The organism is Psychrobacter sp. TB20-MNA-CIBAN-0197, assembly GCF_040309765.1.
In the GTDB taxonomy this organism is placed as follows: Bacteria; Pseudomonadota; Gammaproteobacteria; order Pseudomonadales; family Moraxellaceae; genus Psychrobacter; species Psychrobacter submarinus.
The window spans coordinates 1-55,622 of record NZ_JBEOPC010000018.1 but is presented as its reverse complement, the minus strand read 5'-3'; the positions used below and the strand labels follow the sequence as shown (position 1 = coordinate 55,622).

The window sequence follows — 55,622 nt, the reverse complement described above, 5'->3', positions numbered from 1 at the left end:
AAATCTGCAGGTGAGTCTGGAATGCCTTTGCGCTTTAGTAGTCGCGTGCCATATATCCAGCCAAAAACAGTATAAATACCATAAGCGGCGGGCACAGCCACAGCAAGTGGTGCTAAATCTATAGCGTACAAGGCGACAGTTGAGACAAAAAACCAAGCGGTATCTGCAAATGAGCTGAACCTAAATAGCGCTGACTTAGGTAGCTTACCGTCACTGCGCTTGAGCATTGAGCACTCAATCCAAATCAAAACAGCGACTACGGCGCTAAGAGTAATATATACGAACTGCGGCGTTAGCCAGTCTGGATTTGATATTTGCACAACACAACCTATAGTTAACATTAAATTTAATTTTGTCTTATTTTTTGCTTAGTCTGGAGAGAAGCACATAAATCGCGCTTTTAGATCGATAGTTGTAAACCATACATTCATAGTAATCATGATAATGACTCATGCAGTAACGACTTAAAAAGCATATCGAGCACTACAAATACTGATTCAGAGACTAAGCTGAGTGCTTATATGAGGCAATGTCTACTCGTTTTCAAGATCCTTGTTGGACTAGACGGCGCTTTTTCTACTATAAACTTTTTACTTATAAAAAACCCATGCCATCGAGCGGATAGCATGGGTTAGTATTTTGATTGAAACTAAAATCTTAGAACTTATATTTTAAGTACTTAGATTTTAAAGACTTAGACTTTAAAACTTAAGTCCCAAAACTACAAAGACACCTTATTCAGGTTGGCTTTAGTTTTTATCTTTATCGATGATTTTGTTACCACCGATCCAAGGCATCATGCCGCGTAGTTTGGCACCAGTGATCTCGATTTGATGCTCAGCGTTGTTACGACGACGCGCAGTCATTGATGGATAGTTGGTTGCGCCCTCAGAGATGAACATCTTGGCATACTCACCTGACTGGATGCGTTTTAGCGCATTGCGCATCGCCTCACGTGATTGCTCATTGATGACCTCGGTACCTGTGACGTATTCGCCGTATTCAGCGTTGTTACTGATAGAGTAGTTCATATCAGCGATACCGCCTTCATACATGAGATCGACGATAAGTTTGAGCTCATGCAAGCACTCAAAGTAAGCCATCTCTGGAGCATAGCCAGCTTCGGTCAGGGTTTCAAAGCCCATTTTGACCAGCTCTACTGCGCCGCCGCAAAGTACCGCTTGCTCGCCAAATAGATCCGTTTCCGTCTCATCTTTGAAAGTTGTCTCGATAATACCTGAACGACCACCGCCCACACCTGCTGCATAAGATAAAGCTAATTGCTTGGCTTGACCAGAGGCATCTTGATAGACAGCGATGAGATCAGGGATACCGCCGCCTTTAGTGAACTCGTTACGCACGGTATGACCAGGCGCTTTTGGCGCGACCATGATGACATCAAGATCTTTACGCGGCTCGACTTGATTATAATGAATCGCAAAACCATGAGCGAACGCTAGCGTTGCGCCTTCTTTGATATTTGGCTCGATCTCATTTTTATACAGCTCTTTTTGGAACTCATCAGGCGTCAGAATCATGACCACGTCAGCGGCTTTTACCGCTTCAGCGACGTCTGCGACTTTTAAGCCAGCGTTTTCAGCTTTTTTGCGAGAGCTTGAGTTAGCACGTAGACCAACTGTGACGTCTACGCCAGAGTCTTGCAGGTTTAGCGCATGGGCATGGCCTTGTGAGCCATAACCGATAATAGCGACTTTTTTGCCTTGGATGATAGATAAATCACAGTCTTTATCATAAAAAACGTTCATACAGAGTCCTTTTCCTTAATCATGGAGAGCCATGGCTAGTAACACTTATAGTATCGCCAATGTATTCATTGATTGTACGCTATAAGCTTGTTGTTAATTTTAAGTTATCAGTTTTAAAGTCCTGATAACTGACAGTGTTAATTTCGATATCAAACTTAAAATGAGTTTTATATACTTAGCGTTTTTTCACCGCGGGCAATACCTATCACCCCAGAGCGGACGACTTCAAGTACGCGTTCACGGCCTATAGTCTCAATGAAACCATCGAGCTTGGCTTTATCACCGACGATTTGGATGGTGTATAAGCTGGCATTGACATCGACGATCTGCGCGCGAAAGATATCTGCGCTACGTTTAATCTCTTCACGGACATTACCAGTCGCACGCACTTTAATCAGCATCAGCTCACGCTCAACATGAACTGTTTCGGATAAGTTAAGCACTTTAACGACTTCAATAAGCTTATGCAACTGCTTAGTGATTTGCTCTATTTTCTCTGGAGACGTGATCGTCGTTAGCGTCAAACGCGAGATTGTAGGATCATCAGTTGGGGCGACGTTCAAAGTCTCGATATTGTAGCCGCGCTGCGAGAATAAGCCGACCAATCGCGACAACGACCCTGCTTCGTTTTCCATTAATACCGAGATCAGATGTGGTTGTTGCATTAAGTACGCTCCCCTTTGGTTAGCCACATATCACGCATCGTCTGTCCAGCCACTTGCATCGGATAAACATGTTCATTGCGATCTACATAGACGTCGATAAATACTAGCTTGTCAGTCATCGCCATAGCTTCTGCTAACTGTGCTTCCATGGTTTCAGGATTGGTAATCTTGATCCCAACATGCCCGTAGCTCTCAGCGAGCTTGATAAAATCAGGTAAAGAGTTCATGTAGGACTGAGCATGACGACCTTCATATAGCATGTCTTGCCACTGCTTAACCATACCAAGCTGCGCGTTATTGATGTTCAAGATTTTGACAGGCAGATTGTACTGTAAGCATGTGGATAGCTCTTGGATATTCATCTGAATAGAGCCCTCACCGGTGATACATACCACGTCGCGATCTGGACAAGCTAATTTGGCTGCCATAGCATAAGGCAAGCCCACACCCATAGTGCCAAGGCCGCCTGAGTTTAACCATTGGCGCGGCTCTCTATAGGTATAATACAGCGCGGCAAACATCTGATGCTGGCCGACGTCGCTTGTGATAATAGCATTACTATTGGTCACTTTGTCTAAAGCTTGTACGACGCTTTGCGGCTTAATACCATTTTCGGTACTGGTGTCATAACGTAGGCCATGACGCTTACGCCACTCATTGATTTGTGACCACCAATCAGTTAATGCTGGCTGATCAAGCTCTTTATCATGTCCAATGCTATCAAGCATATCAGTCAAGACAGATTTGACATCGCCAACGATAGGAACATGAGCGAAGATAGTCTTTGAGATAGAAGCCGGATCGATATCAATATGAATAATCGTTGCATTCGGGCAGAATTTTTTGACATTATTGGTGACGCGATCATCAAAACGAGCTCCTACCGCTAGGATGACGTCAGCATGATGCATACTCATATTGGCTTCATAAGTACCATGCATACCAAGCATCCCGAGGAACTGCTCGTCGGTACCATCAAAAGCCCCTAAACCCATTAGCGTATTGGTCACAGGCAGATTCAAACGGTGCGCAAGATCGCGAAGCTCTTCATAAGCATTGCTCCAAATCACGCCGCCACCTGAGTAGACCACTGGGCGCTTCGCCGCTAATAAAGTCTCGACCGCGCGTTTAATCTGACCGCCATGGCCTTTTTGTGATGGCTGGTAAGAGCGCATGGATACCGATTCTGGGTACTCATAAACGTATTTTTCGCTTGGCGCTGTCATGTCTTTTGGCACATCGATAACGACTGGGCCTGGACGACCTGAGCTTGCGATATGAAAGGCTTTTTTGACGATGGTAGGGATTTCGCTGGCATGGCGCACTTGAAAGCTATGCTTGACGATTGGGCGCGAGACCCCAACCATATCAGTCTCTTGGAACGCATCTTCACCAATTAGACTACTAGGGACCTGTCCTGAGATGACTACCATTGGCACTGAATCCATAAAGGCCGTGGCAATAGCCGTTACCGTATTGGTCGCGCCTGGGCCAGAGGTGGCGAGCACAACACCCGTATTGCCTGTCACTCGCGAATAGGCATCGGCCATATGGCCTGCCGCCTGCTCATGACGCACTAGAATATGCTCAATGACTTCTTGCTTAAATAGCGCATCATAGATATGTAGAACCGCGCCGCCGGGATAACCGAAGATATACTTAACGCCTTCGTCAGTCAGCGCTTGTATTAGCATCTCAGCGCCAGAGAGCATGACAGGCTCATTCTCAGCTAGCTGCTGTTGCTTTTCTTCAAAATGTTTGGCGGCGTTAGCCGTTTGCGTGTGTCCGGTCATATTCGGACTTTGCGTAGTTTGCGTCACTATCATCACCTTTATTTACAGCGCAGATGCAGCTTTTATGAGTATAGATCAGAGCACAAAGACTTATTGTGCCGACATCTACTACCCAAAGTTGTGCTTATCTTTGTCCATAGAAGAGTATCTACTCACTATGCAAAAACAGCTTGGCTTTATAAAAAGCATAAAGCAGCTTGCTACTTGAACACAGCCATTTTAAGGTCAGCTTAAAGAGGTATATCGGTATATGATGACTAGATGCGAGTGCATCTATAAAAGAGGCTTATTATTTAGATACCAACCAAATACCAATAGTGCGTTACTACCAATAAAGGCTAATGAGTCACTGAACCGCTAAAGATAAAAGAGCTCAAACTCACTAATAACAATTATGATAATTGCCTCTTAGTGTCTTTGCGTAAGCGATTCACCTTTTAAGCTTATGGCATCAAAACTAGTTTGTAGCATTGATACGCCATTACTCATGGCAACAAACCGACTTGGCGGTAAAGGGTTAAAAATAATAAGTTTATCTTAGTCATTGTAGACCGATAAGTCCGGAGACAAATAGCACAATCAACAATAGGCCAATGAATGGCCGCTATCCTTGCTCTGCTACTGTCACAAAGAAAACAAAACTATCAAGCCACCGATAAGCAGCCTAAGAGACTTTGTTTTCAAGTGCTACGGCAAAATTATAAATGCCGCTCACTGACCAACTGTTATTATAGTCACTGTTTTGGCTATTATTGTCAAGAGAAACTTATGAAGCCTAAGCCCAACTATAAGTTTTACAACTCCCTTTGAAACAAAATAATTGGTATTTAGTTTTAAAGATTTTTACTAAAATGAAGTTAGGCTTTTTAATTGAGCTAAGCTTTTTTAATTATGTATAATGTGGCTAGGCTTTAATGCTTACCTATAGATATCGATAGATAAACACTCCCTGTTTTCTCATTGGCAAAAAGGATTCTGAAAATGGCTTACGCCCCCTTGACAACTATCGCCTCTAAGCTTGTTTTTGGCTTATCGACTTGTAGTATTTTGTTATTGTCTATGAATGCCAGTCATGCGATTCAGGTTTACAAGTCTATTGGAGCGCATGGGGAGATTAAATATAGCCAACACGCCCCGCATAATGGCGAAAACGTTGAGATGATTGAGTTTCGCAGTGATGGTCGTCAAACTGATGCCGGCCAAATGGCTAATAGAACTAGCGATAGTCCAGATACTGCCCCTAAAGACGCTGAAGCTCAGCGAGTCGCTCAGCTTGAGGCTCGTATCAAAGAACAAGAAGCCAACGCCAATGCCCAGCGCTGCCAATCACTACGTAATAACTTAACCAACCTCAATGTGGGTGGGCGCATTTATGAGATGGACGCAAGTGGTAATCGCGAATATCTAGACAGCCGTGAGATTGAGCTCAAGCGTGAACGAGTACAACAAGCGATTAGCCAGTATTGTAGCTAACAAAACTAAGCTCGCTCAATATACTAAGCGAGCTTATAAACGGTTTGAAAAAACCTATATTATCAATGAGGTACTATTAAAGCCTCCATCACAGAGCGAACAGCCGCTGGCATATCTTGCGCCTGCATGCCGCGCTGCCCTACTCTCAGCGATAAGCCACTAGCAACGCTAGCCTTATCACTTGTTAATTGATTCAGTAAGGCATCACCTGCTAAGCCGTGAACAAGCACAGCCTGTCTGAGACTGCGCGCCTCATCGGCCAAGTCTAGCTGCGCTAACAGCCCTGCGCATACTCCTGATAACACATCGCCCATGCCCGCCGTTGCCATTCCTGCATTGCCAGTAGCACAGACATACACCTTCGGTTTATTATTATTTTTATCATGTAGATTCTGCTCTAATATAAGCGTCCCTGCTCCTTTTAGCACCCAATTGCCACCATACTGATCCGCAGCTTGCTTGATGGCGGTTAAGCGATCTTCTTCTATTTCGCTAATTTCTTTATTTAATAGCATAGCCGCCTCGCCACTATGCGGCGTCAGATACACTTTATGCTGAGTACTATGTGCTTTTAGTGCTTTAACTAACTTATGCTCATCACTTTGTAAGGTCGCTAAATGGTACAAACCATCCGCATCAATGACTATAGCCTTACCTGCTTCGATGGCCGCGTTTAGGTAAGCGATAAATAAATTTTTAGCCTTATCATCTCGGCCAAGTCCCATGCCTATAGCGATAACGCTAGCATCTTTAATCAAGCTTTTGAGACCTTCGACATCGTGCAGATCGATAGTCATTGCATCTGGTAATGAGGTCAGTAGTGCTCCATGAAAAGCGTCGTGACAAGCTACCGTAATTTTGCCGGCTCCAGTTGCCATAGCACTTGATGCTGATAAAATCGCTGCGCCGCCCATGCCTTGCGAGCCATCCACACGATTGCCAGCTATTATTAACACGTGACCATAACTACCTTTATAACTGTTTTGCTGACGCGGCGCTAAAGCATAAGCGGTCTGTAATAAAGTAGCCGCAGGCGATTTAGAGGTGATAGGTTTAGAAGTGATAGGTATGAGCGGAATGTCCAAAACTTCACCAGCATAGTCTTTACCATCTTTGGTATGTAAACCAAGCTTACGCGCGACAAGGCATAAAGTAATATCAGCACGTACTACCAAATGCGCAAACACCTGCCCTGTTGAAGCCACAAGACCACTAGGCACATCTACCGCTACTGCCAAAGCACAGTCACGCTCAGTCAGCCGGTTAAAAGTGGTAATCGCTTGCTGATAAATACCTGTTGGTGCGCGATCTAGGCCGATACCAAAGAGCGCATCAATATAGACATCTGCTCTAGGGAAATCACTCTCATCAAACTCCTTATCTTTAAAACCCTGATCTTCAAAACGTAGATAAGAGCAACCAGCGGTCAGTGCTAAGCGCTGGGCTTTAAGGGCATCACTGACCTGCTCTGTCTCCTCACTATTGTTTGAGTCATTATTCCCTTCTTTGTCGATAGCGGCCATGCCAACGGTCATAACTTTGACCTGCCAGCCTGCTCGCTGTAAATATAAAGCAATCAGCCAGCCATCACCGCCATTGTTACCTCGTCCCGCCCAGATAACGGCGCGCTTGTCTCTGTTGTATTGCTGAGCTGTGAGGTGGGTATTCTCATGACTCAGCCTGCGACTTTTTTGACTTTGCACGATATCATCAACGTCTATAATGCGCTGCGCCATCTGCCAAGCGGCCTGCTGCATCAAGGCAAAACTGCTATAGCCATCAGCAAACCAATCTTGCTCTATAGCATAGACTTGCGAGCTAGTATACAAAGCGATGGGCAGCGTTGCAGGACTTGAAAGTGACTTTTTAATAGTAGGCATAGATAATCCTTATAAAGCTTAGAGTACAAATAGATGAGAATAAGGGTAGCAAATGTCGAGGGCGACTTCTGTATGGATATCATCGGTATTATGCTATCTTTTTTGGGTCAGAGCGGCTTGTCATGGCATAATAGCTGTCGTTCACTTAATCATCCGTTCGCTCAATTATCCGTTTACTCAATCATATAGGCCGCTTATCTTATCCTATGAAATCATCTTCTAGCCTTATCCCTAGTACTGACAAACCTAGCTTTTCTTCGCCTGAAGAGATCAAGCAGTGGATTAAGGCGCAAGCGCGAGATTTAGGATTTGCCGATTGCGGATTTATATCCGTGCAGCATCCTTTATTTGCGCAGCAGCTTGAGCAGTTGCAGCTTTGGTTAGCGAAAGGTTATGAAGGACAGTTACAGTTTATGCATGGCAATCACCACCTGCGTGCTCATCCTGAGCAGTTGGTAGAAGGCGCTAAGACTATCGTTAGCGTGCGTATGGACTATTTGACTGAAACGCCTAAACCGCGCACCGTTGAAGATGACGATCGCCCAAACCACGGTATCATTGCGCGCTATGCTCGCGGGCGCGACTATCACAAGACCATGCGCAGTCGCCTCAAACAACTGGCTTTGAGGATAGAAGCGATGCTGCCAGAATGGCAGCAACTAGCTATTGGAGACGATATTGGTGCAAATAGTGATTTTGTCTTTCGGCCTTTTAGCGACTCTGCGCCTATTTTTGAGCGGCCTATCGCTGATGCTGCTGGCCTTGGCTGGACCGGCAAGCACACCTTGTTGCTCAATAAACAAGCCGGTTCTTTTTTTGTATTGGGCGAGCTATTTATCAGTCTAGAGCTACCTGATGATCAGCCGGTTGCCGCGCATTGCGGTAGCTGCCGCGCTTGTATCGATATCTGTCCTACTCAGGCAATCGTGGGTCCGCATGAGCTCAACGCAGCCGCTTGCATCTCATATTTGACCATCGAGCATGACGGCGTTATTGATGTTAAATATCGCCGCGCTATTGGCAACCGTGTGTTTGGCTGCGACGACTGTCAGCTGATATGCCCTTGGAATCGTTATGCCAAGCTCACAACGGTTGAGGACTTTGCCCCAAGACATAAACTCGATAGCAGTAGTCTGCTTGAGCTTTGGCAATGGAGCGAGGCGGATTTTTTACAATACACCCAAGGCAGCCCGCTACGCCGTACCGGCTATGTGAACTTTCTGCGTAATATCGCTATCGGTCTAGGCAATGCCACTGCTGATGATATTAATATTGAGCAATTAAAATCTAGACTTGGTCAACACAATGATATTTTGAATGAGCATATTCACTGGGCTATAGAAGAGCAAACTAGCAAATTAATCGCTAACAAGACTTCCCCTTCAAGTTAAACCAATAAAAAACGCCTCTTATTAAATAAGAAGCGTTCATCAAAATCAAAATATTACTTTTTACCCAGTTAATGGGTTAAAAATAAGTTGGCAGCATTATGGCTTAGGAATACGCAGTACTTGACCGGGATAAATCTTATCTGGATCTGACAGCATAGGTTTGTTAGCTTCAAATATTTTCATATAATCGCTTGATGAGCCATAAACGTCTTGAGCGATTTTTGAGAGACTGTCACCTGATTTTACTGTGTACATGGTAGATTCTGGCGCATCTTCTTCGATATCGATATTGTCGATAACCTTTGCTACGTTTTGAACGTTACCAATAGCAATAATCGCTTTTTCGCGGTCCGCTTGAGTCTTTGCATTACCGCTGATTTCAGCAGTATCAGTAGAACCATTATATTTGACTTTTAAATTACTGATCTGCAGATTCTGCTGCTGAATACGACGTAGCAAAATATTCGCCACCGACTGCGCCGATGGTTCGTTATCTTTTACTGGGGTATTAGCGTCTGCTTGAGTTTCTTTTTTTGCATCGTGCTTGTCATCATCACGATTAAAAATCTTATCACCAATGTCTTTTGCAAAACTGAACATTCCCATCTAATTACTCCTTTTGATGTTGTTATCTATTATTTACTTTATGAGTATAACAAAGGCTAGAGTTTTGCATAGTAGCGGTATGTTGAGTAATGTTAAACTTATGAAAACTTATGTCACCTTATGGAATAGGTTTAGCTTAATATCAATGCTAGTCATAAATGCGAGCCAAAAAAAAACCGCTTATCTATTAAGATAAACGGCGCAGCAGCTCGCTGATAATAGGGTAAACTGACACCATATTACAGCTGGGCTTGTACGTAATCGATAGCTTTTTGTACTGTAGTCAATTCTGCTGAGTCTTCATCAGGGATAGTGATACCGAAATCACTTTCAAATGACATAACTAGCTCAACTAAGTCCAAAGAATCAGCGCCTAAGTCTTCCATAAAAGAAGCTTCGTTTTTGATATCTTCAACGTTCATGCCTAACTGCTCTGCTACGGCAGATTTTATTCTTAGCTCAATATCGTTATTGCTCATACAAAGTACTCCTTAGTGTCTATCAATTTGGGAATTATAGCAATTATCTGAAGCGTTAAGGGCTTAGTTAAACTGTGATAGTGCTGACTGGTTACAGATAGCTCGATATCATTATCAGTTTTTGACCCGAATAACCAATTGCTATAATACAGGGGTTTGGCCTAAAAGTGTCCGTTATTATAACAGCATTTATTAGAGTTTACACTCGTTCACACAGTTTTTTATTGTGCTAATGTAACTTTTTAATATTTAACTTTTTGTGCTTAGTGTAGCGCACTACATATAAGCACAGTATATCATTGCAGCGCACTACATATACATGCCGCCGTTGACTGGAATGACAGCTCCTGTGATATAACTGGCTTCGTCACCTGCTAAAAATAACACCGCAGCAGCGATATCTTCTGGCTGACCCAAACGCCCGATAGGCACGGCATCTAACATAGAGTTGAGCAGACGCTCGTCAAGCTCGTCCGTCATATCCGTTTCGATCAGACCGGGTGCCACGCAATTGATAGTCACCTGCCGTGAGCCGATCTCGCGCGCAAGCGTTCGGCTAAAACCTTCAAGACCTGCTTTAGTCGCGGCGTAGTTCGACTGTCCAGCATTACCCATCTTAGCGACTACTGAGCTGATATTGATAATACGGCCACGGCGCGCTTTCATCATACCGCGAACCGCACGTTTGCTCATCCGGTACACTGAGGTCAGGTTAGTGTCGATGACACTTTCCCAATCTTCATCTTTCATACGCATAAGCAGGCCGTCTTTAGTGATGCCAGCATTGTTAACGAGTACTTGCACCGCGCCGTAGACACTCTCAATCTCTTCAAACAGCTTATCGATTTGTTCAGGGTCTCGAACGTCTAATACTCGGCCTATACCACCTGAATCATGCAGATAATCATCGATGAGGGCTGCGCCCTTCTCAGTCGTTGCGGTACCAATGACAAAATGACCTTCTTTAGCAAAGCGCTTGGCAACCGCCTTGCCTATGCCTCGGCTAGCACCAGAAACTAAGGTAATTGTACGACTCATGATAGTGCCTCCATTAATTTATCAAGACGAGCAGGCTTGTCCGTTGGATAGCTGGTAATCGGTTGAGCTTGACGCTTAGCCAAATTGCTCAGTACATTACCACTGCCGCATTCGATTAGAATATTGATTTGTTTGTCTGCGAGCTCTTGCATAGTTTTTGACCATAGCACCGCTTCACTGAGCTGCTCGGTCAATGCTTGCTTAATACTGGGCGAACTGGTCTCGACCCGTGCATGGCGATTTTGGATCACCGGAATCGTCGCTTGATCGAAATTAATAGCTGCCAAAGCTTCGGCTAATGCTTGGCTAGCAGGTTCCATCAAAGCGCAATGAGAAGGCACACTGACCTTGAGAGGTATCGCTTTTTTGCCCGTGTTCTGTACTTTGTCGATGACGGCAGCAACGCCTAGCGCATTGCCAGAGATCACCACTTGCCCAGGGCTATTGAAGTTTGCAGCGTTAACAATAGCATCATCTACATGCTCAGTCGCTTGCTCACATAAGGTTTCGACGCGGCTATCTTCAAGACCTAATACAGCAGCCATAGCAGTATCGATACCAGCAACCGCCTCTTGCATTAGTTGACCACGTTTATGTACTAGCTGTATCGCATCAGCAAAACTAAGCACTCCAGAAGCACACAGCGCACTGTACTCTCCAAGAGAATGCCCCGCTAAATAGCAAGGAGTAATATTCGCCTCAGTCAGCTTTTCTTGTAAGATACGCCAAATAGCGATACTCGCTGCTAATAGCGCAGGCTGAGTATACTGAGTCTGGTTGAGCTTATCCTCGTCTTGACAAATCGCCCACAAATCCTCTCCCAGCGCAGTGCTAGCCTCAGCGAATGTATCGCGAATCTGCGGGTAGATTTCGCTCAGCTCTGCGGTCATGCCGACTGCTTGCGCACCTTGCCCAGGAAAGACAATTGCAATACGGGGCTTCGTTGTTATCGTATCAGGCGTTAATGCCATAGCCAATATTCCTTAGTGATTAAAAGCGCTTTTGACAATAAGCAAATATAATAAACGGGTCAGTTATCATAAATTGTATTTAGTAGCTCATCGTCTGTGGTAATAGCTCATTCATTTATAATTCATCATAATCATGAGCAAACTATACACTGCTCTGCTCAATTATCATAGTTAACAACTGTACTCAGATTATTATAGCGCTAATAAATGATATCAATTAAACAACCACCATATATGAGACGGTGACGACATTGTTCATCAAATTCTAAATGGCAAAAAGCCAAGCCACCACGCTATACAATATATGATAGCAAGATAACTTGGCTTTTTTATAATCTGTATGTTCAACAGCAAACATCATAACGAATAATAGCTACTATTATGGTTAGCTACTATTTATTGATACGTTTACTTATCAAGCAATAGATTAAGCGTCTTGAGCAACTTTGAACAACTGACGACCGCGATAGAATCCGTCTTTAGTCATATGATGACGACGATGTTTCTCACCAGTAGTAGCATCTACGCTCAGCTCAGCCACTTCCATACGGTGGTGTGAACGGCGCATGTCACGACGAGAACGGCTTTTACGACTTTTTTGAACAGCCATGATATAGCTCCTATACTTAAAAAGGGGTAAGCTTAAAATTCAGCTTTAATCGATACTGACTTAAGCTTATGATCTATCAAACATCAACCACGAAAACTTAACACAGTACTAAATTAATGAGTTTGCTATCTGTTTAACCTGCCAATTGAATCTCACTAAGCCTTTATTAATACAAGCTCAGCGACCAGCAGCGCCTTACTAGAATGCAATAAACGGGACATTATACGCGGATTTATCAGATTAATAAAGCCCTGCGTCAAACTCTTCTGTGCCTAGTCACAAAATAGGCTAGTAAAAAATTACAGCTTGCCCTTTAACGCTGATAAAGCAGCAAAAGGGTTTTCGCCCTCTTCCTCTTCTGGTATCTCTCCAAACTGCTTAACGCTCATTTCACAGTCGTCATGTTTGGGCGCTAAAGGCATCTTGAGTAGTAGCTCATCTTCAATGAGTTTCTTAAGCGGTAGTAAGCGCTCAGGGGTTTGATTATCCACTATTTCCTCAAGAAGCAAATAGTCTTGCTCCTCATCCACCAAACTTGCCTGGCTCTCATCTTCTAGCAATGCAATATCATAGTCATCGGTTAAGGACGTCGCTACAGACTGCAAACAGCGTTGGCAAGTCAACCACACCTCGCCTTCTACCTCAAAGGATAAATGCAGAACATTATTACGGCGGTATAGATGCGTGTGTACTGGCAAATTAGTTTGTTGATGCTCATCAGTCAACGAAGCGGCTAAGCGCTCAAAGGAAGTAGGATTGACTTCACCTTGCCACTCAAAGCCCGTATCTTCCCATTTATTCAAAGAGATGTATTCAGGCATACGTACGTGAGATGACGCTTTATTATCTTGAGTGACAGTCTCTGATTTAGAGTTAGTTTGAGAAGGTGACATAAGCGGCCTCGCTGATCAAAATGGGGTATAATATTGCTTGCCATACTAACTGAAAGCGCGGTAGGACACTAGCGCAAGTATGTTACTGTTTTTGCAGCGTTAAAACTGCGAATTATTAGTACCAATAGCTCTGTTTTTAGTCATCAATTTTTAGTCATTTGTCGCTAATTGTTACGAGCGACTTTTCTATATAATTAAAATCTCTATGATAACCACAATCCTGACAACTGATACTCATACCGACTTCTCTACTCTGTTGACCAACGGTGCCGCTAATAGGCTCCTAGAAGCGCTTAATGCCTTAGCTGATAAGGAAGCTGATAAGTCTAGCTCAAAGAATAGCAGTTTGACAATCGATTGCAGTAACTTTGATGCTGATGATCTAAAGCTATTGGCTGACGACGATAAAGCGACTACAGCTTTGATACAGCTATTTAATCAGCTCTTTGTTGATCAGCAGGTAGAGCTGGTGCGCGGTGCACATGAGCCAGAATATTTTCCAGCGAATAACGGTAACCTAGCCCGTATTGAGTTCGCGCATGGGTTCTTTAATAGCGCTTTGCATGAGATCAGCCACTGGTGTATCGCCGGACAGGCACGGCGACAGTTAAGCGACTTTGGCTATTGGTATGCAGCAGATGGTCGCAGTGAAGCCCAGCAGCATGCTTTTGAGCGTGTTGAGGTCAAACCGCAAGCTTTAGAGTGCTTGTTTACTTTAGCTTGTCAGCGTCCCTTTCAAGTATCCCAAGACAATCTATTTGCAGAATTCGATACTAGCCGTAGCACTTTTGCCAGTGACGTCTATCGGCAAGCGCAAAACTATATCGCTCAGCCGCAAAGCTTACCTAGGGATGCTCAGACTTTACTAAAAACACTCTTGAGCTTATTTGGTGATAAAGACACTCAATCAATTTATTAATAAAAATTACCAGTTAACGATTCGCCACCATTTGTAACCTGTCACTACTACTATCTAAAACTTTTTTGATTTTATACTGGGTATTGAATCGTTATTCATTTAATATAAATGAGAAAAACAATAAAAAAGAACTATAAACGAGGAGCCATTATGCAAACGCTGTATATTCATCCTGACAATCCGCAGCCTCGGCTTATCAAGCAAGCCGCTGACATGCTGCGAGATGACAAACTTATTATTTATCCGACTGATACCAGCTATGCGTTTGGCTGCCGTCTAGGCGCTAAGGACGCTTTAGAGAAGCTAAAGATGATACGCGAGCTTGATGATAAGCATCAATTCACCTTGCTGTGCCGCGATCTAAGCGAGATTGCCACTTATGCTACGGTCGATAATGTCCAATTCAAACAACTAAAAGCGCATACTCCTGCGCCGATTACTTTTATTTTGAATGCCACCAAAGATGTCCCAAAAAAGCTCGCTCATGCTAAGAAAAAGACCATCGGTATTCGCGTACCGAGCAATCCTATCGCACAAGCACTATTAGAAGCGATGGACGAGCCTATCTTGACCAGCTCACTTATTTTACCTGATCGTGACGATATTTTAGATGATCCTTTCGATATCGAAGAGCTATTAGATAATCAAGTTGATGGTCTCATAAATGCCGGCATTAAGACTACTAAGCTGACTACTATCGTCGATATGACCAATAGTCAACCTGAGGTTATCCGGCAGGGCGCGGCGGATGTCAGCGACTTGTTACTATAAAGGCTTTACATTATTTGTATTTTCAACTGCTCACTAAACGTAGGGTGCGTTCCATATGCCGATTGCCTTTAAGAACCACTTAAATATTAAAGCATAGAATGCACCTTACAAATAATGTAATAGCTTTAGATCTAAATTTCAGACATAAAAAAAGCGCCAATAAATTGGCGCTTTTTTGTACAAAACCTAAACGGCTTATAGACTAGTCGCGGTCAACTAATTCTACATAAGCCATAGGTGCGTTATCACCATCACGGTGACCACACTTAACGATACGCAGATAACCACCTGGACGCGTTTGGTAACGAGGTCCTAACGTGCTAAATAGTTTACCTACCATAGCTTTGCTACGCATACGGCTAAATGCCAAGCGACGGTTAGCAACGCTATCTTCTTTTGCTAGAGTAATTAATGGCTCGGCAACGCGGCGTAATTCTTTAGCTTTTGGTAAAGTTGTTTTGATCAGTTCATGCTCAAACAATGAGTTAGTCATGTTCTGGAACATTGCTTTACGATGACTGCCGGTACGACCCAGCTTGACTCCACTCTTACGATGGCGCATAGTCAAATATCCTTAATGTTTAACGGCTGCGATAAGAGAAGCGATCATCAACCCGCAGGTCAGCTGGTGGCCAGTTATCTAGGCGCATACCAAGCTCTAAATCTTTAGACGCCAAAACGTCTTTGATTTCGGTTAATGACTTCTTACCAAGATTTGGGGTTTTTAGAAGTTCAGTCTCTGAACGCTGTACCAAATCACCGATATAGTAAATGTTTTCAGCTTTTAAGCAGTTGGCTGAGCGAACCGTTAGTTCAAGATCGTCCACAGGGCGTAATAGCACAGGATCGACCTCTTCTTTCTCTTTCACAGGCTCAGGCGCTTCTTCAGCTTCTAAATCAACAAAGATTGAAATCTGTTGTTGTAAAATAGTGGCCGCTTTACGAATTGCTTCTTCTGGATCTATAGTGCCATTAGTTTCAAGCTCAATGATAAGACGATCAAGGTCAGTACGCTGTTCAACACGAGCGTTCTCTACTTGATAAGCAACCCGCAGTACTGGGCTAAAGCTTGCATCAAGCTTTAAGCGGCCAATCGCTTTGGTATCACCATCTTCACGGCGCTGATTTGCTGGCTCATATCCACGACCCATCACTACGCGCAGACGCATCTTAAGATGACCGCGCTCACTCAACGTACCCAATACTAACTCTGGGTTAATAATGTCTACGTTGTGCGGCAATTCAATATCTGCAGCAGTAATGGTGCCTGGACCTTGTTTATCCAAGGTCAAGAATACTTCATTTTGGTCATGAAGCGTCAATGCCAAGCCTTTTAAATTCAAAAGCAAGTCAAGGACATCTTCTTGCAGACCCTCTAAAGTTGAGTATTCATGGTCAACACCATCAATCTCAGCTTCGATGACTGCAGCACCAGGTAATGAAGATAACAAGATGCGACGCAGGGCATTCCCTAAGGTATGACCAAAGCCGCGTTCTAACGGTTCGAGCGTGACTTTCGCAATCGTCTCGTTAACCGTATCCACGTTAATGGCATTCGGCGTTAGAAACTCAGTTGCATTTAGCATCATGATGTCACCTCGATTTGTTTATCTGGATTAATTAACGTTAATGGCTCAATGCTATAAGCATAACATTGAGCAGTACGTTACTTACTTAGAGTATAGCTCAACGATCAAGCTTTCGTTGATTTCAGCAGGTAGATCAATACGATCTGGAGCATGTTTAAACGTGCCCTGTAGTTTGCTGTTGTCAACATCAAGCCATTCTGGAATACCACGTTGTGATGCTAGTTCCATAGCGTTTTTAATACGTAGCTGTTCGCGAGACTTCTCTTGAATAGCAATGACATCACCATCTTGCAACTGGATTGATGGAATGTTCACACGAACAAACTCATCACGGCCAGCTTTTTTTACCATAACAGTGCGATGGCTGACTAGCTGACGTGCTTCAGCGCGAGTTGAGCCAAAGCCCATGCGGTATACCACGTTATCCAAACGACTCTCAAGCATAGCTAGTAGGTTCTCACCCGTAGCACCGCGCTTACGCGCCGCTTCTTTGTAGTAGTTTGCAAATTGACGCTCAAGTACGCCATAGATACGCTTAACTTTTTGTTTTTCGCGTAGCTGTAGAGAATACTCTGAGCTCTTGTTACGGCTTACACCGTGCTGACCAGGTGGACGACCAGCTTTCTTTGTTTTAACATCATACGGCTTAACACCAGACTTAAGGCCTAAGTCAGTGCCTTCGCGACGTGATAATTTGAGTTTTGGTCCAATATAACGGGCCATTGTTCTGTCTCCTTTAAGCTCTTATTATTAAAAGCTTCGTCTCTAATATTAGACGCGGCGCTTTTTCGGCGCACGGCAACCATTGTGTGGGATTGGGGTTACATCAGAGATGCTGTTAATTTTATAACCCAATGCACCTAGTGCTCTTACCGCAGACTCACGACCCGGTCCTGGTCCTTTGACCAAAACATCGACATTCTTAACACCATATTCTTGAGCCGCTTTACCAGCGACTTCAGCTGCAACCTGAGCGGCAAATGGTGTAGATTTACGTGAACCACGGAAGCCTTGTCCACCTGAAGTGGCCCAAGCCAATGCATTACCTTGACGATCGGTAATCGTTACAATGGTGTTATTAAAAGACGCATGGATATGGGCAACGCCCTCCGATACTGAACGACGAGTCACCTTTTTGCGACTACGAGTGTCTTTAGCCATCTTTTAGCTTCCTAAGTTAATTATCTTTTGAGAGGGCGTGTCGGACCCTTACGAGTACGAGCGTTGTTTTTGGTATTTTGACCACGAACAGGTAGGTTACGGCGATGGCGAATGCCACGGTAACAACCTAAGTCAACCAAACGCTTGATATTCATTGACACTTCACGACGAAGATCACCTTCAGTCATGTATTCTGCAACTTGTGCACGGATAGCATCTAACTGTGTATCATCTAACTGACTAACTTTAGTTGTAGGGGCAATGCCAACTGCTTCTAGAATTTTCTGAGCAGTGGTACGACCTATACCAAAGATGTAAGTTAGTGAAATAACAGCATGCTTATTATCCGGAATGTTTACGCCGGCAATACGAGCCATTGATTTCTCTCCATTAAAGAAAAATATGCATTATTTATTATAAATAGCGCATTTTTCAGATTTGTTGCTGTTGATACCTCACTTCTATCTCCCTACTTTGAAGCTTTTATTATCATTAACAGATAATAAGAGTGCTACTAAAGCAGAAGTTATAAAATTTTTTGGTATGAACTACGGCAAGTGGCGGATGATATCGCATCCGCCACTTTTTTTCAAGTATTAATTTAATAAACTGTTTAGGCTTAACGCCATGATCAGTTTTTAATTAACCTTGGCGTTGCTTGTGGCGCGGTTCAGCTGTGCAGATAACATGTACACGACCTTTACGGCGTACAATCTTGCAGCTACCACAAATCTTTTTTACTGAGGCTTGAACTTTCATGGAATGCTCCTTGAATAACCACCACACTCGCTTATGGCTGAGTGGGTGATTGAATTAACGTCTGATCATGGTATTGATGGGTCATCAAATGCGCTTGAATTTGCGAGATGAAGTCCATTACCACAACCACCATAATCAGTAGCGACGTACCACCAAGTTGGAACGGCACACCAAATGAGGATTGAACGACCATCGGCATCAAACAAATAACCGTCATGTACATCGCGCCAATAAAGGTTAGTCGATTTAACACATGGTCAAGATAACGCTGAGTTTGTTGTCCGGGGCGAATACCTGGAATATACGCTCCACTACGTTTAAGGTTTTCTGCAACCTCGCGTGGACTAAAAACCAATGCCGTATAAAAATAGCAAAAGAAGATAATCATCGCACCAAACAGTACTAGATATAGCGGCTGTCCAGGAGACAACACCAACGCTATATTTTGTAATATCTTTTGGGTAAAAGTAGGATCAGCCGATTGACCAACCCACTGCCCTAAACTCGCTGGAAACAGTAATAAGGAGCTAGCAAAAATAGCGGGAATAACCCCTGCCATGTTTAATTTCAGCGGCAAATGTGACTGCTGCTGAGCATAAATTTTGCGACCTTGTTGCTGCTTTTGCGCATAGTTTACTGGGACACGGCGCTGCGCACGTTCGATATAAACGATACCGGCGGTTACCGCAATGCCTAATATTACAAAGATAAAGAGTACAATCAAGTTCATCTGACCTTGATTGACCTGTTCGATCGATTGCGAAATCATACCTGGCGTACCGGCGACAATGCTTGCAAAAATAAGCATTGAGATACCGTTACCTACGCCGCGCTCTGTAATCTGCTCACCAAGCCACATCAAGAACATAGCGCCTGCAACCAACGAGGTTACAGCAGGAATATAAAAGGTCAGACCGGAAGATAAAGTCAGATTCTGACTGATCAAACCGGCACACATCCCTAATGACTGCACCAAAGCCAAAGCAAGCGTCCCTTGACGGGTATACTTATTCAGCGTACGTCGACCTGCTTCACCCTCTTTTTTGAGAGCTTCAAGCGAAGGTACGACTGCCGACATCATCTGTACAATAATTGACGCTGAGATGTACGGCATGATACCTAGTGCCATAATTGACATACGCTCAAGCGCGCCACCTGAGAACATATTAAACATGCTCAAAATAGTGTTTTCGTTGCGCGAGAACAAATCTGCCAAGTTGACCGGGTTAATACCCGGTACTGGAATATGAGACCCTAAACGATAAACAATCAATGCGCCAATCAAAAATAACAAACGCGTCCAAAGCTCGTCATACTTACGTATAAAAGCGAAAGGATTGAGCGGAATACCACTTGAGGTCATTGATTGTTTTGACACGTTACTACTCCTCGATGCTACCACCAGCAGCTTCGATTGCTTGCTTGGCGCCTTTAGTTACTTTGATACCTTTAAAGGTATAAGCTTTAGTAACTTCGCCTGATAGCATAACACGGGCACGTTTCATGTCGTGACGGATAAGGTTAGCTGCTTTTAGAGTCTCTAAGCTAATCACATCGCCTTCAACTTTATTCAGCTCAGACAAACGTACCTCAGCGGTAGTCATTGCCATTTTACTGGTAAAGCCAAATTTTGGTAGACGACGATATAAAGGCATTTGACCACCTTCAAATCCTGAACGAACGCTAGAACCTGAACGTGATTTTTGACCTTTTACACCGCGGCCACCTGTCTTACCAAGACCTGAACCGATACCACGACCACGACGTTGGGCAGTTTTCTTCGCGCCAACACCTGGTGATAATTCGTTTAATCTAAGTCCCATTACGCTTCCTCCACTTTTACCATGTAGTTGACGCGATTGACCATACCACGGGTTGAAGGAGTATCTTCAACGATGACTGTATGATTAATACGGCGTAAACCCAATCCTTTCAAGCTAGCTTTGTGGCTCTTGAGGCGATGGGCACCTGATTTAAATTGAGTGACTTTCATTTTTTTCATCGTAACTCACCTAGTCTAAGTTAACCCAAAATTTCGTCTACAGATTTACCACGTTTTGCTGCCATCTTCTCTGGAGTTGACATATCACGTAAACCGTTGAATGTCGCGCGAACGACGTTAGCGGTATTGGTAGAACCATGACACTTTGTTAAAACATCTTTAACACCAGCAACTTCTAATACCGCACGCATTGCGCCACCAGCGATTACGCCAGTACCTTCAGATGCAGGCTGCATATAGACCTTGCTCGCACCGTGACGTGCTGCAATAGGATGATGCAAAGTGGCTTCATTAAGATCCACAGTGATCATATTGCGTTTAGCTGCTTCTAAAGCTTTTTGGATAGCAGCTGGTACTTCGCGCGCTTTACCACGGCCGAAACCAACGCGGCCATTACCATCACCCACTACCGTTAAAGCAGTGAAAGAGAAGATACGACCACCTTTAACCACTTTTGCAACGCGATCAACGGTAACTAGGCGTTCTACTAAACCATCGCTTTGTTCATTTTTATCATTTCTATCGTTTCTAGCCATGATTAAAACTCCAATCCATTTTCGCGAGCAGCTTCAGCTAAAGCTTTTACTCGACCATGATATTTAAAACCACTACGGTCAAAGGCAACTTTCGTAATACCAGCTGCTTTTGCGCGTTCTGCGATCATTTGTCCTACAGACGTCGCTGCATCAGCGTTACCAGTCGCGCCTGAACGCAAGCTGCTGTCTAAGGTAGATGCCTGAGCGATCACTTCACCACCGTTCGGAGAGATAATCTGGGCATAGATGTGCTTTGGTGTGCGGTTTACCGTAAGACGATTAACGCCTAAATGACGGATATGTGCACGGGTTTTTTTAGCTCGACGCAGACGAGCTGCTTTTTTATCAAACATGTCCTCTCACCTTATTTTTTCTTGGCTTCTTTGCGAATAATGCGCTCGTCACTATAACGAATACCTTTACCTTTGTAAGGCTCTGGCGGACGGAAACCACGGATATTAGCCGCTGCTTGACCAAGTTGCTGCTTATTGTTTGATTTCAAAACAATTTCAGTTTGCGTTGGCGTTTCAGCTGACACACTTTCAGGCAACGTATATTCTACTGGATGTGAATAACCAACGTTTAAGGTTACTTTATCGCCAGCAGCTTGTGCACGATAACCAACACCGATTAGCTGAAGGCGCTTCTCGAACCCTTCGCTAACGCCTTTAACGTGGTTGTTAAGTAAGGCGCGAACGGTGCCAGTGTGCATCATGGCTTCTTTTGAATCGACTGTAGGTGAGAGAATGATAGTATCATCTTCCTGTTTCAGCTCGACCAATTCATGCAGGTGTAAAGACATAGTACCGTTCTTGCCTTTCACTTCGACCTGCCGATCGTTCAAAGTAACACTTACGCCGCTAGGCAGTGTCACTGGGGCTTTAGCCACACGAGACATAGGAATATTCCTTAAAAAAATTAAAACATCTGTTAGCTGACCACTATCAAAACATAAATTAAATTCAGTTAGGATAATAGCGAAAAAACTAACAGGCTAAAAAGCGTGTTAGTTTATCATAATTGATCTTAATTAACACCTATCAATTTATAATTAGTAAGTGCTGATGTGATATCAGGCTTACAGCTATTCAAAAAAATAGTCTGTAAGCTTAATAAGATACAAATAGACTTTATCGTTTTATTGCGTAGCAGAAATGCTAATTAAGCAACAAATGCAACGATTTCACCACCGATACCAGCAGCGCGAGCAGCACGATCACTCATGATACCTTGACTGGTTGATACGATAGCCACACCCATACCTTGCTTAACAGTAGGGATATTGTCTTTACCGCGATGCTGGCGTAGGCCAGGACGGCTATAACGTTGAATAGTTTCGATGACAGCTTTGCCTTCGAAATATTTAAGCTCGATAGTTAATGTCGCTTTGTTGTTCGCTTCTTCGCTAACTTCAGCGCTGGCTACATAACCTTCACTAACCAAAAGGTCAGCGATAGATTTACGTAGTTTTGAGCTTGGCATAGCTACGGACACTTTATTAGCCATTTGTGCGTTGCGAATACGGGTTAGCATATCCCCAACAGTATCTTGCATACTCATGTGATTACTCCTTACCAGCTTGCTTTACGAACACCAGGCACATCGCCTTGCATGACACGCTCACGCAGCATATTGCGTGATAAGCCAAACTTGCGGAAGTAACCGTGAGGACGACCGGTGATAGCACAACGATTACGCAGACGTACTGGTGATGAGTTGCGTGGTAGAGCTTGTAGCTCTAACATTGCATCCATACGCTCTTCGTCACTTGCGTTGATGTCACTGATAGTTTCTTTTAGCTTCACACGCTTCTCAGCGTATTTAGCAACCATTTTTTCGCGCTTTAATTCGCGGTTGATCATGCTCTTCTTTGCCATAACGTCTTTACCTTATTTGAATGGGAAGCCGAATGCTTTGAGTAACGCACGACCTTCTTCATCAGAACTTGCTGACGTAGTGATTGTCACATCCATACCACGGATACGATCAATTTTATCATAGTCTACTTCTGGGAATACGATTTGCTCTTTGATACCCAATGAGTAGTTACCACGTCCGTCAAAAGCTTTAGGTGAAAAACCACGGAAGTCACGAATACGAGGAATCGCAATAGCAATGAGACGATCTAAAAATTCGTACATTTGCTCACCGCGAAGCGTTACTTTACAGCCAATTGGCCACTCTTCACGAATTTTGAAACCAGCAACTGATTTGCGTGCTTTGGTGACAACAGGCTTTTGACCAGCGATAGCGGTCATGTCTGCTACAGCACCTTCAAGTAACTTCTTATCTTGTGATGCGCCGCCGACACCCATGTTCAATGTGATTTTAGTGATTTTAGGCACTTGCATCACATTTTCTACACCGATCTCTTTTTGAATCTGCTGCTTGAGTTCATTGTTATATAAAGCTTTTAATCTTGCCATTACTATTACACCCTTAGTGTCTTACGCAGTCGCCACTACTTCACCATTTGAGCGATAAACGCGTTGTTTCACGCCTTCATCGTTCGTCTGATAAGTAATACGGTCTGCTTTTTGGGTTTGCGCATTTAAGATTGCGACATTTGAAATATGCAAAAAGGCTTCTTGCTTAACGATACCACCCTCGCTACCAGTCGCCTGATTTGGCTTTTGGTGTTTGGTGACGATGTTAATGCCTTCGACTTTGATGCGATCGTTTTTAACAGCTTGTACAGTACCTTGCTTGCCTTTGTCTTTACCAGCAATCACGATAACTGTATCGCCTTTACGTAATTTAGCCATGGGTTACCTCACAATACTTCTGGTGCTAGGGATACAATTTTCATAAACTGATCACCACGTAGTTCACGAGTTACCGGTCCAAAAATACGAGTTGCAATTGGTGCTTTGTTTTGGTTGAGCAATACCGCAGCATTGTCATCAAAACGAATCACTGAACCATCAGAGCGACGAACGCCTTTTTTGGTACGTACAACTACCGCATTCATCACGTCGCCTTTTTTGACACGACCACGAGGAATAGCTTCTTTAACCGTTATCTTAATGATATCGCCGACAGATGCATAACGACGATGAGAACCACCCAGTACTTTAATGCACTGAACTCTTCTTGCACCGCTATTGTCTGCAACTTCCAGCATAGATTCGACCTGAATCATAGCGTTACTCCACACGTATGAGCAATAAAAGCCAGTTGCTGCCGCTTGCACAGTATGAGTAAGCGGCAGGTTTATACTAGTAGCCGCATTTTACTCATAGGTGTGTGATAAACGCTCGGCGCAATCAGCATCCCTAAAAAGGCGGATATTTTAACAGCTTCTGACTTTCAATGCAATTTACTTAAATTTTTTCTACAGTTTCAACCACGTCAACTAAAGTCCAAGACTTTGTTTTTGAGATTGGACGCGTTTCTTTGATGCGGACAAGATCGCCTTGTTGGCAGACATTGTTCTCATCGTGGGCTTTGATTTTAGTAGAACGACGAAGCTGTTTGCCATACAAAGGATGACGAACCAGACGCTCAATCAAAACCGTGATGGACTTATCCATCTTGTTGCTCACAACACGTCCTGTTAGGACGCTAGCATTGGTAGTTGCTTGATTGTTATCGCTCATGAGTCGCCTCGTTGTTTCTCGTTGATCAAAGTCTGAAGCTGAGCAATCGTACGACGATTGGCACGTACTTCATGGGTGTTCCCCAACTGACCGGTTGCTTTAGCCATACGAATACGGAAAGCATCAAGTTGCTTTTCATCAAGTAACTGGGTCAGTTCTTCTAATGATTTATCACGTAATTCACTGATCTTCATTACATTATCGTCCGCTTAACAATGGTAGTTTTAAAGGGCAGTTTTGCTGCTGCAAGCGTTAAGGCATCGCGAGCAAGCTCTTCTGAAACCCCTTCGATTTCGTATAGCACTTTACCAGGTTTGATTTCGCAGACCCAATACTCGACAGGACCTTTACCTTTACCCATACGTACTTCTAGAGGCTTATTAGTAATTGGCTTGTCTGGGAAAACACGAATCCAAATCTTACCACCACGCTTAATCTTACGAGTGATAGTACGACGTGCTGCTTCAATTTGACGAGCAGTCATACGACCACGAGTCAAAGATTTTAGACCAATTTGTCCGAATGCAACGGTGCTTCCACGATGAGCGAGCCCTGTGTTACGACCTTTGTGCATTTTACGAAACTTGGTACGTTTTGGCTGTAACATAGTTTAACCTCTGTCTGAGTTTCGACGGTTTGAGTTTCCGCGACCACGGCGTTTTGGCGCACGAGTCTGCTCTTCTTTGACCGGATTATAAACACTGTTCATACCGTCAAGGATTTCACCGCGGAAGATCCAAACTTTTACACCGATAGTGCCGTAAGTCGTTTCCGCACGTATTGACGCATAATCAATGTCAGCACGTAGTGTGTGCAATGGCACACGACCTTCACGGTACCATTCAGTACGAGCAATCTCAGCGCCGCCTAGACGACCAGAGAGCTCAACTTTGATACCTTTCGCACCAGAGCGCATGCTGTTTTGTACCGCGCGCTTCATAGCACGGCGGAACATGACACGGCGCTCAAGCTGGCTACCGATACCGTCTGCTACCAGACGAGCATCAAGATCAGGCGAGGTAATCTCTTCGATATTGACCTGAGCAGGTACGCCCATAATTTTGGTCAATTCTTTTTGCAATCTTTCGATATCTTCGCCTTTCTTACCGATAACGATACCAGGACGCGCAGTGGCGATGGTAATCTTAGCGGCGCCAGTAGGACGCTCGATCGTGATGTTGCTGATCATCGCGTTGTCTAGCTTTTTGCGCAAGTATTCACGAACTTGGATGTCGTTGATGAGGTATTCTGAGTATTGCTTTGGATCAGCATACCAGTTTGCATTATGCTTTTTGACAACACCAAGACGAATTCCGATTGGATGTACTTTCTGACCCATAGCTTATTCTCCTACCTTTATAGTGATGTGACAGGTACGCTTACTGATACGATCAGCGCGACCCTTAGCACGTGGTAGGATACGCTTTAGCGTAATGCCTTCATCAACGTAGATAGTCGCAACTTTTAGGTCGTCGATATCTAGGCCGTGATTATGTTCGGCATTGGCGATGGCTGAGTTAAGGCATTTCTTAACAAAGACTGCGCCTTTTTTATTGCTATACGTTAGGATATCCAAAGCACGCTCAATCGGCTTGCCACGAACTTCATCAGCAACGAGTCTAACTTTTTGTGCCGAGATGGCGGCACCGCGTAATTTTGCAGTTACTTCCATGGTAAGCACCTTATCTTTTTGCTTTTCTGTCAATGCCATGACCACGATACGTACGAGTCGGGGCAAATTCACCTAGTTTATGACCAACCATCTGCTCGCTGATAATGACAGGTACGTGAGTACGGCCATTATGAACAGATAAGGTTAAGCCAACCATTTGGGGCAGAATCATCGAGCGACGCGACCATGTTTTAATGGGCTTGCGTGAGTTGGTGTCAATAGCATTCTCAACTTTGGCAAACAAATGCGCATCAATGAATGGACCTTTTTTCAATGAACGAGGCATGAAATTCTTCCTTATTTCTTCTTGGCGCGGCGGCGACGGATGATCATATTGTCAGTACGCTTATTATGACGCGTTTTAAGTCCTTTAGACTTCTGACCCCAAGGGCTAGTTGGATGGCGACCTTTAACACGACCTTCACCACCACCATGTGGGTGATCAACCGGGTTCATAGCGACACCACGGACTGAAGGACGAACACCACGCCAACGTGAGGCACCGGCTTTACCAAGTGACTTCAAGTTGTTTTCAGTGTTAGATACTTCACCAATAACCGCACGGCACTCAACGTGTACACGGCGAGTCTCGCCTGAACGTAGACGTAGAATCGCGTAGATACCATCACGGCCTAGTAGCTGTACGCTTGCACCCGCTGAACGAGCCATCTGTGCGCCTTTACCGATTTTTAATTCGATATTATGGATCACAGTACCCAAAGGGATGTTTTTAAGCGGCATACAGTTGCCTGGACGAATTGGAGCCGTATCACCTGATAATACTGAATCACCAACTTTTTGCTTCTTAGCAGCAATAATATAACGGCGCTCACCATCAGCGTACTTAAGTAGAGCAATATGAGCAGTACGGTTAGGATCATATTCGATACGCTCAACCACAGCTGGGATATTGTCTTTAGTACGTTTGAAGTCAATGATACGATAATGATGCTTGTGACCACCGCCGATGTGGCGAGAAGTTATGCGACCATTGTTATTACGACCACCTGACTTACCTTTTGATTCGACAAGTGCTGCATAAGGACGACCTTTATAAAGGTGTGGATGCACCACTTTTTCAACAAAACGACGGCCTGGTGATGTTGGCTTTGCTTTTACGATAGGCATGAGTGTAATCCTTATTCGTTGTTCGCTGTTTCACTAGTAGAATCAGTCGTATTTGCGACCTCTTCACCAGCATCAGCCATTTGTACATCTTGACCAGCTTTTAAGGTAACATAGGCTTTTTTGAAGTCATTACGACGGCCGATGCTTCTACCAAAACGCTTTGTCTTACCTTTAACATTCAAAGTGTTCACCTTAGTGACTTCAACACCTTCAAACATCAACTCAACTGCTTTTTTGATTTCAAGCTTAGTGGCATTAGAATCAACTTTGAATACTTGCACACCAAATGAATCACCAAGCATTTGAGATTTTTCTGAGAATACAGGTCCTCTTAAGACCTGATAAAGTCTTGCGTTATTCATGCTAGTGCTTCCTCAAATTGTTTCGCAGCTTCAACTGACATGATGACTTTGTCAAAGGCGATCAAGCTCACTGGATCCACTTCAGATGTACCTAGTACATTGACGTGTGGAATATTGCGAGCAGCTAAATATAAATTCTCGTCAACTTCTTTGGTGACGATCAATGCGCGCGGCGCATCTAATTCATTTAGCTTTGCGATCAGCTCTTTGGTCTTAGGTGCAGAAACACTTATCTCTTCAACTAAAATCAAACGCTCTTGGCGAATGAGTTCAGCTAGGATGCACTGCATAGCACCGCGGTACATTTTGCGGTTAACTTTTTGTGACCAGTCTTGTGGCTTCGCAGCAAATGCGCGACCACCAGAACGCCAGATTGGGCTACGAATAGAGCCTGCACGAGCGCGACCAGTACCTTTTTGGCGCCATGGCTTGATGCCACCGCCAGAAACTTCGGCACGGGTTTTCTGCGCACGTGTACCTTGGCGAGCACCAGCTAAATAAGCGGTGACGACTTGATGCACTAATGCTTCGTTGAATTCACGACCAAAAGCCGTATCAGAAAGCTCAACCGCCGCACCTGTAACTGTTTTTAAATCCACGTTAATCCCCTTGCTTAGGCTTTGACTGACGGACGTACGATAACGTCGCCACCGGTGGCACCAGGGATGGCACCCTTGATGACAAGTAACCCTTTTTCAGCATCAACTGAGACCACTTCTAGGCCTTGTACGGTGACGCGCTTGTTACCCATCTGACCTGGCATCTTTTTGCCTTTGAATACTTTACCTGGTGACTGGTTTTGACCAGTTGAACCAAGGGCACGATGAGAGACTGAGTTACCATGAGTGGCGTCTTGCATGCTAAAGTTATGACGCTTTACGCCGCCTTGAAAGCCTTTACCTTTACTCTGTCCTGTGACATCAACAATCTGACCTTGTTCAAATAGGTCAGCTAGGATCTCACCACCAATCTCACGGCCTTCAAGGTCGCTATCATTGGTACGAAATTCCCAAACACCGCGGCCCGCTTTAACGCCAGCTTTTGCGAAGTGACCTTTTTGAGCTGCAGTTACGCGGCTGTCACGACGAGTGCCTGTGGTGATTTGAATGGCTTGATAGCCATCTACGTCATTACTTTTTACTTGAGTAATGCGGTTTGCATCGACCTCAATCACAGTAACAGGGATAGAAACACCTGCTTCTGTGAAGATTCGGGTCATGCCGCATTTTTTACCGACTAAACCGATCGCCATTTTAAACCTCTTTATATCTTCTATTAATGGATTGGGCGTTGTTGCGTATTAACCCAAAGCAATTTGGACGTCAACACCTGCCGCTAAATCTAACTTCATTAACGCGTCCACAGTTTTGTCAGTAGGCTGAACGATATCAACCATACGCTTGTGAGTACGGATTTCGTACTGGTCACGAGCGTCTTTGTTGACGTGTGGCGAGGTTAAAACGTCGAAGCGCTCAATGCGAGTCGGCAACGGTACAGGACCACAAACTTGCGCACCGGTGCGCTTTGCTGTATCAACAATCTCTTGTGCCGATTGATCAATCAGACGATGATCAAAAGACTTAAGACGGATACGGATTCTCTGGTTAGCCATGCCAGCAAGCTCCTAATATGTGCTTTGTTCATTCTTGCGCTGCAAGTGGATAAACATAAGCCGTTTGGTTAAAGATCTACTTTAAGCGGCTTCTTATTCTTTGTCAGACTTCTCTGAAAAATCAGGCTCTTGAAGAGAACCAGCAGCGTGCCAAAAGCAAAATAATTTAAAGCCCCGCCGACTCTTCCAGTTATCGGAAAAATCAGCAAAGCCATAATGAAATAGTGCTAGAAACGATGCTCTAGCTGTCATAGCAGCCGCTTTTTCTTAGGCGGATGCTTATAATTCAGTGGTGTGTATTATACACACCTTGTCGCTCATTGCAAGGGTAATATTAATCCAAAACGATATCGTATTGCTCTTGCGTGTATAAGTTCTCTACCTCAAAGGTAATAACTCGCCCTAGTAGATACTCCAGATCAGCGACAGTATCGGCCTCTGTGGTTAGCAGTAAGTCAATCACTGCTGCATGAGCGACTACCGTAAACTTCTTTGGCGAATTATAAGTACGCGCGCAGCGCATAATTTCGCGAAATATCTCAAAGCAGACAGTCTCAGCGGTTTTGACAAACCCGCGCCCCTCGCAAGTGGCACAAGGCTCACATAGCTGCTGACCTAAGGACTCACGCGTGCGCTTACGGGTCATCTCAACCAGACCCAGCTCGCTGACTTGGGTGATATTGGTTTTGGCATAATCTTCGGTCAATTGCTGCTGCAAGCTGCTTAGGACATCATCCTTATGCTCTTGCTCCAACATATCGATAAAGTCGAGAATAATAATACCGCCTAAATTACGCAGACGCAGCTGCCTTGCTATTGCATGCGTGGCTTCAAGGTTGGTTTTATAAACGGTATCCTCTAAGGATCTACCACCGACAAAGGAGCCAGTATTGACATCAATAGTGGTCATCGCTTCAGTTTGATCGATAATCAGATAGCCGCCTGATTTTAGGTTCACTCGGCGTTTTAGGGCATCGCTTAGATCGTCTTCAACACGGTGGACATCAAATAAAGCAGGCTCAGCGGTATAATGAATAATACGGTCATAAACAAAAGGCACAAACTCTTTGGCAAAGTAGCGTAGCTGCGCGTAGATTTGAGCATCATCGATGATGACCTTTTCGGTATCGATATGGACTAAATCACGGATGGAGCGTAGCGGCAACGATAGCTCTTGATAGATAAGCTCTGAGCTTTGATGATGTCTCATTTCTTGCCGGCGCGCACCGATAGTACGCCACAGCTGCAGCAGATAATAGATATCCTCTTCAAGCTTATTGACTGGGACACGCTCAGCGGCAGTACGCGCGATCAGGCCGCCTTGCAGATTAACCGTTTGCATCAGGCAAGTCAGCTCAGTCTTTAGGCGGCTGCGCTCCTCCTCGCCATCAATACGCTGAGAGATGCCGATATGATCACTAGATGGCAAATACACCAAATAACGTGACGGCAAAGAGATGTTAGTAGTAAGGCGCGCACCTTTACTGCCCAGCTGATCTTTAGTGACTTGTACTAAAATGCGCTGACCTTCATGCAGGCGATGTTGAATGAGGTTTTGGCTAGCCGCAGAGACGATTTCAGTGGTTTTGACCGCTGTACTTTCAGCGCTGACTACCGGCGGCGTAGCAGCGAGTGTCGACACTAAGCTTTCAGCTTTATCTTGTTGCATCTTAAGCGTGCTGGTCGTTTGGCTGTTACTGGCTGGATCTGGCTTTTGGCTAGGCTCGCTTTTACTGACAGCTCTAGGCGGACGCTGCATATCGTTGACATGCAAAAAAGCAGTACGCGATTGGCCGATGTCGACGAATGCAGCTTGCATACCAGGCAGCACTCGTACCACTGTTCCTAAATAGATGTTGCCAACTAAGCCAAGTTTATGATGGCGCTCAATGTAGATCTCACTGAGTACCCCATTATCCATAACTGCTACGCGCGACTCCATCGGACTAACATTGATCAGCAGCTCTTCAGACATAATGCCTCTTCTTATATGGTCTTATATGACACAGCTTTAATGACAGTGACTCTCGTTAAGGATTTATAGTGTAGCAAATAGCACGCGCATCTGCCCACTCCCCTGCCGTATCATTATGTGAGTTTGCTCCTCTTAGCTAACTTGCAGCTCATCAATCAAAGCGACAGTCTGCGCCAAAGGTAAACCGACGACATTGGTATAACTGCCGCTGATACGAGTAACCCAAGCAGCTGCTAAGCCCTGAATACCATAGCCGCCCGCCTTGTCTGCTGGCTCACCGCTGTCCCAATAGCTATCCATCATTGCCTGAGTTAACGGGATAAAGCTGACATCGGTACTCTCCATCATTTGCCGCTCGGCTGTGATCTGCCACAGCTCTACCCCCTTATCATCGCAAGTAAGCTGCACTTTTACCGCACGTACTGCCGTCCAGACTTGATGAGTACTATCAGACATCTGCTGCCACATGCTATGCGCATGAGCGCGATCGACTGGCTTGACCAAAACCGTCTTGCCATCAGCTAGCACGCCAATGGTATCTGCGGTCAACACAATAGCCGTTGGCGTGCTTGAGATACTCGTACGCTCAGTACGATCCGCTAGCTGTAAATTCAACTGCTCAATAGCTGCATCAGACTTATCTTTGACCATCCGCTTTATATAAGTGGTCGGCAGCTCATCGGTAAGAGGCGTCTCATCGATATCGACACTCATAGTGTCAAAGCGCAATTGCGCCAAATCTAGCAGCTCACGACGACGCGGTGAGCCAGACGCTAAAATGATAGTAGACATAATACTTTTAGGGTTCTTAGGATTGATTGCTTACAGGTTTATTGATAAAAGCGCGGATTTATAGCATCGCAAAAGCTTATGGTTAGGCTTAGTTTATAAGCCTATGATTGAGCTTAACGAGTAAACTTGCGTAAAACTAAAAGCACCAAAGGCCAACTAATGATACTTAACGCTAATGCAAAAGCGGACTGAGCGATAAAAGTGCTTTGGGTGATTAGTTGTAATAACCAAAGCGTCGATTGAAATACCAACAAGCTTATAGTGGCGACTATCCAAGCGCTAAGCGTATTTAACTGCTTGAGATAAATACTAGAGAGCCTAATCGTAAAGGCCACGACCACAGCAGCAAAAGCCTGCTGACCAAGAAGGCTATCGGTCAATAAATCAGCGATAAGACCTATAGTAAAGGCAAGAAAGACACCGGCATAACGTGGCTGGAATAATAGCCAAAAAATAAGCACCATCACCATAAATAAAGGTCGTAGCGCAGCCAAATACTGACCCAAAGGATAGACGCTAAGCGATGAAGCGACAATAAAGCTCAGCACCATAGCGCTTATCAATAGCCCAGTAGGATGTTCAGAGTCCGGATACGCCATAACTGCTACCTGTACGAAAGCTTAGCGAGTATTGCTGATAGGTTTGCTAAACATAGATAAAAAACCTTACAGCCTGCTGTTTAAGTTACGATTAGAAGTGATACTGATAAGGCTCTTAGCGGCTTAGTTAATGACTAGCTGTTTCTCTAATTCGCTAACTCACGAATCGTGCGCTCTTTATCCTGTAGCACTAAGACGTAGGCGTTATCCACAAAATTGGCCGCGGGCGTCACCTTAATGCTCTTAAAGTTATCCGCTTGCGTATCTTCGATATGTGCAATCGTACCGACGCGGTAGCCTGCTGGAATACGGCCGCCAAGGCCTGAGGATATCAGCACATCACCAACGCGCACATCTGAGGTCTTAAACACATAATTTAGACTCAAAGAGGTCGGCAGACCGACGCCTGTCACAATCGCGCGCTGACCGGTGCGCTTGACTGTTACCGCCACAGATTGCTGCTCATCACTTATGAGTAATACACGGCTGGTATTGGGATAGACGTTAATGACTTGCCCTAATATGCCATGCTCATCGATGACGGTTTGTGCCACTTGGACGCCATCGCGCTCGCCTTTGTTAATCACCACGATTTGCTTGAGCAGGTTGGTATCGGTGCCAATAACTTGCGCCAGATTGAGATCAAACTGCTCAGGTCTTGTGGTTGATAAAATACCTTGCAAGCGTGCGTTTTGTGCCAAGATATAATCTTGCTGCTGAAGCTTGGCCTGCGCGTGTAGCAACTGCGACTTGAGTTGCACATTCTCACGGCGCAGCGACTCTTTGGACTGTAGCCTTCCACTCGCCCAATGTTTGGCGTAGCTTGGGAGCAGCGCTGATTGATAAATCGGCTGCATAGAGGCGTGGCTAGTATCGCGTATCGGCTTGAACCATTCTGGATTCTTACTATCAAACCACATCAAAACCAACGCCACTATCAGAGCGATAGCAGTGACGCGTAATGATAAAGGCTGACGAGCAAAAATACTGGGAGTCATATAAGATCTAGCTTCTTTAAAGAGTATAAGGGCTAAGCGGTGATTAAATATCTATAACTGATAGCAATAAAGGCCGCCTTATGACCGCCTTTATCGATAAATTTAATGAGGGTTGCTCATTTACTAAGCTGCCCATTGACTTAGACGCTTAAGCGGTTAAACGAAGATCATATTCAAGCTTTTGTTATTAATAAAATCAAGCGCCATACCGCCGCCGCGACTAACACAAGTTAATGGATCTTCAGCGACTGTCACCGGTAGGCCGGTCTCTCTTGAGACAAGCTTATCCAAATCGCGTAGCAAAGCACCGCCGCCGGTCAAGACGATACCGCGCTCAGCGATGTCCGAAGACAGCTCAGGCGGGGTCTGCTCAAGCGCGGCTTTGACCGCACTGACGATACCACTTAGCGGATCACTTAACGCTTTTTGAATCTCTTGCGAATTGATCGTAAAGGTTTTAGGCACCCCTTCAGCCATACTACGGCCACGAACCTCTACTTCTAGCTGCTCTTCTTCATTGAGCGCTGAACCGACTTCAGTCTTGATGCGCTCGGCAGTGGTTTCACCTATCACGCAGCCGTGAGTACGGCGCACATGCGTGATGATCGCTTCATCAAAGATATCACCGCCAATACGGATAGACTCAGCATAAACACAGCCCGATAGCGCGATAACTGCAATCTCAGTAGTACCGCCGCCAATATCGACCACCATAGAGCCACTTGCTTCATGGACAGGCATGCCAGCACCAATAGCCGCTGCCATTGGCTCCTCTAGCAACAAGACTTTGCTTGCACCTGCTGAAGATACCGCTTCACGAATGGCTTTGCGCTCTACTAGCGTTGACTTACAAGGTACACAAACCACCACGTTAGGCTGAGCCAAAAAGCGTTTCGCCTTTACCTTAGTAATGAAGTGTTTGAGCATCTTTTGCGTCACTTCAAAATCAGCGATGACGCCATCTTTTAAAGGCCTAATAGCGGTAATGTTCGCCGGCGTTCGACCTAGCATTTGCTTGGCATCGATACCTACCGCCGCAACCGTCGGATTTTGAGTGCGATTGCTGCGCAAAGCAACGACTGTTGGCTCATCGAGCACTACCCCTTTATTAGGGATAAAAATTAAGGTGTTGGCAGTGCCAAGATCAATGGCGATATTACTTGATAAAAATCCAAACAGGTTCATGACTATTATATCCAGCGTCTTACAAATGAAGGCAAATGAGGCGAATGAAACGGCTAAGGCGTACTTATTGGCAGTGTAAGGTCGGTATTTACCGCCTATGGTAACGAAAGCTTACCTATACAACAAGAGGGCCCTAAACTACAAAGATGAAAGTGGGCTAAATTATACCGATTTAGGATGAAAAAAACATGGCTATTTACAGGAGTGAAGTAATAAATAACATCTTAAATGCTAGAATTTGTTACAAAAACTAAAGCGATGCCGTTCATAATTGATGCCGTTTTTAATTAGTGTAACTAAGATACAAGGTATTATCTGTCTATGCTAGTTTTTATTACGACGCTGTACTCATCAAAACAGATTTATAGCTGAGACAACCTCTCTTTAAGAAGTAGTGAAATGCCGGTAGAAGTAACGGCAAGAATAATAGAAATAAAGAGCAAATTTAGGACAACATCGTCAATACATTGTGGTCAATTGGTGGCTAATGTGCACCTCTACTCTGTAAACTTAGCTTAGATGCTTTATAATAACACTCATATGACTATCGCGTATCAGCTCGCCCTTTGAGATTTTGAATTTTAAGCTTTTGAATACAGATAAGCGTCTCTTATTAATGAGACTTATCAAGGGGCCACAGCACTTTTATTATTTACCTTTCGTTGGAGAAATTATGTCACAGCAAGCACCCGACAAAACCTCTATTGAGCACGACCATGTGAGCCGTGAAGAGATTTTAGAAATCGCTACCTTAGCACGTTTAGGAGTGGATACAGACACCGCTGGTAGCTACGCTGAAGATATCAGTAAAGTATTAGGCCTGATGAAAACTCTAGGCGGCGTTGATACTACAGGTATTAAGGCTTTATCTAATATCCATGAAGTCTGCCAAGAACTACGCAGCGACGTCGCCAAACATGATATCGACCGCGAGCGTAACCAGTCTATGGCGCCTGCAGTCGAAGACGGTCTCTATCTCGTACCGCAAGTAATTGAATAGCCTATAGATACGAGCTTATTAGGACCTTTTACTTTTATTTCTCAACTGGCTTTTTTCACTAGCTTTATAACTACTAGCTTTATAACTCTTAGCCTTATAACTATAACGGACGACACCTTATGTCTGAGATGCATCTCTTATCTACCGAGCAGCTGATTACAGGCTTGCAGGACAAGCAATTCAGCAGTCTTGAGCTGACCGAACACTATATCAAGCGTATAGAAAACTTAGATAACCAGGTTAATAGCTTTATTACTACAACCTTTGATAGCGCTCGTGCGCAAGCTAGCGCCGCTGATGCTATGCGTACTCAAGGCGACAAACGCCCACTGCTAGGCGTACCAATGGCGCACAAAGATATCTTTTGTACTCAAGGGGTATTGACCACTTGTGGCTCGAAGATGCTGCATAACTTTATCTCGCCTTATGACGCCACTATCGTCAGTAACATCCGCGAGGCTGGGATGATTAATCTAGGTAAGCTCAATATGGATGAGTTTGCGATGGGCTCAGACAATAGCAGCTCATACTATGGCAAGGTGCAAAACCCTTGGAACCTAGAGCGCGTTCCTGGTGGCTCATCAGGGGGTAGCGCGGCAGCAGTAGCGGCAGGCTTTGTACCTATGGCAACCGCTAGCGATACCGGCGGCTCTATTCGTCAGCCGGCATCGTTTTGTGGTTTAACCGGTATTAAGCCCACTTATGGCCGCGTCTCGCGTTTTGGCATGATTGCTTATGCGTCAAGTCTCGATCAAGCAGGCACTATGGGTCGTAGCGCGCAAGACTGCGCTTATCTTTTGCAGCCTATGGTCAGCCATGATGAGCGCGATGCTACCTCCGTCAAACATGACATTCCAGACTATGTACAAGATATCAAAGACGCTGAAGCTGCAGCGGGTGACAAGCCTCTTGATGGTCTGCGTATCGGTGTCGCAAAAGAATACTTCACCAAAGGTTTGAACAAAGAGGTCGAACAAACCGTGCGCGCGGCACTAAAACAATACGAGGCGCTTGGCGCGACGATTGTAGAGGTTAACATTACTAACCCTGACATCACGCTCGCGACTTATTATATGTTGGCCCCTGCTGAGGCTTCCTCTAACTTGTCACGCTTCGATGGCGTGCGCTTTGGCTATCGCTGCGAAGAGCCAAAAGATTTGACTGATCTTTACACGCGCTCACGTTCTGAAGGTTTTGGTCCTGAGGTGCAGCGCCGTATCTTGACCGGCACCTATGCGCTATCTGCAGGCTACTTTGATGCTTATTATACCAAAGCACAAAAAGTACGCCGTATGATTGTTGAGGACTTCGACAAGGCCTTTACTCATTGCGATGTCATCGCCAGTCCTACTGCGCCAACTGCTGCTTATAAACTCAGTGACAACTTAGATCCAGCCGCTATGTATCTAGGCGACGTTTATACTATCGGGGTCAATTTGGCAGGCTTGCCAGCACTTAGCCAACCAGTAGGTCTAACCTCTGAGGGCTTACCTGTCGGTCTACAGCTCATTGGTCAGTATTGGCAAGAGAGTAAACTGCTGAGCACCGCGCATCTGTTTCAGCAACATACCGATCATCACTTGCAAAACTCGCTTATCGCGAAGCAAAACGTATAAGTTATCTGTTGATGGTCAAATCACTTACGGTATAAGACTACTTGGTTTCGCTGATTGGTTTTGCTGAGTAAAACTGGACTCTAATAAGGATATAAGATGACTGTTATCGATATGTTGAAACAAGATTACGGCTTAGATAATGACCAAGCAGCTGGCTTGCAGGCTAAGCTAAAAGAGTTAGAGGCGTTTTTTGATAAAAACTTTGAAGATAGTCCAAGCTTTTTCAAGACTTTCTATAGCAAGTTTGAAGAGACGATTGCTCCTTACGGTTTTGAAGAAAGGAATGCAAAGCAGGCTGAGCCTTTGGTAAGTGATCTGTATTTGCAAGGCGATTTTAAGATCTTGGTCAGCTACATTATCCCCGCTTATTATCAAAGCGGCGGCGATAGTGAGGTTTTCTCAGATACTTATACCCAACTGATGAACAGCTATTAAAGTCTGAAAGCGAGCCAATAGCACAACACATTCGGCGGTAGCGGGCTAATGAACTACGATAAGACGATAAATGGGCACGAATACTATTATCATCGCTCGCGACTATGAGCCTAGAAGACTTTTAGCATACCCCTGTTTTATTTAATTTTTCGATAGGATTTTATGATGGAAATGACAGAATTTGCAACTCGTAAAGAGCTGCTCGTCGACGGCTATGAAGTCGTCATCGGTATTGAGATTCACTGTCAGCTCAATACCGACAGTAAAATATTCTCAAGCGCCCCTACCGACTTTGGTAATGAGCCAAACACTCAGGCGAGTATCGTTGATCTAGGTCTCCCTGGTGTATTACCTGTTTTAAATACAGGTGTTGTCGACCGCGCCTTAAAGTTCGGTATCGGCGTCGATGCCGAATTAGGACTATTTAATACATTTGATCGTAAAAACTACTTTTATCCTGACTTGCCTAAAGGCTATCAAATCACGCAAATGGCAAACCCTATCGTCGGCAAAGGCTATATCGATGTCGTGGTTAATGAAGGCGAAAAGAATGAATATCATAAACGTATGGGTATCACTCGCGCGCATTTAGAAGAGGATGCTGGCAAGTCTGTCCACGATGCAATCGATGGGATGACGGGTGTCGATCTGAACCGTGCTGGCACGCCGCTCATCGAGATCGTCTCTGAGCCAGATATGCGCTCAGCGGCCGAAGCTTTGGCTTATATCAAAGCCATCCATCAACTCGTGACTTGGCTTGGTATCTCGGATGCGGTCATGGCAGAAGGCTCGTTCCGCTGCGATTGTAACGTCTCTGTGCGTCAGCCAGGCGGTGAGCTTGGCACTCGTACTGAGCTAAAAAATCTAAACTCATTTCGTTCAATCGAACGCGCTATCGCTCGCGAGATCGAACGTCAAATCGATATTATCGAGGACGGTGGTAAAGTCGTGCAAGCGACGATGCTCTATGATCTTGAAAAAGATGAAACCCGCGTCATGCGTACCAAAGAAGACGCCAACGACTATCGCTACTTCCCTGATCCTGACTTGCTACCTGTACGTATCGAGCAAGCCACCATTGATGCAATAAAAGCGGCGATGCCTGAGCTGCCTGCTCGTCGCCGTGAGCGTTTCGAGAATGAGCTTGAGCTATCAGAATACGATGCGCGTATCCTAACTGGTAGCCGTGCGATTGCCGACTACTTCGAAGACGTCGTTGCTGAGGTTGGGCAAGACAATGCTAAGACTGCCGCAAACTGGGTCATGGGCGATCTGCTCGGCGCGCTCAATAAGGATGACACGGACATCACCGACTCTCCTATCAGCGCTAAACAGCTAGCAGGACTGCTTGCCAGACTGTTTGATGATACTCTATCTGGTAAACTGGCTAAGAAAGTCTTTAGCGCTTTATACGCACGTGAAGGTGGCGACGGCGATGATGCCGCAGATATTATCATCAAAGATAAAGGCCTCAAGCAAGAAACTGACACCGGCGCGATTAAAGCGATGGTCGAAGAGGTGATCGCCAACAATCAAACCATGGTCGATGAGTATAAAGGCGGTAAAGAGAAAGCCTTTAACGGTCTGGTCGGGCAAGTAATGAAAGCCAGCCGCGGTAGTGCTAACCCTCAGCAAGTCAATCAGATCTTAAAAGAGCTGCTTGGCTAGAGCGTCAGTAAGAGGGCAATGGCTGTTATAAGTGCAATTAAAAGGTGATAAAGGGCCGTAACAATTAGCTCTTGCAATCTAAAGAAATTTGGGTAGAATAGCAGTCATTCGGGGCGTAGCGCAGTCTGGTAGCGCACTACACTGGGGGTGTAGTGGTCGCAGGTTCAAATCCTGCCGTTCCGACCAAACATAGTAGTAAAAAGAAAAGCCAATCATTGCTTGCAATGGTTGGCTTTTTTTTATGCAGCTATTAAACGGACGCCTTAGTAATAGCGCTTAATTCCTCATTAATTATAAAAGTCTTCGCGCGAATACCGCTGAAGCCAAATGACTCTAAGCGTTCAGTGTGCTTGGTTTGATATCTATTAGCATCATCTAAATGGTCAAAGACATAAATACCGCCCGCCTCCTGCGTGTCTTTATTCTCTGTCCATAACTTATAGACTAAGCCTTTTTCCGTAGCAATGTCCTCTGCAAGCTCTTTCATTTGCTCATAGAACTCATCACCAAAAGGACCCGTATAAGGGAAATCCATCTGTAGCAGGTATTTCATATTTTATTCCTATGATTTATTAGACCGTGATTTATTAGGCCGTCACTTATTGGACTGTTTTAACAGGATACTGTTTATGGAATTATAGATAATGTAGATCTTGTATCATTACAACCAATTATAGGCCAACTGCCTATAGACTTTTAATCGTCAAGCGGTTAGCTTAAATAGGTCATCAACTATTCAAGTTTATGCTATGTCCGAGCCTATTGCTCAACTCTCACCGAATAACACTATGTCTAGCGGTCGTCCACCATGGGAAGCTTATCGTCGCCCTTATGTGCGTGATTTGGCGTATGTACTTGCTTGCCCTAACATCTTAACTCACTGGATCGACTTCTCGCCAGATCAAATTACTCATCCCATCGCGGTTCATAATAGTGAGTTTTGGCTAGCGCAGTTTCAAGCGTACCAGCAGCGCTTAGAGCAGCTTGATAACACTAACGCTTATCAAGATTTGACGCGTTATCTATTATCGCGGCCTAGTCCGAATCGCTTAGGCTTTCACTTTGAAGGCTTATTGTCGTTTTGGTTACAGGATGGGTTTGCGCATGAGCTGCACGCGTTTGAGACCTTAGCCAGTAATATTCAATTGTATAATGATAAGCAAACGGTAGGTGAGCTTGATTTAATTCTTTATAATCATGTTCAGCAGCAGACGGAGCATTGGGAGTTAGCGATTAAGTTCTTTATGGGCTCGCAGCCATTCGCACCGCAAGACTGGGTTGGCATTAATTCAAACGATAACCTTCAGCGCAAAATGACTTATATGCAAAATAAGCAGTTTCGCAGCGTTTGGGTAGATACTGAGGATCATGGGCGCGTCAAGATTGATAAACGTTATGGAGTGATCAAAGGTCGCTTCTTTTTGCCTGTTCATTATACTGATTTTACTTATCCTGACTGGCTAGAGCCGACATTTCCTATGCATGAATGGTGCGATATAAACGATGAAACTACTCTTGCTGATCTCGATAAAAGCTCGCTACGCCAAGCCCATTATATTGAGTGGTTCACCAAGCGCGACTTTTATGACGAGCATCAGTCGTTATCTGGTCTGCCACTAGGATCAATGGGACAGCCACCTAAAGCGGGGTTATACTTTATAGAAGAGCGCCCACTGGTGATTTACCCTTATGTGAGCGCTAGTAGTGAGAATAAACTCTAAGGTGGAGCCTTGTTTCAATAGTTCTCAATGACCTGCATAATCTCGTATCTAAGCATATCGGCGCTCGGCATACGCTCAGCATGAAAGCGGACGATAGCGATACCGGCACTGGCTAGTGCTTTGTCTTTTTTATCGTCGGCCTTTTGCCGCGATTTACTGCTATGAGTCCAGTCATCCAGTTCGATGGCGACTAAAGTGGTTTGTGCGTCGATATCGGTAATCACATAATCGACGCTTTGCCGGCAGATACGATTAAACCAAAAGCTGCGCTCGCTGGCCTCCTCAGAGTTGGCTTCGATAATGCGGGACAACTGAACTTGGACGAAGATATGATATTCAGGGAGGGCATTTTTGAGCTTATTAAAAAAGATGACTTCGGTATCGGTCATAATAGGCATCGGCGCAAAAGGCCAAATCGCCAAATCGTCACCACGTACCGGTGCAGGAGCCGGCTCTTCTCTTTTTGAATTCGACTGATGCTTTATCACCACTATCAGAGTCAAAAAGCCGATAGCTGCGAGCAGAAATACAATGCCAAGTGACATAGGTTTACCTTATAAATTTGAGGCGACCGCCCAGCCTTTGTAGGCTGATAAGTCATACAGTAGGAAATAAAAAAGCAGCCGCTATCGTATACAAGCTTAACTCAATCAGCAATCTATAAAATAAAAAACACGACAATATATGTCGTGTTTTAAGCTAAAGTTTTGCGCTATAGATGGTTTCGAGCTAAAGATAGATACTCATAAGAAAGTAAGTGTTTACCAATATTTGACCCAAGCACCGCTAGTATCCACTTTGGGGTCGTTGTTAATCTTATCTTTTAGCGCTAATGCGGCCACTTTACCGCGCTCAGGACCAACGACGACGCGGACACCGCGACTGGTCTTACTCGTTGTCACTTGATAGCCTGCATCTTTGAATTTTTTGGCGACTCTATCGGCACCGGCTTGATCGCTAGCTAACGAGACTTGTACGCCAAAGCTGCCCTTAGCATCGGTTTGTTTCGCTTCTCTACGAGCCTCTACCAAGCGCTGCTGCGCATCACGCTTTGCTTGTGCTTGCGCTTTTTCTTGTTCGCGCTTACGCTCTGCTTCTGCCGCTTCACGCTCTAAGCGCTGAATCTGTTTACGCGAAGGAATGGTAATCGTCTGCCCTAATTGTAAGGTAGCAGATGGTGAGGTGTTATTGGCTTGGGCTAAGGCTTCAACGGGCACATTGTACTGACGTGCTAGCTTGATTAAGCCATCACCGGACTTGACTTTGTATTCGCTTGGCGAGCTTGGTGGCTCGGATTTAGCCGCTTGCGCTTTTTGCTCAGCTGCCTTGTTTTCAGCGGCTCTTTGTTCAGCGGCCTTTTGTTCTGCCGCTCTTTGCTCGGCAGCTTTGCGTTCGGCTTGTTCTTTGGCTGCCGCTTTTTCTCGGGCCTCAGCTTCTGCCTTTTGTTGAGCAGCGCGCTGCTGCTCTTGCTCAGCTGCTCTTTTTGCTTCAGCGGCGCGGCGCTTTTCTTCTTCAATGCGACTTTCGTTACTTACAGCGTTTGCGCTCGTACTAGTAGGTGTCACTGTCACGGTATCTTGCTGCGTCTGTACTGCAGGGTTGTCTGATGTGGTGGGCGTTTCTTGTATCGCCTCTTCTTCATCAGCTTTGGGCGTGGCATTATCGATATAGCGTTGGTTTTCTGCGCGTGCTTTAGCGAGTGCTTTGGCCTCTGCAGACTCTTGCTCAGCCAAAAACTGCTCGGCACGCTTTTCTTGTTCCGCTACCCGCAGGGCACGCTCTTTTTGTTTTTGAGCCAATAGCTTTTTTTCAGTTTCGATATCTGTGGTCAACGGGGTCACGTCCTGTTGCTCTTCAGCGCTAGTCTCAACGATAGCTGGGGCCGCAACGGTATTATCATTGGTTCCAATCTGTTGCACCATGGCATATAGCATCACGCTACCGCCAATAATCATGCCGATGCCCAATAAGGCTTGTCTAGAAAAATTCATCCGTTTCATTTCCTCAGTTGGTAACAATGATCACTTTATACCCTCAAAGCTTTATACGCACTGCTTATACTGCAAACTTATTTGATAAATGAGTACTATTTTTACGAAAAAATAGCACTCATTCATTTATAAAGCCTTTTATTATCATAATAAAGCGCTTTGATTATAAAACAATTTTTTCGTATTGTCTGCTAACAGGATACTTCAACAGACGATGCAAACTGCGTTACCTAACAAAAGCTAAATCAAACTACTTATCGGCTGAGCTTAAGGTTTTTAGCTTGACCATGTTAGTTTGATGAGCAGCTCTATCCTAGCGTTATGTTGGCTCTAGGGTCAAAGCTAAAAGCGTCTCGCCAATGGTATGAAAAGAGCCGCAAACTAGCAGGAGATCGTGTGGCTGACTCGCCAAAATAGCCGCTTGCGCCGCCTGCTGTAAACTCTCAAAAGTATGGATGCGCTCTTGAGGAATATAAGCGCTCATCGCGGCTACTAATTGCTCAACGCTCGCTGCTCTTGGATAATCTATCTCAGCGATAAACCACTCAGACATCGGCAAATCAGCTTGCGTTAAACGCTGAACAACCAGCTCGATATCCTTATCTGCGAGCATAGAAAACACTACCTTAATCGTCGCAGTTTTATTACCGGCCAGTTGCTTGTGCTGCTGCCAAAGCGCTGCTAACTGTGCGAGCATAAAATCAACGCCATGCTCGTTATGGGCGACATCGAATAGCCAATGGCGATCAGCCAGCTGCCGATAATCAAAACGCCCTGCTAGCTGAACGCTACCCAAGGCTTGCTTGATAGCGTCAATGCCGATATCGAGAGGACTGGCTAGCACGGCTGATACCGCATTAGCAGTATTGGTCAGTGACAGTTTTGGCCGCGGTAATTGTAGTGTCACTGCCGCATTACTATATTGCCAAGTGGGCTTAGCATTAGTATTAAGCTCATTATTAAGCTTAGTATTTATCTTATCTTCGCTACTACTCTTAACTTCACGGTAATAAAAATCCTGTCCCACTTGATAGCAAGTGACATTATGCTGCTCAACAAGTTCTGCAACGCTGGCGGGCATTTCAGTAGCGCCGTAAATCAGGGGAATACCTTCACGTAAAATACCCGCCTTTTCACGGCCGATATCTTCAAGGTTGTCTCCGAGCCAATCCACGTGATCGATACCGATATTGGTAATCACTGCCAGATCAGGATCGATGATATTGACCACATCTAAGCGCCCGCCTAAGCCAACTTCTAGCACCCAAACCTCGCAGTCTGCGTTCGCAAATATCAAAAGCGCGGCTAAAGTCGTCATCTCAAAAAAGGATAAGGTTAATCCGCATTGCAGCCTTGCGGCCTCAACTTGCTCAAAAGCCGCTATCAAAGTCTTATCACTAACCATCTGGCCATTAATACGTACGCGCTCATTGAACTCAATTAAGTGCGGCGACTGATACAGCGCGGTTTTATATCCCGCAGCTTGACACAGCTCACTGATCATCGCAGTCGTGGAGCCCTTACCATTGGTGCCTGCTACCGTAAAAACGTAGGTATTTTCTTTGGCCGACTGGACGACTCCTAAACGCTCAGCGACCGGCAGCACTCTGGAGAGCCCCATATCTATCGCTGAGACGTGGATTTGCTGCATATAATCTAGCCATTCCGTCAGGCTAGAGTCTTTAGTCGGCTTATGCGCCTGCGAAGTCAAAGAAGAAGAGTCCATAAATAACCTATATCAAAAATGGGCGTAAAAAAAGCTATAAATCGTCATTATGTTTGCCTCAAAGTGTATAGCAAATTCAATCAAAACCCCAATTCAAAATGACAAGTCAAAACCAAAAAATAGCACTTACCGCTCTTCACGATAAATGCTATTAAAAGTGTGCTAAGTGTACTTTAAAAACAGCTTAAACGCAGAGCTAAGCATCCACGTTTGGCTGATGACAAAGCTTAGCAAGCAGGCGATAAATGGTATCTATCATTTGATGACGATGCACCACTTCATCGACAACGCCGTGCTCTAATAAAAACTCAGCGCGCTGGAAAGGCTCTTCTAAGGTCTCGCGTACGGTTTGCTCAATGACGCGCTTGCCGGCAAAGCCTATCATCGCTTTTGGTTCGGCTAAATGGATATCACCAAGCATGGCAAGCGATGCCGTCACGCCGCCGTAAACGGGATTGGTCAACACCACGATATAAGGAATACCTGCCAAACGCAGACGCTCAACCGCAGCTGCGGTACGCGCCATCTGCATCAAGGACAGTAACCCTTCTTGCATACGCGCACCACCAGAAGCAGCAAAACAAACTAACGGTTTACGCTCTGCTAAGGACTTCTCCGCCGCTTGTACAAATCGATCGCCAACCACTGAGCCCATCGAGCCGCCCATAAATTGAAAGTCAAAAGCACAGGCCACGACTTCAAGATTGCGTAGCTTGCCATATAGCACAATCAGCGCTTCGCTCTCGCCCGTCTTAGTCTGGGCTTGCGTCATACGCTCAGGATAAGGTTTGCTATCGACGAAGCCTAACGGGTCTTTTGCGATAAACTCCTGCCCAATCTCGCCATCGACTTGCTCCAAAAACCATTGCAAGCGCTCACGAGCAGTCATCGCCAGATGATGATCGCAGTGCGGACAAACATAACAGTTAAAGATAAGCGCCGTATTGGTGATCATCGACAGGCAGTTCGGGCACTTAGTTGAAGGCTCAGTCTCAACTGCAGTCAGTTGCGGCGTGAGCTGCTGCTTAACGCCCGGTACGGGACGATTAAACCACGATTGGCCTGCCGTATCGGTACTGGTTTTGGTACTGATTTTGACACTGTCCTCTGACATCTCAGTTTTTTCTATAGTTTCAGTCATATTATTCGCCATTATCAAAAGGTTATCCGGCACGTTTGCGCATAACCGTTTATAGTATTATGAATGATTGCTCATGCATCATTGCAGATATGGTCTTAGTTTACACACGTAAACTAAAATTAGCAAAGCCATTCAACATATTGCTATTAACGGCTTTTCTCGATAGTTTACTGGAGTAATAGTATATAAAACCCGCACTGACGATAATATTACAAACTATCTAAAGCGTCTCTTAGCTCATTCATTTTAGTCATAATACGCTGCTGTGCTTCCGCTACCGCCTTGCTATCGTTGGCATCGATATCAGCAAAGTTCTGCACTAAGGCACTCCCCACAATGACCCCATCGGCGTGCTCGCCAATGGCTTTGGCAGACGCACCATCACGAATACCAAAACCAACACAAACTGGCAAATCCGTCTCTGCCTTAATCGCTTGTACTTGCTGCGCGACATCATCAGTATCGAGCGTAGCAGATCCGGTAACGCCTTTGAGTGACACGTAATAAATATAACCGCCACAATGGGTCAAGACTTGCTCACGGCGCTCAGGTAAAGTCGTAGGCGATAATAAGAAAATCTCATTCATCGAATGCTCGGATAGATGCTGAGTAAAGCTGCCCGCCTCAGCTGGCGGCAGGTCCACCATCAAGAGACCATCAACCCCTGCCTGTTCACACAGCTGCACAAAGTTATCATAGCCAATGATTTCCACAGGGTTAAGATAGCCCATCAGGATAATAGGCGTCTGTGTATCTTGCTTACGAAACTCGCTTACCATATTTAGCGCATCACGAGTGCTAGTACCTGCCGCCAACGCGCGCTCGCCTGCTAAAGCTACGGTTGGGCCATCGGCCATAGGATCTGAAAACGGTAAACCGACTTCAATCATATCTGCGCCGTGCTTCACTAAATCGTGCAATAGACCGACAGTGGTTGCAGGATTAGGATCGCCTGCCATCACGTACGGAATCAGCGCTTTTTTGTTCTGTGATTTTAAAGTTTCAAAGGTGCTTTCAATTCGGGTCATAATTTTCTCTAGTTATTATTTAATAAAAACAAGAGGCTATTATTAGCCTCTGTTAATCATATTATTGAATGCTACAGCTCAATCCCTTCCGCCTTCATCACTGAATGCAAATCTTTATCGCCGCGACCTGACATATTCACCACGATAGTCTGCTCAGGTGTCATGGTTTTGGCCAGTTTTAATGCATAAGCGCAAGCATGAGACGTTTCTAAAGCTGGAATAATACCTTCTTTACGCGTCACTTTATGAAAGCCCTCTAACGCCTCTTTGTCGGTACAGCCAACATATTCAACCCGGTTCATGTCTTTTAGGAAACTATGCTCAGGACCAACACCTGGATAATCAAGACCTGCCGAGATCGAATGCGTTTCTTGAATCTGACCATCATCATCTGCCATTAGATACGTACGATTACCATGCAACACGCCGATACGGCCCGCCGCTAGTGGCGCTGAATGACGACCACTTTCGATACCATCGCCTGTAGCTTCGACACCATACATCTTCACATCGGTATCGTTTAAAAAGTCAAAAAACAGACCAATAGCATTCGAGCCGCCGCCAACACAAGCGACTAGTGCGTCAGGTAACTTACCTGTTTGTTGCAAGTGCTGTACACGCGTCTCTTTACCGATGATCGCTTGAAAATCACGCACCAGTAGCGGATAAGGATGCGGGCCTGCGACCGTACCGATAATATAATAAGTCGTATCGACATTGGTGACCCAATCGCGCATGGCTTCGTTCATTGCATCTTTTAAGGTGCGCGACCCTGAAGTCACTGGCACGACAGTCGTGCCTAAGAGACGCATACGGTAGACGTTCATCTTTTGTCGTTCGACGTCGTCTGCGCCCATATAGACGATGCACTCTAAGCCCAAACGTGCGGCGATAGTCGCGGTTGCCACGCCGTGCTGACCCGCTCCTGTCTCCGCGATAATGCGTTTTTTGCCGCACATTTTGGCGAGTAGCGCCTGCCCGATAGTATTATTGACCTTGTGCGCGCCGGTATGATTGAGATCTTCACGCTTAAAGTAAATTTGCGCGCCGCCGATTTCATCGCTTAAACGCTTGGCATGATACAGCGGCGTTGGGCGACCGACGTAATTGACCAAATCGTTATGATACTCCTCCCAAAAGGCCGGATCAGCTTTGACTTTGGTGTATAGCGTCTCAAGCTCTTCTAGCGCTGCCATCAAAGTCTCAGACACAAAGCGGCCGCCATGCACGCCAAAATGACCACGAGGATCAGGGTATTGATTGAAATCAGCGACGTCTTTTGGATTGGTAAAAGTATTGATCGTTTGTGCTGAATTATTTTCGGTTGTAGTACTCATCAAAATATCCTGTAGATAACATATAGGTTAAAAATGCTTATAAATTAAAGGCCAAACAATTAAAACAATATAGGGCTTATAAATAAATCGATAAAACTCTTTGCCTTGATCTCGGCCATAGTCAATCTCTTCGCCGATCATTGCCATCGATCTCGTTTGACCGCTTTCATAAAGCCGCGCATTTTGTCTTCATCTTTTTTACCTTTCGCGGACTCAATACCGCCGCTCACATCGAGCGCGTAGAGCGCATGGATAGGCAGATCTAAAGTTGCAGCGACATTATCAGCATCAAGCCCGCCTGCCAATATAATAGGCAGCGCACTGTCTGTTGGGATCAAATCCCAATCGAACTGATCGCCCGTACCGCCATATTTCTGCGGATTATAAGCATCAAGTAAAATACTACTTGCACCAGCGCTAGCAAAATCGTTAATTGTAGCTTGGACGCTCGCTAGCGTGTCTTGTTCGCTATTGATACGTAGCGCCTTTATCCAGCGTTTATGCACGCTATTAGCCAGTTGCTGACATTGCTCAGGACTCTCATCGCCATGAAACTGGATAATATCAAAAGCGACTTTATCGGCTAACTCCATAAGCTCGTCTTTATCCACATTGACCACTAAGGCGACGACGCTAGTAAAGGCTGGTACTCCGGTAGTCAATTGCTGCGCTTGCGCTATGGTCACCGCACGCGGACTTGGCGGATAAAACACTAAGCCTACCGCATCGACCCCTAGCTGGATAGCTGCCTCAATATCAGCAAGCTGAGTGAATCCGCAAAATTTTACCTGCATATTTTGACCTTAGCCAAGTAAACTTGAAGTTGTCTTAATAAAGTGGCTGTTCATAAATTAGCGATTAATAGAGGCGCCCAGCTCTAGAAATGAGGGTGATTTGTTAACTCAAAGCCAAATCAATTGCATCCAAAAACTTATCCTAGCATACTTTTATTCATAGTTTTGTTTATGATTACCATAAGGACTTTTCAATGTCTAAAAAGACAGCGGCAACTAGCAGCAGTAAAGATAACGATAGTAAAAAAAAGCCGGATAATAATGCACATTCGCCCCATTATCTAATGTGGTTTCGTCGTGACTTGCGTATACATGACAATACCGCTTTGGCCGCTATTTGTGAACAGGCTAATGCCAGTGAAGCGCCTGTTACCGCCGTCTACTTTATCACTCCTGAGCAATGGCTTGAGCATGATGACTCGCTCGTACAAGTCGATCATATCGCGCGTACTCTGCCGATACTAGCGCAAAAGCTAGAAGATCAGTTAAATATCGCTTTAAACGTCTATCTATGTGCCGATTTTGATAAGTCTATAGAAGCTATCACTGAGCTATGTGCAGAGCAAAAAATTACTACCGTTATGGCCAATCACGAGTACGAAGGCAATGAAATCGATCGCGATGAAAAGTTGACAAAGCAGCTTGCTAATGATGACATCGAGTTTATCCGCCATCATGACCAGTGTATATTGCCGCCGCTGAGCATCACCACTAATGACGGCGATAGCATGTACAAAGTCTTTACCCCATTTTATCGTAAATGGCGCGATACGTTGGAGGCAGGTTCGCTTAGCGCTCATGAAGCTACAAAAGTGACTGCTAATAATAAAACCAAAGCTCGCATAAAATCTATGGCACTAAAGTCTGCCACAGACAATGCCAATACTAGCGCCAGTATAGAAAAGCTTGCGCACAAAATAGTCGCTGACTATCAAAAACCTTTAGAGTACGACGAGAAAAAATTCACCGATAAGCCTGCGCAGCTTAAGCAAGCACGCGAGGATTATCCGGCTGGTGAAGACGCCGCTATACAGCGTTTAAAGGAGTTTGTCGCTGAGGATATCGAAGATTATGATGTCAGTCGTGACAAGCCTATTTTGCAAGGTACGAGTCACCTGTCGGCCTACTTAACGATTGGCGCTATCAGTCCAAGGCTATGTTACCTGCAAGCAGCGCAAGCGCAAGAAAAACTGCACGGTAATGATAGCGATAATGAGGACATCAATCGCTGGATAAGCGAGCTGGCTTGGCGCGACTTTTATCGTCATGTGTTAGTCGATAAACCCAAACTCATCGAGCATAAAGCTTATAAAGAAGACGCCGATAATAAGGTCAATTGGTCATATGATAAAGATGACTTTGCCGCTTGGTGCGCAGGCAAAACAGGTGTGCCGTTAGTTGATGCCGCGATGCGTTGTCTGAATGCCACAGGCTTTATGCATAATCGCTTACGCATGGTGACGGCAATGTTTTTGACCAAAGACTTGCTCATCGATTGGCGCTGGGGCGAGCGCTACTTTATGCAGCAGCTGATCGATGGTGACTTTGCTTCTAATAATGGTGGCTGGCAATGGAGCGCTTCTACGGGTACGGATTCTGCGCCGTATTTCCGCATTATGAACCCCTTTAGCCAAGGCAAAAGCCATGATGCTAAGGGCGAGTTTATCAAGACTTGGCTGCCAGAGCTCAAAGACGTCCCTGTTAGCACGTTGCACTCTGAGGACACAATGCGTAAGGCACTAAAAAAAGGCGGCGAGTTTGCAGATATAGACTACCCTGTGCCTATGGTTGAGCATAAAGAAGTGCGCAAACTGGCTATTGCTGAGTTTAAAAAATAAAGCATAGCTCAGTATTTATACGAAAAGCATACCTCTGAAAGTTGCCATAAAAAAGCGCTCAATTATCGGTAACTGAGCGCTTTTTTATATTAAGCTAAACACTTAGAACTTATCTAGTTTGACTAAGTTAATTTGAATCAGTTAATTTGACCAAGTTAACTCGCGGTACTCGCCGGCATGCGACAAGCGCCCGCGCCTTGCGTGGTAACAGTAACTACCGCTCCTGTCATCGCAAATAGCTGCTGCAATTGTGTTTGCGCGTTGCTCAGTGCCATGGTCATCACATCACCGCGGCAGGCACGCTCAAGCACTTCTTTTTTGGCCATACTTTGCGCTTGTGCCAATATCGCCGGATCAACTTGCATCATCCCAAACGCGCCCGTTTGCCAGTCGTATATCTCGATATCATCAAGATATACGGCAAACACCTCTGAGGGCGGTATAGTGATATTAATCTTTGGCATGATCGATGATGGCGTAGTCGAGTTATCCGCGGCTTCGAGCTGCTCATTAGTAGGCTGCACCACTTGTACCATCTCAGGCGTCAAGGCGCTCAGATCGATACCTGCTTGCACGCGTCCTTTAGCAATGAATAGTGCCTTTTGCTCATCTTGCCACAGCTTTGCCCAGCTGCCCTCGCGCTCACTAGTAATAATGGTATCGACACTAAAAGCCACCGTTTGCAGACGATTAAGCTGCTGAATTTGGGTGACAACGCCTTCTCTAGTAATCGTCTCAACAGGCTCTTCCTCAGCACTGTTTTGCATGATATAAATCGCAAAAGCTAACGCCGCTAGACCCACAAAGAGTAGTAGCCACGACATCTTAGCAATTTTTGGCTTAGCCTTACGCTCTTTGACAAGCCTATTATTAGGATCAGAAACGGGTTGCTCAGGAGTACTCATAGCGGCTACCTTTTTATGCGTTATTTGTTGTGTGCAGCTTAAAAAATTCAGTGCAGAATATTTATCTTAAAATCATAAGCTTAAATAAATACTGCTACTTAAATGCTATCAAAGCACCTAACTTCAAGGCGTCGCTACTTATTGTCAACACAAACCTTAAGTGAGTTATCTTTTAATCATTCGCTTTGTGTTAATAATAAAGGCTTGCTAGGATGGAAATGACAAAAAGTCATTGCGTCTGAGCCTAACTTTACCTAACATAGACAGGTTACGCTGAAGCATTATAAAAGCTCTATTATAAAGAGCGTTAATCGACTCGTTTCAGCGACTTCTTACCAAGGCAAGCTAGCGCTGGCATAAAATTTTAGCCTTACGTTTAGCGTCTTTTTTATTTATTGTATGATTGAAGATAAGGTTACGCTTTATTTATGAAAGCCAGTCAGTTCTTGTTCGCCACGCTAAAAGAGACCCCAAGTGATGCCGATATCGCCTCCAGCCAGTTGATGGTGCGTGCCGGTCTTATTCGTAAAATCGCTTCTGGACTCTATATTTGGTTGCCTTTAGGACTACGCGTCTTACAAAAGGTGGAACGTATCGTCCGTGAGGAGATGCAAAATATCGGCGCACAAGAAGTGCTTATGCCAATGACTCAGCCCGCTGAGCTATGGCAAACTACTGGCCGGTTTGAGGACTATGGTCCTGAGCTGCTACGTTTCAAAGATCGCCATGATCGCGACTTTGTACTTGGGCCCACCCACGAAGAGGTCATCACTACTTTAGCTCAAAGCGAGCTACGTAGCTATAAGCAGCTACCGATTACTTTCTTTCAAATTCAAGGCAAATTCCGTGATGAGATTCGTCCTCGCTTCGGGGTGATGCGCGCGCGTGAATTTACTATGAAAGACGCCTACTCGTTCCATGTCGATCAAGCCTCGCTTGCCAAGACTTACCGGGATATGTACGACGCTTACACGCGTATCTTTACTCGTTTGGGTCTAGATTTTCGTGCCGTACAAGCAGATACCGGCTCTATCGGCGGCTTTGCCTCGCATGAGTTTCATGTATTGGCGGACAGCGGCGAAGACGATATCGCCTTCTCTGACTCCTCTGATTACGCGGCGAATGTTGAGCTTGCCGAATCTTTATCCTTTAATATGGCTGAGCGCCAGCCGCCAAAGCAGGCGCGCGAAGATGTGCTCACCGAAGGTATGACCTCTTGTAAGATGGTTGCTGAACATTTAGATATCCCGCTGGCGAATACGGTAAAGACTTTGATCGTCCATGGTCATAAAGAAGACGATACGCCGCAGCTAATCGCCATAGTTTTGCGCGGCGATCATCAGCTCAATACCATCAAAGCAGAGAAAATCGAAGAAGCCAATGTGCCACTAACACTTGCCTCTGATGCAGAACTAAAAGCGGCGGGGCTGCATAAAGGCTATATCGGCGTTGACCTAGATATGCCTGTGTTTGTCGATCGCTCAGCGGCCACTTTATCCGACTTTGTGGCCGGCGCTAATGTCGTTAATAAACACACTATCGGTATGAACTGGGTGCGTGACACCCGTATCACCCGCATCGTCGATGTGCGCAACGTACAAGAAGGCGACCCTTCTCCTGATGGTAAAGGCACGCTAAAAATCAAGCGCGGTATCGAAGTCGGTCATATCTTCCAGTTGGGCGATAAGTACTCTCAAGCGATGAATGCTACTGTCTCTGGCGAAGATGGCAAGCCTGTGACGCTCATGATGGGCTGCTACGGTATTGGCGTGAGCCGTATTATCGCCGCTGCTATCGAGCAAAATAACGACGAGAACGGCATCATGTGGCCACAGACGCCAGATGTTAATGACTCCTTAGCGCCATTTGAAGTCGCTATCGTACCAATGAAATCCAAAGAAGACACGGTGATGGAGACGGCAACTGCGCTTTATGAAGAGCTAAAAGCGAAAGGCGTCAATGTCCTACTCGATGATCGTAATGAGCGCCCAGGCGTTAAGTTTGCTGATCTTGAACTGGTTGGTATTCCGCATCGCATTGTGGTCTCCGATCGCAACTTGGCTGAAGATAAGTATGAGTATGTCGATCGCCGCGATAGTGAGAAGCAAATGCTAAGCCGCGAGGAAGTATTGGCAAAGGTCGTTGGTTAATACGCTTCAATATAAAAAATAGCCTAGCTCATTAAATGAGCTAGGCTATTTTTTTTGCGGCCTATTCAATGACACGCGCTACTGGCGAATCAAACGACTTGGCTTCGGCAATAGTGAGATATCACTGACACGGCAAGGGTTAATATCGATACCGCCGCGGCGCGTGTACCAAGCTCTGACCATCAGCTTTGTAGGCTGATAGAACTCACTTAAATCAGCGAATATCTGCTCGACACACTGCTCATGAAAACCATTATGCTGACGAAAACTTAAGATATAGCGCAGCATCCTCGCGTCATCAACTTCGATAGCGCTACTCACCTCTACTGCTAGCGTTCCCCAATCGGGCTGATTGGTCACCGGACAATTACTACGCAGTAGATTGGAATAAAAGCTGAACGGCTGACTACTGTCACGACTTGATTGTTGCGTTTTAGCTTTTAATAATGAAGCATCAGGATGCGAAGTCAGAGCTATTTTTTCATCACTATCCGCTAGCGCATCATCGATACATACGCCCTTCGGCTGAGTAATGAGTAGCTCTGAATCTGTATTATTTAAATCAAATAATTCAACTTTGACTTCATCTTGCACGCAGTTAGATAAATCTTTGCTTAGTATTGTCTTAACCTCGTCCCAACTGGCAAACTCAGTAAAATTAATACTATTCAGATAAAGCTTCAGCGATTTGGACTCGACGATAAAAAGCGACGTCGCAGGGATACTAAAACGCGCCATCGCGACTTGCGAGATACCTTGCGTGTTTAGCCAAGAGACCTCAAACGCGTGCCACCAGTCCATACCGATGCTAAGTTTAGCAATACCGGGCTTATCAAATTGCCAGCCTATAGCTTCACGCCCCATACTACGGTCAATCGGATACAGGGTTTCAGGACTGTACTTGGTCGGATAGTCGGTGGTTTGCTCGCCTAAAATGCCATGGATACTCATAACTTGCCTTTTGTCTATGCTATTAGGGCGTGTTGAACATTCGACCATGGCACTGACAGCGACTATTTTTTAGGCGATTCGATGTTAAAAATAATAA

At 45.1% G+C, this 55,622-nt stretch carries 65 protein-coding genes and 1 tRNA gene (1 of these 66 running past the window's edge); 12 read left to right on the top strand and 54 right to left on the bottom strand.

Translation table 11 applies throughout. The features are described 5' to 3' along the window. The 4 genes from AAEY83_RS07535 to AAEY83_RS07520 form a co-directional block, all read right to left on the bottom strand. Nucleotides 1–320: the 5' portion of a hypothetical protein gene (locus tag AAEY83_RS07535; RefSeq protein WP_025644330.1), read on the bottom strand. The gene continues 106 nt to the left of window position 1, outside the view; 320 of the gene's 426 nt are visible here — the first part of the coding sequence; the start codon lies at nt 318–320; its stop codon lies off the left edge, out of view. Nucleotides 321–749: 429 nt separating this feature from the next. Further along, nucleotides 750–1,766, bottom strand: coding sequence for a ketol-acid reductoisomerase (ilvC, locus tag AAEY83_RS07530; protein WP_025644332.1), 1,017 nt, complete (start codon nt 1,764–1,766; stop codon nt 750–752). A 167-nt stretch (nt 1,767–1,933) separates the two neighbouring features. Further along, nucleotides 1,934–2,431: an acetolactate synthase small subunit gene (gene ilvN / locus AAEY83_RS07525; RefSeq protein ID WP_025644334.1), complete on the bottom strand. Its 498-nt coding sequence runs from the start codon at nt 2,429–2,431 to the stop codon at nt 1,934–1,936. After that, nucleotides 2,431–4,143, bottom strand: coding sequence for an acetolactate synthase 3 large subunit (locus tag AAEY83_RS07520; protein WP_025644336.1), 1,713 nt, complete (start codon nt 4,141–4,143; stop codon nt 2,431–2,433). The genes ilvN and AAEY83_RS07520 overlap by 1 nt, the downstream gene beginning before the upstream one ends. 1,062 nt (nt 4,144–5,205) lie before the next feature. On the opposite strand from AAEY83_RS07520, the gene AAEY83_RS07515 reads away from it, so the two are divergent. Next, complete coding sequence (locus AAEY83_RS07515) at nt 5,206–5,697, top strand: DUF4124 domain-containing protein (protein WP_025644340.1); 492 nt, start codon at nt 5,206–5,208, stop codon at nt 5,695–5,697. A 62-nt stretch (nt 5,698–5,759) separates the two neighbouring features. Here the strand turns inward: AAEY83_RS07515 and AAEY83_RS07510 are convergent, their stop codons facing one another. Continuing rightward, nucleotides 5,760–7,577 carry an NAD(P)H-hydrate dehydratase gene (locus AAEY83_RS07510; protein WP_025644342.1) on the bottom strand — a complete coding sequence of 606 codons (1,818 nt, stop codon included), beginning with the start codon at nt 7,575–7,577 and terminating at the stop codon, nt 5,760–5,762. 206 nt (nt 7,578–7,783) lie between these two features. Between AAEY83_RS07510 and queG the strand changes: the two genes are divergently transcribed. Further along, complete coding sequence (queG, locus tag AAEY83_RS07505) at nt 7,784–8,968, top strand: tRNA epoxyqueuosine(34) reductase QueG (RefSeq protein ID WP_025644344.1); 1,185 nt, start codon at nt 7,784–7,786, stop codon at nt 8,966–8,968. Between the two features lie 96 nt (nt 8,969–9,064). On the opposite strand, the gene lysM is transcribed toward queG, so the two are convergent. The 6 genes from lysM to AAEY83_RS07475 form a co-directional block, all read right to left on the bottom strand. Next, complete coding sequence (lysM, locus tag AAEY83_RS07500; protein WP_025644346.1) at nt 9,065–9,574, bottom strand: peptidoglycan-binding protein LysM; 510 nt, start codon at nt 9,572–9,574, stop codon at nt 9,065–9,067. A gap of 239 nt (nt 9,575–9,813) precedes the next feature. Continuing rightward, a complete protein-coding gene (gene acpP, locus AAEY83_RS07495) occupies nt 9,814–10,053 on the bottom strand; it encodes an acyl carrier protein (protein WP_025644348.1) in 240 nt (79 codons plus the stop codon). A gap of 309 nt (nt 10,054–10,362) precedes the next feature. Next, nucleotides 10,363–11,091 (bottom strand): 3-oxoacyl-ACP reductase FabG, encoded by a 729-nt coding sequence (gene fabG / locus AAEY83_RS07490; RefSeq protein WP_025644350.1) that lies wholly within the window; start codon nt 11,089–11,091, stop codon nt 10,363–10,365. Further along, nucleotides 11,088–12,062: an ACP S-malonyltransferase gene (gene fabD, locus AAEY83_RS07485; RefSeq protein WP_025644352.1), complete on the bottom strand. Its 975-nt coding sequence runs from the start codon at nt 12,060–12,062 to the stop codon at nt 11,088–11,090. The genes fabG and fabD overlap by 4 nt, the downstream gene beginning before the upstream one ends. Nucleotides 12,063–12,489: 427 nt before the next feature. Further along, nucleotides 12,490–12,672, bottom strand: a complete 183-nt coding sequence (gene rpmF / locus AAEY83_RS07480; RefSeq protein ID WP_025644354.1) for a 50S ribosomal protein L32 — start codon at nt 12,670–12,672, stop codon at nt 12,490–12,492. 299 nt (nt 12,673–12,971) lie between these two features. Next, nucleotides 12,972–13,565 carry a YceD family protein gene (locus AAEY83_RS07475; protein ID WP_025644356.1) on the bottom strand — a complete coding sequence of 198 codons (594 nt, stop codon included), beginning with the start codon at nt 13,563–13,565 and terminating at the stop codon, nt 12,972–12,974. Between the two features lie 205 nt (nt 13,566–13,770). On the opposite strand from AAEY83_RS07475, the gene AAEY83_RS07470 reads away from it, so the two are divergent. Further along, complete coding sequence (locus tag AAEY83_RS07470; protein WP_025644358.1) at nt 13,771–14,484, top strand: elongation factor P hydroxylase; 714 nt, start codon at nt 13,771–13,773, stop codon at nt 14,482–14,484. 150 nt (nt 14,485–14,634) lie between these two features. Continuing rightward, nucleotides 14,635–15,255 (top strand): L-threonylcarbamoyladenylate synthase, encoded by a 621-nt coding sequence (locus AAEY83_RS07465; RefSeq protein ID WP_025644360.1) that lies wholly within the window; start codon nt 14,635–14,637, stop codon nt 15,253–15,255. Between the two features lie 202 nt (nt 15,256–15,457). Here AAEY83_RS07465 and rplQ read toward each other — a convergent pair whose 3' ends face one another. From rplQ to AAEY83_RS07300, 33 genes are all read right to left on the bottom strand, one after another. Then, complete coding sequence (gene rplQ / locus AAEY83_RS07460) at nt 15,458–15,817, bottom strand: 50S ribosomal protein L17 (protein WP_025644362.1); 360 nt, start codon at nt 15,815–15,817, stop codon at nt 15,458–15,460. Nucleotides 15,818–15,836: 19 nt separating this feature from the next. Further along, on the bottom strand, nt 15,837–16,844 hold the full coding sequence (locus tag AAEY83_RS07455) for a DNA-directed RNA polymerase subunit alpha (protein WP_025644365.1): 1,008 nt from the start codon (nt 16,842–16,844) through the stop codon (nt 15,837–15,839). 81 nt (nt 16,845–16,925) lie between these two features. Beyond that, a complete protein-coding gene (rpsD, locus tag AAEY83_RS07450) occupies nt 16,926–17,567 on the bottom strand; it encodes a 30S ribosomal protein S4 (protein WP_025644367.1) in 642 nt (213 codons plus the stop codon). Nucleotides 17,568–17,615: 48 nt separating this feature from the next. Continuing rightward, nucleotides 17,616–18,005: a 30S ribosomal protein S11 gene (rpsK, locus tag AAEY83_RS07445; RefSeq protein WP_025644368.1), complete on the bottom strand. Its 390-nt coding sequence runs from the start codon at nt 18,003–18,005 to the stop codon at nt 17,616–17,618. Nucleotides 18,006–18,025: 20 nt separating this feature from the next. Then, nucleotides 18,026–18,382, bottom strand: coding sequence for a 30S ribosomal protein S13 (rpsM, locus tag AAEY83_RS07440; protein ID WP_025644369.1), 357 nt, complete (start codon nt 18,380–18,382; stop codon nt 18,026–18,028). 265 nt (nt 18,383–18,647) lie between these two features. Next, entirely contained in the window at nt 18,648–18,764 is a 117-nt protein-coding gene (gene rpmJ, locus AAEY83_RS07435; RefSeq protein WP_025644371.1) for a 50S ribosomal protein L36, read from the bottom strand. A 31-nt stretch (nt 18,765–18,795) separates the two neighbouring features. Further along, nucleotides 18,796–20,127: a preprotein translocase subunit SecY gene (gene secY / locus AAEY83_RS07430; protein ID WP_198013330.1), complete on the bottom strand. Its 1,332-nt coding sequence runs from the start codon at nt 20,125–20,127 to the stop codon at nt 18,796–18,798. A 19-nt stretch (nt 20,128–20,146) separates the two neighbouring features. After that, the gene (rplO, locus tag AAEY83_RS07425; RefSeq protein ID WP_025644375.1) at nt 20,147–20,587 is read right to left on the bottom strand and encodes a 50S ribosomal protein L15; all 441 of its coding nucleotides are present in this window, start codon (nt 20,585–20,587) and stop codon (nt 20,147–20,149) included. Then, complete coding sequence (rpmD, locus tag AAEY83_RS07420) at nt 20,587–20,766, bottom strand: 50S ribosomal protein L30 (protein ID WP_025644377.1); 180 nt, start codon at nt 20,764–20,766, stop codon at nt 20,587–20,589. The genes rplO and rpmD overlap by 1 nt, the downstream gene beginning before the upstream one ends. Before the next feature lie 20 nt (nt 20,767–20,786). Further along, nucleotides 20,787–21,302 carry a 30S ribosomal protein S5 gene (gene rpsE, locus AAEY83_RS07415; protein WP_025644379.1) on the bottom strand — a complete coding sequence of 172 codons (516 nt, stop codon included), beginning with the start codon at nt 21,300–21,302 and terminating at the stop codon, nt 20,787–20,789. A gap of 2 nt (nt 21,303–21,304) precedes the next feature. Continuing rightward, a complete protein-coding gene (gene rplR, locus AAEY83_RS07410) occupies nt 21,305–21,655 on the bottom strand; it encodes a 50S ribosomal protein L18 (RefSeq protein ID WP_025644381.1) in 351 nt (116 codons plus the stop codon). A gap of 11 nt (nt 21,656–21,666) precedes the next feature. Continuing rightward, the gene (gene rplF / locus AAEY83_RS07405) at nt 21,667–22,200 is read right to left on the bottom strand and encodes a 50S ribosomal protein L6 (protein ID WP_025644383.1); all 534 of its coding nucleotides are present in this window, start codon (nt 22,198–22,200) and stop codon (nt 21,667–21,669) included. A 263-nt stretch (nt 22,201–22,463) separates the two neighbouring features. Then, on the bottom strand, nt 22,464–22,862 hold the full coding sequence (rpsH, locus tag AAEY83_RS07400; protein ID WP_025644385.1) for a 30S ribosomal protein S8: 399 nt from the start codon (nt 22,860–22,862) through the stop codon (nt 22,464–22,466). Between the two features lie 11 nt (nt 22,863–22,873). Then, nucleotides 22,874–23,179, bottom strand: a complete 306-nt coding sequence (gene rpsN, locus AAEY83_RS07395) for a 30S ribosomal protein S14 (protein WP_025644387.1) — start codon at nt 23,177–23,179, stop codon at nt 22,874–22,876. 12 nt (nt 23,180–23,191) lie between these two features. Then, entirely contained in the window at nt 23,192–23,728 is a 537-nt protein-coding gene (rplE, locus tag AAEY83_RS07390) for a 50S ribosomal protein L5 (RefSeq protein ID WP_025644388.1), read from the bottom strand. Between the two features lie 21 nt (nt 23,729–23,749). Further along, on the bottom strand, nt 23,750–24,067 hold the full coding sequence (gene rplX / locus AAEY83_RS07385; protein WP_025644390.1) for a 50S ribosomal protein L24: 318 nt from the start codon (nt 24,065–24,067) through the stop codon (nt 23,750–23,752). An 8-nt stretch (nt 24,068–24,075) separates the two neighbouring features. Further along, nucleotides 24,076–24,444, bottom strand: coding sequence for a 50S ribosomal protein L14 (rplN, locus tag AAEY83_RS07380; protein ID WP_025644392.1), 369 nt, complete (start codon nt 24,442–24,444; stop codon nt 24,076–24,078). Between the two features lie 181 nt (nt 24,445–24,625). After that, on the bottom strand, nt 24,626–24,901 hold the full coding sequence (gene rpsQ / locus AAEY83_RS07375; protein ID WP_025644394.1) for a 30S ribosomal protein S17: 276 nt from the start codon (nt 24,899–24,901) through the stop codon (nt 24,626–24,628). Further along, entirely contained in the window at nt 24,898–25,095 is a 198-nt protein-coding gene (rpmC, locus tag AAEY83_RS07370; RefSeq protein ID WP_025644397.1) for a 50S ribosomal protein L29, read from the bottom strand. The genes rpsQ and rpmC overlap by 4 nt, the downstream gene beginning before the upstream one ends. Continuing rightward, nucleotides 25,095–25,508 (bottom strand): 50S ribosomal protein L16, encoded by a 414-nt coding sequence (gene rplP / locus AAEY83_RS07365; protein WP_025644399.1) that lies wholly within the window; start codon nt 25,506–25,508, stop codon nt 25,095–25,097. Before rplP ends, rpmC begins: the two co-directional genes overlap by 1 nt. A 3-nt stretch (nt 25,509–25,511) precedes the next feature. Beyond that, on the bottom strand, nt 25,512–26,240 hold the full coding sequence (gene rpsC / locus AAEY83_RS07360; RefSeq protein WP_025644406.1) for a 30S ribosomal protein S3: 729 nt from the start codon (nt 26,238–26,240) through the stop codon (nt 25,512–25,514). A 3-nt stretch (nt 26,241–26,243) separates the two neighbouring features. Beyond that, a complete protein-coding gene (rplV, locus tag AAEY83_RS07355; protein ID WP_025644408.1) occupies nt 26,244–26,573 on the bottom strand; it encodes a 50S ribosomal protein L22 in 330 nt (109 codons plus the stop codon). A gap of 10 nt (nt 26,574–26,583) precedes the next feature. After that, complete coding sequence (gene rpsS / locus AAEY83_RS07350) at nt 26,584–26,859, bottom strand: 30S ribosomal protein S19 (RefSeq protein ID WP_025644410.1); 276 nt, start codon at nt 26,857–26,859, stop codon at nt 26,584–26,586. Between the two features lie 11 nt (nt 26,860–26,870). Continuing rightward, a complete protein-coding gene (gene rplB / locus AAEY83_RS07345; protein WP_025644412.1) occupies nt 26,871–27,701 on the bottom strand; it encodes a 50S ribosomal protein L2 in 831 nt (276 codons plus the stop codon). Nucleotides 27,702–27,712: 11 nt separating this feature from the next. Then, complete coding sequence (gene rplW, locus AAEY83_RS07340; protein ID WP_025644414.1) at nt 27,713–28,063, bottom strand: 50S ribosomal protein L23; 351 nt, start codon at nt 28,061–28,063, stop codon at nt 27,713–27,715. Next, nucleotides 28,060–28,662 carry a 50S ribosomal protein L4 gene (gene rplD / locus AAEY83_RS07335; protein ID WP_025644417.1) on the bottom strand — a complete coding sequence of 201 codons (603 nt, stop codon included), beginning with the start codon at nt 28,660–28,662 and terminating at the stop codon, nt 28,060–28,062. The genes rplW and rplD overlap by 4 nt, the downstream gene beginning before the upstream one ends. Before the next feature lie 14 nt (nt 28,663–28,676). Further along, complete coding sequence (gene rplC, locus AAEY83_RS07330; protein ID WP_025644419.1) at nt 28,677–29,315, bottom strand: 50S ribosomal protein L3; 639 nt, start codon at nt 29,313–29,315, stop codon at nt 28,677–28,679. Between the two features lie 48 nt (nt 29,316–29,363). Further along, nucleotides 29,364–29,675 (bottom strand): 30S ribosomal protein S10, encoded by a 312-nt coding sequence (gene rpsJ, locus AAEY83_RS07325; RefSeq protein WP_025644420.1) that lies wholly within the window; start codon nt 29,673–29,675, stop codon nt 29,364–29,366. Between the two features lie 334 nt (nt 29,676–30,009). Further along, nucleotides 30,010–31,650: an Rne/Rng family ribonuclease gene (locus AAEY83_RS07320; protein ID WP_025644422.1), complete on the bottom strand. Its 1,641-nt coding sequence runs from the start codon at nt 31,648–31,650 to the stop codon at nt 30,010–30,012. 132 nt (nt 31,651–31,782) lie between these two features. Further along, nucleotides 31,783–32,442 (bottom strand): Maf family protein, encoded by a 660-nt coding sequence (locus AAEY83_RS07315; protein ID WP_037058727.1) that lies wholly within the window; start codon nt 32,440–32,442, stop codon nt 31,783–31,785. A gap of 113 nt (nt 32,443–32,555) precedes the next feature. Further along, nucleotides 32,556–33,041 (bottom strand): rod shape-determining protein MreD, encoded by a 486-nt coding sequence (gene mreD / locus AAEY83_RS07310; RefSeq protein ID WP_025644425.1) that lies wholly within the window; start codon nt 33,039–33,041, stop codon nt 32,556–32,558. Between the two features lie 146 nt (nt 33,042–33,187). Continuing rightward, nucleotides 33,188–34,039 carry a rod shape-determining protein MreC gene (gene mreC / locus AAEY83_RS07305; protein ID WP_025644427.1) on the bottom strand — a complete coding sequence of 284 codons (852 nt, stop codon included), beginning with the start codon at nt 34,037–34,039 and terminating at the stop codon, nt 33,188–33,190. A gap of 156 nt (nt 34,040–34,195) precedes the next feature. Continuing rightward, nucleotides 34,196–35,233, bottom strand: a complete 1,038-nt coding sequence (locus tag AAEY83_RS07300) for a rod shape-determining protein (protein ID WP_025644429.1) — start codon at nt 35,231–35,233, stop codon at nt 34,196–34,198. 664 nt (nt 35,234–35,897) lie between these two features. On the opposite strand from AAEY83_RS07300, the gene gatC reads away from it, so the two are divergent. The 5 genes from gatC to AAEY83_RS07275 all read left to right on the top strand — a co-directional run bounded on the left by gatC (nt 35,898) and on the right by AAEY83_RS07275 (nt 40,129). Beyond that, nucleotides 35,898–36,224 carry an Asp-tRNA(Asn)/Glu-tRNA(Gln) amidotransferase subunit GatC gene (gatC, locus tag AAEY83_RS07295; protein ID WP_025644431.1) on the top strand — a complete coding sequence of 109 codons (327 nt, stop codon included), beginning with the start codon at nt 35,898–35,900 and terminating at the stop codon, nt 36,222–36,224. Between the two features lie 119 nt (nt 36,225–36,343). Continuing rightward, nucleotides 36,344–37,840 (top strand): Asp-tRNA(Asn)/Glu-tRNA(Gln) amidotransferase subunit GatA, encoded by a 1,497-nt coding sequence (gene gatA, locus AAEY83_RS07290; protein ID WP_025644433.1) that lies wholly within the window; start codon nt 36,344–36,346, stop codon nt 37,838–37,840. 96 nt (nt 37,841–37,936) lie between these two features. Next, nucleotides 37,937–38,275: a hypothetical protein gene (locus tag AAEY83_RS07285; protein ID WP_025644435.1), complete on the top strand. Its 339-nt coding sequence runs from the start codon at nt 37,937–37,939 to the stop codon at nt 38,273–38,275. Nucleotides 38,276–38,440: 165 nt separating this feature from the next. Next, entirely contained in the window at nt 38,441–39,943 is a 1,503-nt protein-coding gene (gene gatB, locus AAEY83_RS07280) for an Asp-tRNA(Asn)/Glu-tRNA(Gln) amidotransferase subunit GatB (RefSeq protein ID WP_227501907.1), read from the top strand. 109 nt (nt 39,944–40,052) lie between these two features. Further along, nucleotides 40,053–40,129 (top strand) — tRNA-Pro (locus AAEY83_RS07275). 64 nt (nt 40,130–40,193) lie between these two features. Here the strand turns inward: AAEY83_RS07275 and AAEY83_RS07270 are convergent. Continuing rightward, the gene (locus AAEY83_RS07270; RefSeq protein WP_025644438.1) at nt 40,194–40,496 is read right to left on the bottom strand and encodes a monooxygenase; all 303 of its coding nucleotides are present in this window, start codon (nt 40,494–40,496) and stop codon (nt 40,194–40,196) included. Nucleotides 40,497–40,692: 196 nt separating this feature from the next. On the opposite strand from AAEY83_RS07270, the gene AAEY83_RS07265 reads away from it, so the two are divergent. Then, nucleotides 40,693–41,664, top strand: coding sequence for a DUF1853 family protein (locus tag AAEY83_RS07265; protein ID WP_025644440.1), 972 nt, complete (start codon nt 40,693–40,695; stop codon nt 41,662–41,664). Between the two features lie 14 nt (nt 41,665–41,678). Here the strand turns inward: AAEY83_RS07265 and AAEY83_RS07260 are convergent, their stop codons facing one another. The 7 genes from AAEY83_RS07260 to AAEY83_RS07230 form a co-directional block, all read right to left on the bottom strand. Next, a complete protein-coding gene (locus AAEY83_RS07260; RefSeq protein WP_025644442.1) occupies nt 41,679–42,209 on the bottom strand; it encodes a DUF2726 domain-containing protein in 531 nt (176 codons plus the stop codon). A 216-nt stretch (nt 42,210–42,425) separates the two neighbouring features. Further along, nucleotides 42,426–43,655, bottom strand: a complete 1,230-nt coding sequence (locus AAEY83_RS07255) for an SPOR and LysM peptidoglycan-binding domain-containing protein (protein WP_025644444.1) — start codon at nt 43,653–43,655, stop codon at nt 42,426–42,428. 319 nt (nt 43,656–43,974) lie between these two features. Continuing rightward, nucleotides 43,975–45,381, bottom strand: a complete 1,407-nt coding sequence (folC, locus tag AAEY83_RS07250; RefSeq protein WP_025644446.1) for a bifunctional tetrahydrofolate synthase/dihydrofolate synthase — start codon at nt 45,379–45,381, stop codon at nt 43,975–43,977. A 196-nt stretch (nt 45,382–45,577) separates the two neighbouring features. Beyond that, on the bottom strand, nt 45,578–46,495 hold the full coding sequence (gene accD / locus AAEY83_RS07245) for an acetyl-CoA carboxylase, carboxyltransferase subunit beta (protein WP_227501908.1): 918 nt from the start codon (nt 46,493–46,495) through the stop codon (nt 45,578–45,580). Nucleotides 46,496–46,731: 236 nt separating this feature from the next. Continuing rightward, entirely contained in the window at nt 46,732–47,550 is an 819-nt protein-coding gene (gene trpA / locus AAEY83_RS07240; RefSeq protein WP_025644450.1) for a tryptophan synthase subunit alpha, read from the bottom strand. A 71-nt stretch (nt 47,551–47,621) separates the two neighbouring features. Next, entirely contained in the window at nt 47,622–48,887 is a 1,266-nt protein-coding gene (gene trpB, locus AAEY83_RS07235) for a tryptophan synthase subunit beta (protein ID WP_025644452.1), read from the bottom strand. 137 nt (nt 48,888–49,024) lie between these two features. Then, a complete protein-coding gene (locus AAEY83_RS07230; RefSeq protein WP_025644455.1) occupies nt 49,025–49,681 on the bottom strand; it encodes a phosphoribosylanthranilate isomerase in 657 nt (218 codons plus the stop codon). A gap of 194 nt (nt 49,682–49,875) precedes the next feature. Between AAEY83_RS07230 and AAEY83_RS07225 the strand changes: the two genes are divergently transcribed. After that, nucleotides 49,876–51,519: a cryptochrome/photolyase family protein gene (locus AAEY83_RS07225; RefSeq protein ID WP_025644457.1), complete on the top strand. Its 1,644-nt coding sequence runs from the start codon at nt 49,876–49,878 to the stop codon at nt 51,517–51,519. Nucleotides 51,520–51,674: 155 nt separating this feature from the next. On the opposite strand, the gene AAEY83_RS07220 is transcribed toward AAEY83_RS07225, so the two are convergent. After that, on the bottom strand, nt 51,675–52,424 hold the full coding sequence (locus AAEY83_RS07220) for a DUF4230 domain-containing protein (RefSeq protein ID WP_025644459.1): 750 nt from the start codon (nt 52,422–52,424) through the stop codon (nt 51,675–51,677). Nucleotides 52,425–52,852: 428 nt separating this feature from the next. Here AAEY83_RS07220 and AAEY83_RS07215 point away from each other — a divergent pair, with 428 nt between their 5' ends. After that, the gene (locus AAEY83_RS07215; RefSeq protein WP_025644461.1) at nt 52,853–54,574 is read left to right on the top strand and encodes a proline--tRNA ligase; all 1,722 of its coding nucleotides are present in this window, start codon (nt 52,853–52,855) and stop codon (nt 54,572–54,574) included. A gap of 78 nt (nt 54,575–54,652) precedes the next feature. Here the strand turns inward: AAEY83_RS07215 and queF are convergent, their stop codons facing one another. Further along, on the bottom strand, nt 54,653–55,525 hold the full coding sequence (queF, locus tag AAEY83_RS07210; RefSeq protein ID WP_025644463.1) for an NADPH-dependent 7-cyano-7-deazaguanine reductase QueF: 873 nt from the start codon (nt 55,523–55,525) through the stop codon (nt 54,653–54,655). Nucleotides 55,526–55,622: the final 97 nt, after the last annotated feature.

Bases quoted from the DNA above. Each gene is read 5' to 3' on its own strand.
- rpsJ (WP_025644420.1), bottom strand. From the start codon at position 29,675: ATGGCTAACCAGAGAATCCGTATCCGTCTTAAGTCTTTTGATCATCGT.
- rpsE (WP_025644379.1), bottom strand. From the start codon at position 21,302: ATGGCTAGAAACGATAGAAATGATAAAAATGAACAAAGCGATGGTTTA.
- AAEY83_RS07230 (WP_025644455.1), bottom strand. From the start codon at position 49,681: ATGCAGGTAAAATTTTGCGGATTCACTCAGCTTGCTGATATTGAGGCA.
- rpsM (WP_025644369.1), bottom strand. From the start codon at position 18,382: ATGGCTCGTATTGCCGGCGTAAACATTCCGGATAATAAGCATGCTGTT.
- AAEY83_RS07225 (WP_025644457.1), top strand. From the start codon at position 49,876: ATGTCTAAAAAGACAGCGGCAACTAGCAGCAGTAAAGATAACGATAGT.
- gatA (WP_025644433.1), top strand. From the start codon at position 36,344: ATGTCTGAGATGCATCTCTTATCTACCGAGCAGCTGATTACAGGCTTG.
- secY (WP_198013330.1), bottom strand. From the start codon at position 20,127: ATGACCTCAAGTGGTATTCCGCTCAATCCTTTCGCTTTTATACGTAAG.
- fabD (WP_025644352.1), bottom strand. From the start codon at position 12,062: ATGGCATTAACGCCTGATACGATAACAACGAAGCCCCGTATTGCAATT.
- AAEY83_RS07255 (WP_025644444.1), bottom strand. From the start codon at position 43,655: ATGAATTTTTCTAGACAAGCCTTATTGGGCATCGGCATGATTATTGGC.
- rplB (WP_025644412.1), bottom strand. From the start codon at position 27,701: ATGCCTATCGTAAAAGCAAAGCCAACATCACCAGGCCGTCGTTTTGTT.
- AAEY83_RS07285 (WP_025644435.1), top strand. From the start codon at position 37,937: ATGACTGTTATCGATATGTTGAAACAAGATTACGGCTTAGATAATGAC.
- AAEY83_RS07470 (WP_025644358.1), top strand. From the start codon at position 13,771: ATGATAACCACAATCCTGACAACTGATACTCATACCGACTTCTCTACT.
- AAEY83_RS07320 (WP_025644422.1), bottom strand. From the start codon at position 31,650: ATGTCTGAAGAGCTGCTGATCAATGTTAGTCCGATGGAGTCGCGCGTA.
- rpmD (WP_025644377.1), bottom strand. From the start codon at position 20,766: ATGAAAAAAATGAAAGTCACTCAATTTAAATCAGGTGCCCATCGCCTC.
- fabG (WP_025644350.1), bottom strand. From the start codon at position 11,091: ATGAGTCGTACAATTACCTTAGTTTCTGGTGCTAGCCGAGGCATAGGC.
- rplC (WP_025644419.1), bottom strand. From the start codon at position 29,315: ATGGCGATCGGTTTAGTCGGTAAAAAATGCGGCATGACCCGAATCTTC.
- rpsK (WP_025644368.1), bottom strand. From the start codon at position 18,005: ATGGCTAAAGACACTCGTAGTCGCAAAAAGGTGACTCGTCGTTCAGTA.
- trpB (WP_025644452.1), bottom strand. From the start codon at position 48,887: ATGAGTACTACAACCGAAAATAATTCAGCACAAACGATCAATACTTTT.
- rpsN (WP_025644387.1), bottom strand. From the start codon at position 23,179: ATGGCAAAGAAGAGCATGATCAACCGCGAATTAAAGCGCGAAAAAATG.
- gatB (WP_227501907.1), top strand. From the start codon at position 38,441: ATGGAAATGACAGAATTTGCAACTCGTAAAGAGCTGCTCGTCGACGGC.
- rpsC (WP_025644406.1), bottom strand. From the start codon at position 26,240: ATGGGTCAGAAAGTACATCCAATCGGAATTCGTCTTGGTGTTGTCAAA.
- rplO (WP_025644375.1), bottom strand. From the start codon at position 20,587: ATGGGACTTAGATTAAACGAATTATCACCAGGTGTTGGCGCGAAGAAA.
- rpsH (WP_025644385.1), bottom strand. From the start codon at position 22,862: ATGAGTATGCAAGATACTGTTGGGGATATGCTAACCCGTATTCGCAAC.
- AAEY83_RS07220 (WP_025644459.1), bottom strand. From the start codon at position 52,424: ATGAGTACTCCTGAGCAACCCGTTTCTGATCCTAATAATAGGCTTGTC.
- AAEY83_RS07515 (WP_025644340.1), top strand. From the start codon at position 5,206: ATGGCTTACGCCCCCTTGACAACTATCGCCTCTAAGCTTGTTTTTGGC.
- AAEY83_RS07315 (WP_037058727.1), bottom strand. From the start codon at position 32,442: ATGTCTACTATCATTTTAGCGTCTGGCTCACCGCGTCGTCGTGAGCTG.
- acpP (WP_025644348.1), bottom strand. From the start codon at position 10,053: ATGAGCAATAACGATATTGAGCTAAGAATAAAATCTGCCGTAGCAGAG.
- queG (WP_025644344.1), top strand. From the start codon at position 7,784: ATGAAATCATCTTCTAGCCTTATCCCTAGTACTGACAAACCTAGCTTT.
- folC (WP_025644446.1), bottom strand. From the start codon at position 45,381: ATGGACTCTTCTTCTTTGACTTCGCAGGCGCATAAGCCGACTAAAGAC.
- AAEY83_RS07265 (WP_025644440.1), top strand. From the start codon at position 40,693: ATGTCCGAGCCTATTGCTCAACTCTCACCGAATAACACTATGTCTAGC.
- AAEY83_RS07510 (WP_025644342.1), bottom strand. From the start codon at position 7,577: ATGCCTACTATTAAAAAGTCACTTTCAAGTCCTGCAACGCTGCCCATC.
- queF (WP_025644463.1), bottom strand. From the start codon at position 55,525: ATGAGTATCCATGGCATTTTAGGCGAGCAAACCACCGACTATCCGACC.
- mreC (WP_025644427.1), bottom strand. From the start codon at position 34,039: ATGACTCCCAGTATTTTTGCTCGTCAGCCTTTATCATTACGCGTCACT.
- AAEY83_RS07260 (WP_025644442.1), bottom strand. From the start codon at position 42,209: ATGTCACTTGGCATTGTATTTCTGCTCGCAGCTATCGGCTTTTTGACT.
- rplF (WP_025644383.1), bottom strand. From the start codon at position 22,200: ATGTCTCGTGTGGCTAAAGCCCCAGTGACACTGCCTAGCGGCGTAAGT.
- AAEY83_RS07465 (WP_025644360.1), top strand. From the start codon at position 14,635: ATGCAAACGCTGTATATTCATCCTGACAATCCGCAGCCTCGGCTTATC.
- rplW (WP_025644414.1), bottom strand. From the start codon at position 28,063: ATGAATAACGCAAGACTTTATCAGGTCTTAAGAGGACCTGTATTCTCA.
- accD (WP_227501908.1), bottom strand. From the start codon at position 46,495: ATGTCAGAGGACAGTGTCAAAATCAGTACCAAAACCAGTACCGATACG.
- AAEY83_RS07455 (WP_025644365.1), bottom strand. From the start codon at position 16,844: ATGATGCTAAATGCAACTGAGTTTCTAACGCCGAATGCCATTAACGTG.
- gatC (WP_025644431.1), top strand. From the start codon at position 35,898: ATGTCACAGCAAGCACCCGACAAAACCTCTATTGAGCACGACCATGTG.
- AAEY83_RS07475 (WP_025644356.1), bottom strand. From the start codon at position 13,565: ATGTCACCTTCTCAAACTAACTCTAAATCAGAGACTGTCACTCAAGAT.
- trpA (WP_025644450.1), bottom strand. From the start codon at position 47,550: ATGACCCGAATTGAAAGCACCTTTGAAACTTTAAAATCACAGAACAAA.
- lysM (WP_025644346.1), bottom strand. From the start codon at position 9,574: ATGGGAATGTTCAGTTTTGCAAAAGACATTGGTGATAAGATTTTTAAT.
- rpsQ (WP_025644394.1), bottom strand. From the start codon at position 24,901: ATGAGCGATAACAATCAAGCAACTACCAATGCTAGCGTCCTAACAGGA.
- rplX (WP_025644390.1), bottom strand. From the start codon at position 24,067: ATGGCTAAATTACGTAAAGGCGATACAGTTATCGTGATTGCTGGTAAA.
- mreD (WP_025644425.1), bottom strand. From the start codon at position 33,041: ATGGCGTATCCGGACTCTGAACATCCTACTGGGCTATTGATAAGCGCT.
- rpmJ (WP_025644371.1), bottom strand. From the start codon at position 18,764: ATGAAAGTTCAAGCCTCAGTAAAAAAGATTTGTGGTAGCTGCAAGATT.
- rpsS (WP_025644410.1), bottom strand. From the start codon at position 26,859: ATGCCTCGTTCATTGAAAAAAGGTCCATTCATTGATGCGCATTTGTTT.
- AAEY83_RS07520 (WP_025644336.1), bottom strand. From the start codon at position 4,143: ATGCTCTCTGGCGCTGAGATGCTAATACAAGCGCTGACTGACGAAGGC.
- ilvN (WP_025644334.1), bottom strand. From the start codon at position 2,431: ATGCAACAACCACATCTGATCTCGGTATTAATGGAAAACGAAGCAGGG.
- rplP (WP_025644399.1), bottom strand. From the start codon at position 25,508: ATGTTACAGCCAAAACGTACCAAGTTTCGTAAAATGCACAAAGGTCGT.
- rplV (WP_025644408.1), bottom strand. From the start codon at position 26,573: ATGGAAGTAACTGCAAAATTACGCGGTGCCGCCATCTCGGCACAAAAA.
- AAEY83_RS07215 (WP_025644461.1), top strand. From the start codon at position 52,853: ATGAAAGCCAGTCAGTTCTTGTTCGCCACGCTAAAAGAGACCCCAAGT.
- rplE (WP_025644388.1), bottom strand. From the start codon at position 23,728: ATGGCAAGATTAAAAGCTTTATATAACAATGAACTCAAGCAGCAGATT.
- rplR (WP_025644381.1), bottom strand. From the start codon at position 21,655: ATGTTTGATAAAAAAGCAGCTCGTCTGCGTCGAGCTAAAAAAACCCGT.
- rplQ (WP_025644362.1), bottom strand. From the start codon at position 15,817: ATGCGCCATCGTAAGAGTGGAGTCAAGCTGGGTCGTACCGGCAGTCAT.
- rpsD (WP_025644367.1), bottom strand. From the start codon at position 17,567: ATGGCCCGTTATATTGGACCAAAACTCAAATTATCACGTCGCGAAGGC.
- rplN (WP_025644392.1), bottom strand. From the start codon at position 24,444: ATGATTCAGGTCGAATCTATGCTGGAAGTTGCAGACAATAGCGGTGCA.
- ilvC (WP_025644332.1), bottom strand. From the start codon at position 1,766: ATGAACGTTTTTTATGATAAAGACTGTGATTTATCTATCATCCAAGGC.
- AAEY83_RS07270 (WP_025644438.1), bottom strand. From the start codon at position 40,496: ATGAAATACCTGCTACAGATGGATTTCCCTTATACGGGTCCTTTTGGT.
- rpmC (WP_025644397.1), bottom strand. From the start codon at position 25,095: ATGAAGATCAGTGAATTACGTGATAAATCATTAGAAGAACTGACCCAG.
- rpmF (WP_025644354.1), bottom strand. From the start codon at position 12,672: ATGGCTGTTCAAAAAAGTCGTAAAAGCCGTTCTCGTCGTGACATGCGC.